Here is a 57,671-nt window from a genome sequence, read left to right as displayed (position 1 = left end):
GCTTCCAAATCGGGTAATGTAGCGTAAGCCATTCAAACAGTCCCGAATTCTGACTTGCGGGCAGGCATCTTGTCAGCGATTGAAAGAAGTGATGATGCGTGTTTATGAGTCCCGGTATCGCGACAAGCGATGAACCGTCCACTACATGTTCGTTTGTGTGTGGAATCAATCCGGGCGCAACCTCTTGAATGGCGGATCCGTTGATTCTGATACACACATTTTTCAGCTCATTAGAACCTGTGTATGCAGCAAGTAGATTTTGAATGAGCAACGCTTCACCCCTTTCTATTCGGTTTCAATACGTCCACCGCGCTCATGCCATTCAGCAAGGCCTTCGCCCAGTTCATTCGCCTTGTATCCCCGACTTCTCAGCATTGCAACGGCCTGACTCGCAAGCAGACAATACGGCCCGCGGCAATAGGCGACAATCTGCTGGTCAACAGGAAGTTGATCCAGATGATCTTCAAGCTGATCAAGGGGTATCGAGATTGCTTGCTGAATATGGGCAGTCTTGTACTCATCCGCTGGACGAACATCAAGGATAATGACTTTCCTGGCCGTCACGAGTTGCGCCAATTCCTGTCTGTCAACCTCCTGCAGAATATGCTGATTCTCTCTGAGTTGAGCAACAGCCCTGTCCACATCTGCAAGATGGGTTTCGGCAACCTGCCGCAGCTTACGGACTAATTCCCAAACAAGTACACCCGACAACCGGTAGTTAATGTGCGTCCCCTCTCTGCTGGATTCAACCAATCCAGCCCCTCGGAGGACTTGGAGGTGCTGCGAAGTATTTGCGGCGCTCATCCCGGTCAGATTCGCGAGTTGATCAACGTTTTTTGAACTTTGATTTAATAATTCAAGTATTTCTAATCTCTTATGACTTGAAAGAGCCTTGCCGACCCGGGAGAAATGACGATTCAAGTTCTCGCGGAATAGTTTTGCGGAGTCCATATTTCGTCCGATAAATTCAATTGAATGCTTTAATAAAACATAGGTTAAGTGACAAGTCAAGCGAATCAGTCAGGAAATCAAGCCCGAAAGCGAAAAAATTCACAATATGTGACTAAGCAACATAGCATGCAGGAAAACAGGAGAATTTTTGAACAGAAAAGCGAACAATCGTATATTAGTACTCCCAACTTAGATTAACCTCCCTGGAGACTGATATGTCATTGGCAAAGGACGCATTAGAATATCATTGTCGCGAGCCTAAAGGCAAAATTGAGGTCATACCGACCAAACCTGTAGATACGCAATTCGACCTATCTCTCGCGTATAGCCCCGGAGTGGCGGAACCATGTCTGGAGATTCACCGGGATCCGCTGCTTGTTTCTGAATATACGGCAAGGCAGAACCTGGTGGCTGTTGTTTCGAATGGAACCGCAGTGCTCGGACTTGGAAACATCGGCGCGCTCGCAGGCAAACCTGTGATGGAAGGCAAAGGAGTACTCTTCAAACGCTTTGCGGGTGTCGATGTGTTTGACATCGAAATCAAGAGCGAAGATCCTGAAGAAGTCATCCGCGTGTGCCAGTTACTTGAACCGACTTTCGGAGCGATAAATCTTGAGGACATTGCGGCACCGGCGTGTTTCTACATCGAAGAGACGTTGAAGAGCACAATGGGAATTCCGGTGTTTCACGATGATCAGCATGGCACCGCCATCATTTCCGGCGCCGGGCTGATCAATTCCCTTCGGTTGGTTGGGAAGGACATGGCAAAAGTGCGAGTGGTGGTAAACGGTGCGGGCGCGTCCGCAATCGCATGCGCAAAAATGTACATTTCATTAGGAGTGAATCCGGAAAACCTGTTCATGTGCGACACGAAAGGTACGCTGCGGGTTGGACGCGAGGATTTGGATCCATCACACCCTAAGTACAATCGCTACAAGGCCGCATTTGCACGCAAGACAGAATGTGCGACGCTTGCCGACGCACTCCGCGGAGCAGACGTCTTTTGCGGCTGTTCAGTTGGTGGCACGGTGTCCGAGGACATGGTTCGCACGATGGCCGACCATCCTATTGTGTTTGCGCTGGCAAACCCCGATCCCGAAATCGCTTATAACGACGCGAAACGGGCTCGGCCAGATGCAATTGTGTGTACAGGTCGAAGTGATTATCCGAATCAGATAAATAATGTGCTCGGATTTCCTGCGATATTCAGAGGCGCGCTCGACAGCCATGCCACTCAGATCAACGAAGAAATGAAGATGGCCTCGTCACAGGCACTCGCGGATCTCGCCACCGAAGATGTTCCAGACTACGTGAGTTCCGCCTACGGTCTGGAATATATGAAGTTCGGCAAGGAGTACGTAATACCCAAGCCGATGGACCATCGCGTGCTGCTGCGGGTTGCGGTTGCAGTGGCGAAAGCTGCGGCGGACAGCGGAGTCGCGACGAAACCGATTACAGATCTTGAGTCCTATCGGAATCGCCTTGAACGCTTGATGGGGCGTGGGCGCCATGTTACGAGGATGTTCGTGGATCAGGCTCGTACCATGAAGAAGCGTATCGTTTACCCTGAAGGCTCCAATCCGAAAATTCTGCGAGCGGCGGCGCTCGTTGTTGAGGACAAGATTGGTACTCCGATCTTGATTGGAAATACCGAGAAGATCACGTCACGAGCGGCGGATCTTGGCATATCCTTGGATGCAATGCGCATCCTCGACCCTCAAACCTTGACGATCAAGGAAATTGACTCATATGCCAATGAGCTTTGGAATATCCGCAAGCGGAAAGGTGTTACTCTTTCCGAAGCAAAGCATCTCATCAATGACCCGAACTACCTTGGGCCGCTGCTTCTTCGCAAGAAGCAGGCGGATGCGTTGGTGGCCGGTGTGTCACAGCATTACTCGGACACCGTGCGTCCTGCCCTGCAGCTCCTGCCGAAGAAGCCGGGAGTCAATCGTGTTGCCGCGATGTTTGCTCTGGTCTTCAAGAATCGAATTATCTACATTTCAGATGTTGGTGTGAACGTCGAGGTCGAGTCCGCGGAACAGCTCGCTGAACTGGCCATTCTTACTTCCGACACGGTGCGCGAAAACTTCATGATCGAACCTCGCGTTGCCATGCTGAGTTTCTCAAATTTTGGCAGCGTTCCAAACAAGCACTCCCGAAAAGTCGCGCAAGCCGTCGAACTGGTGAAGGATCGTCGTCCCGATATCGTCGTAGATGGCGAAATGCAGGCGGACACAGCACTCGTCGAGAAGATAATGCAGAAGAACTTCCCGTTTTCGAGCTTGTGCGGTGAAGCAGCAAATACACTTGTATTCCCGGACATGACGAGCTGCAATATCGCATACAAGTTGCTTGTAGAGCTTGCGGGTGCAACGGCAATAGGCCCGATACTCATGGGAATGGACCACGCTGTTCATATTTTGCAGCAAGGCGCAAGTGTAAGTGACATTGTTCAAATGTCGGCATTTGCCGCAGTCGATTCAAGAAGCTAAATCCCTAATAAACTCAACTAAGATATGTCCAACACGCCCAACGAAAGTTCATCACTGAAGCCGATATTCGAACCGCGGTCAATAGCGGTTGTCGGGGCAAGCCGGCAACAAGGCACTATTGGCCGCGATATGCTGCGGAAGATTCTGGATTTTGAATTCAACGGAATCGTTTATCCCGTGAATCCGGCAGCGAAATTCGTAAACTCCATGCGCGCGTATCGAAGCGTCTTGGAAATACCTGACCCAGTTGACCTTGCTGTGATCTGTGTGCCCAAGAAGCTCGCGATTCAAGCTGTCGAAGATTGCGGGCGCAAGGACATTAAAGCTATTGTCATGATAACAGCTGGTTTTGCGGAGACCGGTGAAGAAGGTGCAGCACTGGAACGTCAGTTGTTTGAGAAGGTGAAATCATACGGTATTCGAATGTTAGGTCCCAACTGTATGGGCGTGATAAACACAAATCCTGACGTTCGTATGGACGCCACTTTCGCTGGACCAAGCCCTGTGCCCGGAAACATTGGATTCCTGTCTCAGAGCGGCGCTCTTGGTGTGGCAATTCTCGAACGAACAGCCGGGATGCAGCTTGGGCTTTCATCATTTGTTAGTTTGGGGAATCGCACAGACGTCTCGGTCGATGATGTTCTCGCATACTGGCGAGATGACCCGCGCACAGATCTTACTCTTTTGTATATTGAGAGCTTCGGCAATGCTCAAAGGTTCATACAGGTTGCGAGAGAAATGGTCAGAACCAAGCCGGTCATTGCCGTAAAGTCCGGTAGAACTCGTGCCGGCGCCAAGGCTGCCAGTTCTCATACGGCCAGCCTTGCCGCTGCAGATGTCGCAGTAGATGCGATTTTCGAATCCGCGGGTATCATTCGGGTTGACACGGTTGAAATGCTATTTGACTATGCACAGGCGTTTGCGACACAGCCTCTTCCGCAAGGACCTCGGGTTGGTGTGATGTCAAATGGCGGCGGACCTGCGATTCTTGCGACTGATGCGGTGGAAGGTGCGGGTCTCAAGATGGCGGAGTATGCACCTGAGACCACCGCGAAACTTAAGAGTGTCTTGGCTGACCTCGCGAGTGCGCGAAATCCTGTGGATATGGTTGCCAGCGCAGGCGCATCACACTTTGAAGCCGTCGCAGACATTGTGATTAATGACCCAAACACAGATGCGGTTATCATCATCTTCGTTCTCCCGATCACATCGGACTCAAGTGAAGTGGCTACGGCGATCGCAAACGCTTACAAGAAGAACAAGCACCTCGGAAAACCTGTCTTAGTTTGCTTCATGACCCGCGACGGTGACACTCAGGGGACACCCATACTCCGCAACGCAGGGTTGCCTGTCTATGTATTCCCTGAATCTGCCGTTCAGTCACTTGCGGCAATGGATCATTTCAGAGAGATTCGTGAGCGTCGACAAGGCAAATGCAAGACCTACACCGACGTTGACAAGAACGCTGTACGATCGATTATTGACACTGCGAAATCTGAAGGACGTCTGCAGCTGTCTTCTCAAGAAGTATCCGGGATACTTGAAGCGTACGGTTTTCCGATGCTGCAGGCTGTCAATGTTACAAGTCGGGATAAACTCGGCAAAGTGGCCGAAAAACTTGGCTTGCCCGTTGTGATGAAGATTAATGCTGAGGGGATTGTGCATAAGAGTGATGTTGGAGGTGTGAGACTCAATTTGCGCTCTGCCTCTGAAGTCGAGCAGGCTTGGGATGAAATTGGAGTCGCGGTGTCAAAACTCAAAGAGCCTCCGAAGTCGTGGTCGGTAAATTTAGAGCCCATGGTAACAGGTGGCCGTGAATTGGTAATGGGTATCACTGCAGATCCGGTCTTCGGGCCGCTTGTCATGGTTGGAATGGGCGGCATATACGTAGAGGTACTGAAGGATGTAAGCTTTCGACTTGCACCGTTGGCGGATACCGATATTGAGAGCATGCTGCATCGTCTTCGCGGCTATCCCATCTTGAAAGGTGTGCGCGGCGAACAACCCGTCAACTTCGACAGAATAACTGAACTTCTCTTCCGCCTGTCACAATTGGCCACCGATTTTCCAGAAATACGTGAGCTTGACATCAACCCTGTCTTGGCATTCCCGGATGCCAAACGATGCGTCGTGGTAGACGCACGGATCAAGCTTTAGAGTTAAATGGAGGTATTATTCAAGGACGCGCCGTGAGGCGCGTCCTTGCGTTTAAGAGCCCAACTCCTCCGAAATGCCGCTCATGTGACTTTGTAACATAGCGAAAGGTCCTTCACGTGTTAATATGACAGTTACTGTAATATTCTAAGCTCTTGCTCTTCGCAAGTTGCGCGTATCTTTATGTTCAGGTGACAGGAGTCGTTGTTAAGTTATGCTTTTTGTCTAATTTGACTGAGTTTGCGGACTCATTTTTGCATTCGTATATTATCGTATGCTTAGCATCGTTTGAAATAGCGCATGGTCGGCAATGGTTGAATCTGTTTTCCTGCCGTACCGGAATTGGAGGCCGAATGTCTGAAGTCTTGTCCCCTAAAGTCGAAATAGTTCCCCACCTCTGCAAGTCCTGTCTTCGTTGTGTCGAGGTATGCAAGCCGGCCGTGCTCGAGGTAAACCTCCAGCGCGCCTTCAATGAACTTGGGTATCAATGGGTGGAGTACAAAGGTGAAGGTTGCACTGGCTGCGGGTCTTGCTTTTACGCATGCCCGGAGCCGGGTGCCGTTATAGTTTACAAGAAAGGTACGGCGGATTGATACCGCAAAGGTGACATATGGAACTAATTAAGGCCAATGAAGCTGTGGTGAAGGCCGCTGTCCTCGCAGGTTGTACTCAGTATTACGGATACCCCATTACGCCCGCGTCGGAAGTTGCGATGGCGGCAGCGAAGTATCTCCCGAAAGTCGGCGGGACATTCTTGCAAGCGGAATCAGAAGTCGCCGCAATAAACATGGTTTATGGCGCCGCAGGTGCCGGTGCGCGAGTCATGACAGCGTCGTCGGGGCCGGGTATCTCTCTCAAGCAGGAAGGTATCTCATACATCGCAGCGGCAGAATTACCTTGCGTCATTGTGGATGTTATGCGGGCTGGTCCAGGACTTGGTAACATTTGGCCGGAACAAGGCGACTGGAATCAGGTTGTTCATGGCGGTGGCCACGGTAACTATAAATGCCTGGTATTCACGCCGAATTGCGCGCAAGAAATGGCTGATTTGACGACATTGGCATTCGACCTTGCAGACAAGTACCGCATGCCCGCCTACATTCTTACTGACGCCTACATCGGTCAAATGATGGAGCCAGTGGAATTTGCCAAGGTCAGAAAACAAGTTGACCGCCGCGAGTACGCGTTGTATGCTGACCATGAGTCAAAAGATCATCTTGTCTCATCGATTTTCATGAGCACAGAAGGACTCGAGGAACACAATCGACACTTGCAGCGTAAGTATGCAGAAATAGAGGAAAAGGAAGTTCGCTATCAGGAAATTCTGGTAGAAGATGCCGAACTTGTGCTGATTGGATATGGATTTATCTCGCGGCTGCTTCAGTCAGTCGTGGATAATCTCCGTCGGGAAGGACACAAAGTCGGTCTGCTGCGTCCGATTACTGCCTTTCCATTCTGTTCAAAGCGATTGAAAGAGCTGGCCGATAAAGGAAAGGCATTTTTGGACGTTGAACTGTCGAACGGTCAAATGCTGCGCGATGTTCAATTGGCCATTGGCAACGATAAACCGTTGTACTTCTATAATCGAATGGGCGGAATGGTTCCTTCGGTGGAAGAATTGACGAACGTGACCCGTAGCTATTTGAAGTAGGAGAGTACAATGTCGCAACAAATTCTCGAAAAACCCGCAACGTTCTACGAACACTTCGATCGCAAGGGTGGTCCGAAAGACACGACACACTATTGTCCCGGCTGCGGACATGGAAACGTGCATAAACTCATTGCAGAGACGATTGACGACATGGGGCTGGGTGATCGTGCAGTTTTCGTTTCGCCGGTCGGCTGCTCAGTGTTTGCCTACTACTATTTTGATATTGGAAACATCCAGGCGGCTCACGGACGAGCTCCAGCGGTGGGAACCGGTGTAAAAAGAACGCGTCCGAACTCTATAGTGATCTCCTATCAAGGCGATGGTGATCTCGCGTCTATCGGAACCGCAGAAATTATTCATGCGGCGAATCGCGGCGAACATATGACCGTGTTTTTCGTCAATAACGCAATCTATGGCATGACGGGTGGTCAAATGGCCGCAACAAGCTTGATGGGGCAAAAGACGGTTACAACTCCATACGGCAGGTCGGCTGAAAACGAAGGCTTCCCGATTCACATGGCCGAACTGATTGCCACGCTGGAGGCGCCGGTATTTGTGGCGCGTTGTCATCTTGCAGATATCAAAGGCATTATGAACACTCGAAAGTGCGTTCGTAAAGCGGTTCAGGCACAAGTGGACGGCAAAGGGTTCAGTTTTGTCGAAATCCTGTCACCTTGCCCGACGGGTTGGAAGATGGATACGCACGCCGCGTGTGAGTTCATCGCCAAGGAAATGCTCCCCGTCTTTCCCGAAAAAGTAATCAAGGATGAGACTGCCACCCGGGTGGGGTGGACCCACGAAATAAAGAACTACACAGACGACCAAGTCGTTGAGTCGCTCGAACTTGGACAACTCGGTGAGCCGTTTCCAAAGAATCAGAAGTTCATTGAGAACTTCCAGACAATTGGATTCAAATTCGCCGGCTTTGGTGGTCAGGGCGTTTTGACTGCAGGCGCTGTTCTGGCCGCACATGCAATGCAGGAGCATCTGCAAGTCTCGTGGATTCCTTCTTACGGTCCGGAAATGCGCGGCGGTACAGCGAATTGCTCCGTTGTGATATCAAAAGATCCAGTTGGTTCACCACTTGTTGTGGAACCAGACGTGCTTGCCGTAATGAATGACCCGTCATTCGACACATTTGAGCCCACCGTGAAGACTGGCGGCTTGATGATTGTTAACAGCACGATAATCTCCCGTAAAGCCAGGCGGAATGACTTGGATGTACTGTACATTCCTCTGACTCAAATCGCGGATGATCTCGGATTAAAGGCCGCGGCGAATATGGTTTTGTTGGGTGCCTATATCGAGTACAGCAAATTAATGCCGCTTGAGCATCTGAAGCAAATCGTTCCCAAAGGTATTAAGCGTAAGGCACTTGGTGAACAGAACATCATGGCAGTTGAAGCCGGAGCCAAGTGGGTGCGCGAACACGCCAACTCCCGAAAACCTGTACCGAGCTTAACTGCTTAAACCCCCGATCAGGGACACAACAAAATCGGGCCACCCCAACAGGGTGGCCCATTTTTTGGCTGTTCTGCTATGATTTAGTTGCCCGGTCCGACACGCCCTCTGCCCCAAATTCTCATGGTGCCGTTCAACGGAGCAGAGTAAGGAACTTCGACTTGCACTGCGAATGGGTAGTCAGGTACTCCGCCGTCCACATACGGATGCTGCCCGCCATAGATACCGATGTCTGCGCGCGAACCATCCAGGTCAAATGGCGACATAGGGTTCCCGGCATCCTGAACCACTGATCCACCTGCAACATGATAGTCCGATGCCCGCGCGTCAGCCAATACAAGATTGACAAAGGCGGCGGGTGTTGCCGCAACATGCGTTGCTCCCGGAGGTGCTTGATTCGAGTATGCGCAATAGCTGTAGCTGATGCCGGAAGTATAGAGATTGGAGTATCCGCTCTCGGACATTATTGCGCAGTTTTCGGCCACTCCGGCAATAGCGCCGGAGACGGGATAGAGGTTAGAATTCTCTGTCGTGAAAACGCAGTGGCTTACCAGACAACTTGCACCGGTCGTTGCGCTGAAGGCGTGAATGCCACGTTCAATGTTAGCGAATACGCAGGATTGCAAGGTGAGATTGCTTCCCGATCTGTATAACACTCCATTCCCACCACTTGCATCCGCAACGTCTGAACCCCAAAAGGTGCACTGTACGAATTCCGCCTGCGAATTGACCCCCGCCCAGCACGTAGTGACACCGGAAGCACTGGAACTGTAATTCTCGACAAAACATCGCCACACGAACACTTTGGTTGCGCCGCTTCGGATTCGCAGGACAGCGCCTAACGAGTCACTACTTCCATTAGCAGGATTTGAACGAATCCACAAACTTCGAAGCTCTGTGCTGTCAGCGTTGTCCAGAACTTCAACTGTGCCGTTGATAAGCACACCTTCACCGATCCCGACACCTGTTCCCGCACCGATAAGAACGAGTTTCTTATCGACCACGAATCCGCTGTATCCCCCGCCCAAGACAAGGATCGTATCACTTGGTGAAGCTGCTCCTATTGCTGCGGAAATCTGGGAATACTGCTGGGTGCCGTTGCTCGCTACTTTAAGTATCTCTGCTTGAGCTGCATACATGCCCAACAGAAGAGCCAAAATGAACATAATGGTTTTCATAAGAAGTATCCTATCTGGAAATATAGATTTATCGTGTTAAGTAACCCGATTCTTCACACGGCTCAGGTTCGATCTGCAGGGCGACAACCTTGAAGAGCCTTTTGAAAGCCGCGGGTTCAATGAGAAGTGAAGTATCCGGAGGTGACACAGAAGTGTACCCTGTAAACGGTCCGGTTTCGAGGGAATCGTAATGTACTCGATACAGAATCGCTTCGGGATAAGCATTCCAGCTCAGCAACGCATACGGAGTAATGCCCTCGTACATTGTTGTTGTCGCAACAAGATGCGCTTCAATAACATGAACAGTGTCGAGCAAGGGAATATGCCATCGCTCTCCCGCGTCTTTTACTCGCACCCCCACGACGTGTTGCCCAAGAGAAAGGTTGGACTCTACGTAGCGTCGCATCCCTTCTTCTGTTTCGTCAAAGACTCCGTCCTCCGCAATCAATGCGCATCCGTTGCCTTCTCCGGGGTCCATATCAATGAAGAATTCACCGCCGGTAATTCGATTTACGCCATCTGTGACACTTAATCCGACTCTGATCACGCGATCTACCGGAAACGACCAAACACCGCCCCCACGAAAGCGTAAGTACAAGTTGTGAATACCCGACCCGGCGGCGCCCACGTTCACGGTAGAATCGAAGGCAATGACATCCGCACCGCTCACAACATCTACAGGCGTGCCAGAGCCTTCGCCAGGATCGGTATCGAAGTAAGCTTCTGCACCGTCAATCAGCGCGCTGCCAAGACGGATCGGCCGCGCTACATTTGCAGACCATGTACCTCCGCTGTAAGTTCTTAGATTCAGGGTATGAAAGCCGCGGGCCAGGTCAGGTACTTCAAATGCAGTTTCATCAATAAGGCCGTTTTGATCTACATCAACTTCGACAGCGTTTCCTGCACCGGGATCTGTATCAAAATAGACTTCTGCGGCTTGAGTAATGGTTGCGACACCAATACGCAGATGCCATTTGGTAGCCTCACCCCAAATCCCGTCTTCCCGTTGAACTCGCACATTGAGGACATGCACGCCCGGACTTAAGCCTGAGGTGGAGATATCGCCGTCCAACTGCACGACGTCATCCGGTACTAATGCAATCGGGATTCCGCTGCCCGGCCCAGGGTCGGAGTCAAAAAAGTACTCAGCCGCGATTATCTGGTGGAGTTGCGATAGGGAGACTTGTGGTAACAGAGCGAGAAAGAAAATGAATACTGTTCTTATCATGAGCACCTCGTTTCCGAATTAATTATCCAGAACTTTCATTGCACGGCACATTTCAAAATATAGAGTATCGCGAATGGTGATACAATCAGCACAGGAATCGACAAGTAACAATATCACGCTGCTCAATAGCGCTTATAGAACAGATTTGAAACAATCATCAATAATTCTTCATGCCTGCCCTGTTGAGATGTCCTCTCGCCTCGGCTCAATTTCCAATAGGGGTCGACACCATTACTCATTCTCCTGTATTTCACGATGCTTCACTTTGCCTCTCAATTTCTTCGGACAATTTCGTAAATATATAAAGAACAGATTATTATAAAATGACCGACTGGTCAGTTCACTATTGACTAACGAGTCAGTATGTCTTATATTGTTGCCAATTGACCGACCAGTCAGTTTAGAGGACAACATGACAACACATGAAAACAAAGACCTTCGCCAGATCCAGATATTGGACGCAGCCGCTGAGCTGTTTGCCCGCAATGGGTTTGACCGGACTTCGGTAGACGAAATCGCCAAGCAAGCGGGATTGTCAAAAGGTGCAATATATTGGTATTTCCCTTCCAAGGAGAAGATACTGATTGCTCTGGCTGAAAAATACGAGACTGCCATTCAAATGGCAGTCATGGCCATGGCGAGCGAGGAACAGTTCGGTGCCAAGGCATTATATCTCTCGCATCGCTATTTTTTTGAAATGAAAGCTAACGATCCGCTTCCGGACTTGCTGTTTCAGCAATTCATCAGTATGGCCCAAAAATACCCGGAAATTGGTGCGGCACTCGAACGCAATAACAGAAATTGGGTAAGAGTGATTTCTGGATTGCTTGAACAAGCGGTTGCCAGAGGAGATTTCAAGCCGTTCGATACCGAGTTGTTGGCCGAATCTATCAGTGCAATTTATCGCGGTGTTTGCACAGCCAAGTATGACACCCCGGAGCGCGCATACCAAACGATTGAGTACGCAACCAAACTCTTCTATGATGCGCTTCAACCGGACAATAAGAAGGCAGCAGGCGGCGAAGAGGTAGCATGAAATACATAATGTATTTGGCGGGCGTATTACTCTGTGCGTCCATCTTGAATGGCATGACTCTCGATGAGGCGATTGAGTTGGCGAAGGCAAGGTCTTTGGCGCAGAAGGGCCCTCAACTTGAGAAACTGAGAACCAGAGGACAGCTTCATGAAGCCTGGTCAAACGCACTGCCTCAAATTGAAGGATCAGTAGGATATCAGCGCGCTCTGAAAAAGGGGAAAATCTTCTTCCCGAACCCTGAGAACGGTGAAGTCATGCCATTCGAACTTGACCAAAATAACGCGCTTTCCGCCGGTGTTACCTTAAACCAGCCGCTCTTTACGTTTGGCCGAGTTGCCGCAGGACTGCGTGGGGCGCGGGCCGCCAATCGTGCGACAGAACACGCGATTCAGCAGCAGAATCGGCAGACTGAACTGGATGTCATGCAGCGCTTTTGGGGAGTTCTGATGCTTCGCGACGTCGTAAAAGCCCGCGAACTGAGTCTTGCCGTGAGTGACAGCTCGCTGCGACGCGCGGAGCGCATGCGCGAGTTGGGCCTCCTCAGCGACTACGATGTTCTCAGGGTTAGAGTGCAAGCCCAGAATCAACGCCCTGCTTTGGATCGAGCACGAAATGAACTTGCTCTGGCAGAACTTTCATTGAAAGAGTATCTTGGTATCCCCATTGATACAAGTTTGGCATTCGACGGAACACTTGATCAGTTTGAAGTTACCATAGATACGATTGCCGGAACTAAGCGATTGAGTGATCGTGACGACCTAAATGCGCTTCGTGATATGGCAACGGCTCAGCAGAACCTCTATGTAATCTATAAGAACGCCCGCTTCCCGGTGCTTGCAGGGCAAATGAGATACCAATGGCAGTGGCAGAACAATGACTGGGACATTGCGCCGCGCAATAATTACTCCGCGTTGTATGCCGGCGTTGCGCTTTCGATTCCAATCTGGTCGAGCGGTGCGGTGCACGGAAAGGCATTGCAGTCCAAAGCGGACTGGAGGAAAGCTGAGTGGATGCTGGCGCAGGCGGAACGCGGGGCAAGGCTTCAATATGAATCAGCACTGCGCGACCTGGAAACATCGCTCGAAAACGAACGTGCTGCTTTGCTCGCCGTGGAGCTTGCTGAACAAGCTCGAAAAATCGCGCAAACAAAATTCTCACAAGGTCAAATAACCACCCTCGAAATGGATGCCGCGCAACTCGATGAACTGACTGCGCGAGTTGGGCTGGCAGATGCGACATTCCGCCGACTCACCGCGAGTGCGGAACTTCGCATGGCGCTAGGCCAGTCACCGCATGGCAACTGATTCCCGGAGATACCAATGAAAACCACAAGAAAAATCACAATTCTCGCGGCCGTAGTCATCATCGCAGGATTGACTACTAACAAGCTGCTTAAGGACGCGCATGGAGACAACACTGAAAGTGCCTATTCAAGTGTGATTCCGGTCGGGGGATACATCCTGAGCAATAGACCGTTCATTGAGACCATTGAAGAGTCTGGGACATTGAGCGGCAGACACGAAGCGATACTTTCAGCAGAAGCCGGAGGTCAAGTGGAGCAAATCCTGGTCGAGGTTGGTGACTCGGTTCGTCGAGGTGAGCCGCTTCTGCGACTGGATGACGCCATTCTTGAACTCGAAAGTGAGCGGGCTCTCATTGCATTTGAGAAGGCTGGGCTGGACTTCAAACGAATTGAAAAACTCTTTGAAGAGAACAGCATTTCTCAGTCGGATTTCGAAGCTGCGCGGCTTGCCTTGAAATCAGCCGAAGTCCAGTACAAATTCGCAAGGAAGAGCTTTGACGACGCAACAATTAGAGCACCGTTCTCCGGTGTCATAACTTCAAAACTGACAGAAGTTGGCCAGATGATTGATCGCGGGCAACCGGCCTTTCAGATTGTTGACATGGAACAGTTAAAGCTGCAAGTCTCTGTAAGTGAGTGGACCGTGTCAAAATTAAGTTTGGGCTCACCGGCGACCGTCTTTGTGGAGGCGCTTGGCGACACTTTCCCGGCTTTTGTGTCGTCGATCGGATCAAAAGCGGTCCAAGGAGCGAGGACCTTTCCCGTCGAATTGCGTCTCGAGCCGGCACATGGCCTCAAGTCAGGTATGTTCGCGCGTGCGAGCATATTCGCAGGCGTTGACTCCAGCAGCATTATCGTACCCCGTGCCGCCACATTACCGGATGTAGGCAGAACGGTGGTATTCCGCGCCCGCAACGGAAAGGCCGACAAAGTGGTCGTGAAAGTTCGGGGAATGTCCGGTGACGATGTCTCGATAGAAGGATTATCTGAGGGAGATTCCATAATCGTAACCGGAAACCAATTACTCTCGCAAGGTTCTGACATTTCGTTCACGCTGCAATAAGGACGCAAGATGACACTTACTGAACTTTCAATAAAGCGTCCAAGCGCAGTGGCGATGTTCTTTCTCTCCATTGCGGTGTTGGGAGTGATGCTCTATAATCGTTTGCCGGTCGATCTGTTGCCGACAATGAACTGGCCGATGGTGACGATTGTTACAACCTGGCCCGGTGCAGGTCCAAAGGAAGTTGAGACAATGGTCTCCCGTCCGATTGAAGATGCGGTCATTTCGCTGAACAAGCTGAAGCACATCAGATCGGTGAACAGGGAAAACGCTTCCATTGTCCTTCTTGAATTCGACATGGATGCCAATTCCGATGTTGTTCTGCAGGAAACTCAGCGTACCGTGACTGCCGTGCGCTCACAACTGCCTGATGACGCCGAAGAGCCGCAGATTCTGAAGGCGGATCTGGGCTCACTGCCAATACTTCGGATCGCGGTCTCAAGCGCAATGTCACAACCAGATCTCTTTACTTTTGTTGATGAGTACATTCGTCCACGTCTGGAACAGGTGGATGGTGTTGGTCAGGTCGTGATTACCGGTGCCTCAAAACGGGAAATTCAAATTGCCATTGATCTGGGAAAACTTGCCTCTCATGGACTCTCCCTGGCGCAAGTGAATCAAATCTTAGGCGCGGACAATCTTGATCTGCCTGCCGGCAAGGTCTATTCCCCGACGCAGGAATACACCTTGCGTCTGGCCGGAAAGTATGAAACACTATCTGAAATCGAACTTACACGAATTCCGCTTGCGAACGGGTCTGCAATTTACCTGCGCGATATTGCGGCGGTAACGGATACGATCAAAGCGGAGCGGTCGATGACACGTCTCGATCTCGAATCCGCCTTGGGCATTCAAATTGTCAAACAATCGCAAGCCAACAGCGTTCGTACTTCGGACAGAGTGCGGAACGTGCTTGCGAAACTCGAGTCGGAGTATGGATCGCGGGTCGAAATCGAAGTGGCGCAGGACATCACGGTCTTCAACAGGAACTCGATTGCGGAAGTCCAACGCAATATTGCGGAAGCCCTTTTTACTGTCGCACTTGTCCTTCTGGTCTTTCTCCACTCGATGCGCAACTCGCTTATCGTCCTGATTGCCATTCCGCTGTCAATTGTCTCCACCTTCATCACCATGAAACTGATGAACTTCTCCATTAACTTGATGACCATGATGTCACTTGGAATGGTGATCGGAGTGCTGGTGGACGACTCTATCGTGGTTCTGGAGAACATTCACCATTGGCTGAAGAAGGGAGCGGCACCGGTTGAAGCCGCCATCAAAGGTCGGAATGAAATAGGTCTCGCCGCCGTTTCAATTACCCTCGTTGACGTTGTCACTTTCCTGCCTGTCGCGTTTGTGGAAGGATTGGTGGGGAATATATTCAGGGAATTCTCACTTGTCTTTGTAACGGCGCTTGTTATGTCACTGCTTGTTTCATTTACGATAACGCCTTTACTTGCAAGCCGCATGAATACACTTGAAAACGTTAATGGCGAGAAGTGGATGCGCGGATTTGCGCGCCGATTCGAGGCTTGGTTCAGTCGCCTTGAGGAGCGCTATCGCGGCATGCTGGTCTGGGCTATCGGCCATCGCTTCGCTGTGATTGGCATTGCAACTATCATGGTGGTAGCATCCATTGCCTTGATTCCCATGGGCTTTATAGGAAGCGATTTTGTTCCTCCCACCGACAGAGGTGAGTTCGCAATCGCGACGAAGATGCCCCTTGGTACGACATTGGAGGAGAACAGCGCAGTGATGGCGCGAATCGAAAACTACTTGGCTTCGCATCCGGAAGTCCGGGATGTGCTCAGCACAATTGGTTTGCAGGAGACGGAGTGGGGAATCAATGAAAACTCACGTGTGGGGAGCATTCAGGTTAGGTTAATCGGACGGGATGACCGCAAACAGCCAACTGCGGCGACGCAAGCCGAGATAGCTAACTACTGCAAGGACATTCCCGGGTTGGAAATCCGTATCAGCGATATCGGGTTGTTCGGAATGGCCAATGCAGCTCCGATTCAGTACGAAGTGCGCGGACAGAATCTCGACAGCGTGCAAGTCGCTGCGGAATATGCGATGCGTATTCTGCGCAACATTCCCGGTGCGCGTGACGTGGAAACGAGCTACGAACTCGGTGCTCCTGAATTGCAGATTCATGTCGACAGGGATCGCGCTGCCGCGAGCCTGTTGACCCCTGGCCAGATAGCGCAGGCCATTCGTAGTGCAGTGAACGGCGAAATTATCTCCCAGTTCAGCACAGGTGAAATCGATGTGGACATTCGTACGATTCTGACACCTGAATACCGCTCGGATCCAACGAGAATTGCCAGTGTCGAGGTAATGAACACGGCCGGACAAATGGTAAGGCTGGGCGATGTCGCCCATATCGAGCGCACGTCGGGACCCTCTTCCATTACAAGAAAGGACCGTGAACGTCTCGTCACGGTCTCTGCAAACGTAGTCGGTCGTTCGCTGGGAGAGGTGCAGGGCGATTTTGACAAGGAGATGGAAAAGTACACGCCTCCTCAAGGTGTCGGTTTCTTCGCCTTTGGTGACGTTGAAAACATGCGGACCATGATGACAGACATGCTGCAGGCGATCCTCCTCTCAATACTGTTTGTTTATATGGTCCTCGTTGTCCTTTACGAGAGCTACATCTATCCCTTTGTAGTTATGTTCTCTGTGCCTGTGGCGATTGTTGGGGCGCTGGTTGGTTTGGCCGTTACGGGGTACACACTGTCCATGTTTTCGATGATTGGTCTTCTAATCTTGATGGGACTGGTCACGAAGAACGGAATCCTTATTGTGGATTATGCGAATCATTTACGGGAGAAAGGCAAGTCCATGCGGGATGCCCTGCTTGAAGCCGGTCCGCGGCGTTTGCGTCCGATTCTGATGACAACGATGACGATGGTTCTTGGTATGCTTCCTCTTGCGCTTGCGCTTGGCGAAGGTTCCGAAATGAGAGCCGGCATGGGCATTGTCATTATTGGCGGACTACTCTCCTCTCTGTTGCTGTCGCTCGTGCTTGTGCCTGTAATGTATACTCTATTGGACAGGCTCAGCAGGAAAAACTGGGAAACGAAATCTGTCATTGAAAACAAGATCAATCCCTCTCCAGCCTTGAGCTGACGCGCCCTGATCGCGCTCGGTTTGAAATAGAAGCGGGTCTGCACATGCAGACCCGCTCGCGTTCTCGTAATGTATAAATCCTAATCCTCGGACTTCGTCAGACCCACCGCGTTGAGGATTCGATAGACAGTTTTCCTGTCCACGCCGGCGCGCTGCGCGACTCTGCTGATGTTGCCGTCTTCCTCGCTCATTAGCTGTGAAAAATACTCGATTTGAAACTGATCGAGCAATTTCGACTTGGCATTATCATACGTGTCAACGGAGTCGATATTGACCTTTCTTCGTGTGCTTTTGTGAAGTTGAGTTGGTAGATCTTCCTCCCGTATGATTGATTTTGTCGCCAAGGAAACGGCACGCTCGATCACATTCCTCAACTCTCGTACATTCCCCGGCCAAGTGTAGCCTTGCAGTCTTTCCATTACCTGCGGAGTGAATCCGTCAATTTGCCGCCCGTAGATTGTACAAACCTCCTTGAGAAAATGCTGGGATAACGCCGGAATGTCGTCCGGGCGCTTTCGCAGCGGCGGAATATGCAAAGTCACGACGGCGACACGGAAAAACAAATCCTCGCGAAACAACTTTGACTTCACAGCCTCCTCTGGATCCCGGTTGGTCGCTGATACAATCCGCACATCAATTGGCAGCTCACGGTTTCCGCCCACCCGCCTGATAGTACGCTCCTGAATGACTCGCAGTAGTTTCGACTGCATGCTTAAGTCCATTTCAGTGATTTCATCAAAGAAAAAGGTTCCCCCCTGTGCCTCTTCGAGCAGCCCTTTGCGTAGAGTGGACGCACCGGTAAACGCGCCTTTCTCATGCCCGAACAACTCGCTCTCTATCAGGTTTGCAGGAAGAGCGCTGCAGTTCACCGCCAGGAATTGTTTGCCGCTCCTTCGGCTTGCATTGTGAAGCGCTCGCGCAAGAACCTCCTTGCCTGTTCCGGACTCGCCCTGGATAAAGACGCTGGCGTCCGTGTCCGCAACCCGAGCCGCCATGTCCATGAGCTCCTTCATCACCGGATCAACCGCGACTAAGGAGCTTTTCACTTTCTGCTGCGCGAGCTCCAGTTTCAACTTGTGGTTTTCTAGCACGAGCTTTCGCTCTTTAAGTGCACGTGAAACAACGTGCACAAACTGATCCTTCGCAAAAGGTTTGACGATGTAATCCGTCGCGCCGTTCTTCATCGCCTCTACGGCGGTTTCTATAGTCGCATAGGCCGTCATCATGATAACCGGCAAGTCACTATGAGACCATTTCACCTCCCGGAGGACCTCCATGCCATCCTTCTGCGGTATCATGAGATCGGTTATCAGCGCGTCCGGATCGTATTCGGAAAGCACTGTATCAAGCCCCTCCGCATTGGTCATCGTCCGAACATCGTAACCTTCGCGCATGAGGATCATTCTGCAGTTTTCGAGAAGGTCAGGTTCGTCGTCAATGACAAGAATTCGTGGTGTGTTGGACATCGTGGTTAGGCGGCTGGAATTGACGGAAAGTTCAACGTAAAGGTGGTGCCGTATTCGGGCGAACTTGCGACAATAATAGTGCCGCCGTGATCTTCTACAATACGATAAGAGATGGCAAGCCCGAGTCCTGTTCCCACGCCAACGTCCTTGGTCGTGAAAAACGGATCATAGATTTTGGACAGATTCTCAGCCTTGATACCGGAACCTGTGTCATGCACGCGCACCTGCACCCGGTTCTCCACTTGGGACGCGTTTATTGTAATACTTCCGCCGCGCGGAGTCGCGTCCATGGCATTGATAATCAGATTGATGAAAACCTGCTCCAGTTCCGTTGACTCTCCATGCACCTGCGGTAGATTCGGCATCGACTCAAGCTTCAGATTTATTCCCCGCTTTTCGGCCTCTTTTCGCACAAGCAGGACAACACCATTAAGTAGAGTATCAAGGTGAATCGGTGCTTTTGTGCCGGACGACTTGCGGGCAAATGAGAGAAGTTTACTGACTATCTTGGAGATGCGGTCCGTCTGCTTGTGCATCATGGTGAGATGCTCTTGCATGTCGTCAACCGTCCGGCCAGCCCGGTAATCGTCAATGAGCAATTCCAGACGATTCTTGATAATGCCGACAGGATTGTTTATTTCGTGGGCGACACCTGCTGCCAGTTGTCCGGTCGCCGACATCTTCTCCATTTGCACAAGCCCCGCCTGTGCGTCCCGGAGTTCGCTTGTTCGCTGTTCGACGATCTGCTCCAAGTTCTCATTCTGCCGTTGTATCTGGTCTGCCAAAGCGATTCGCTCATGATACTCCGATATGATGGCCTTGTCAGCGCGTACCGCAATGATCCAAACCACGAAGAACAACGCCAGGCCCGTCAGAAGTGTGCTGATGAGAATGACAAAGCGGAGTTGTTCGACTTTTCGGTACGTCTCTTCGACGTTCATTAGTATTTCAAATGCAAACCGCGATTGCCCCCCGTCTGCTGTGCGAAAACCGACGGGTACAAAGGCAATCATGTGATCAGTCTCGCCGCTAGCCGAATCAAGATGCGCCGGTGTCTGTTCGCGGACGAGATAAGAGCTGGTCTTTCCTGCAAGTGCGGACAACAAGAGGGAATTTGTCGGATCCTTGGTTCCTTCGCGCACCGAGTCTGTTGAAAAGACGATCTCGTGATTCTTGTCATAAATGCTGATGCGTTCAATAGCAAATCCACTCACGAATGTCTGAACGATTCCCGTGAGTTCCCGATGCGCCAGTGGATGATCAAAAGGATAAGTTTCAAATGTCATCTGCCATGGTTCAAGGTAGAACTTGTCTATTGAACGGGCCAGATGATTAACCGCTGCTTCTCCGTAGGTCTCGGCCACGGAAATCAAGTTTGCTTTCCCAAGTTGATAGGCGACAACACCCCCTGCTCCTACTATAAGTAAGTCGAGCAAAAGAAAGTTGATGGCAAAATACCTGGTAAGTCGTGGACGTAGACGATTCAGCAATTTTCTTTAAGGCTAACTTGATAAAAAACAGTTCGGAACTGATAACTCCGAGTGTGGACTCGATGCCACATAATTAATATCATTAAAAACAAATGTCAACGATAAACTGTCCATTTCACGCCTCAATTTTGAATTTTGAGTTTATTACAACAACTATAACAATTTTCTTTGGACTCTAAACTCTAACATAAATTATAACAAACTCTTACATAAAATTTTGCACCCGGTGAACGTACTTGGCACACACGTTGCCATAAGCAAAGTGGGGACCGCGAAGGCATCTGTGCTGCAAGGTCATTTTCGCCGACGTGGTCCCCCTCTCCCAAATTCTTCAGCGGTGGCAGCTACAACAGGTTTTCCCGGCGCGCCCCGCGTCCAAATCAAGTAAACTTTCAATATAACAAAAGCAGACAGGTTGATCCGGCCATGAGACTTAAGCACCTTTGCACTGCCCTCTTTGCCGCCGCTTGGCTCGGTTCCACGGCACATGCAGCGACCCACAACGTTTCGATTACGAACTTCTCCTTTGCACCGCAATCCTTGACCATTCAGCCTGGGGACACAGTCCGCTGGTCGAACGACGATTCTGCACCTCATACTGCAACCGCCGTTAACGGAGCATTTGACAGTGGTTTTCTCGCGGTCGGATCAACCTTCAGCTTTGCTTTTCCGGAAGTGGGCAGTTTTGCTTACGTCTGTCTTTTCCATTCGGAAATGACAGCGGTAATCAACGTGGGCACCTCCGGTGGCGGTGATGATACGACTTGGGTGGAGTTGAACAGCCCAACCTCTTTGCCGCTTAAGGACGTTCGCTTCATCGACTCGATGACCGGCTGGATTGCAGGTGATCAAGGAGTTCTGCGGACTTCTGATGGTGGCGATTCCTGGCAGCTTGTTGCCACGCCTGAAGATGTCGAAGCCGTCTTCTTCATCTCGCAAACTGAAGGTTGGATCTGCGGCAACGACGGCTATATAGCCCATTCCACAAATGGCGGACAGACTTGGAGCCCGCAGAACAGCGGAGCAGGGGACAAGCTGCGAGACATTTGGTTTACTGACTCGCAAAACGGCTGGGCAGTCGGGAAGGACGGAATCCTCGTCCACACGTCAGATGGCGGACAGAACTGGAATCCACAGTCCAGCCCGGCTCAGGATGACCTTCGTGGCATCCACATGCTTGATAGCCAAACCGGTTGGGTTGTCGGATCGGACGGACTGATACTGTTTACCGACAACGGTGGAAGCAACTGGGCAATTCAACTTAGCGTTCCCGGTGGAGAAGAAGACGAATTTGAAGCCGTAATGGCTTTGAATGATAATTTGGCTTGGGCTGTCGGTGGGCAAGGGCGCATTTACCACACTTCCAATGGCGGAGCAACCTGGACTCCTCAAAGCAGTGGAACAACTGTAGCCTTGATGGACGTCTTCTTCACCAGCGAAGATCAGGGTTGGGTGTGCGGTGCGGGCGGCTTTCTTGCCCACGGTATGGACAATGGTGACATGTGGCACACACAAACGGCGCCTGTAGCAGCCACCTTCAATTCGGTTTATTTCGTGTCAGACTCCCTTGGCTTTATGGTCACGGAAGACGGTCGGATCCTCCGTCGTCAGATTGGAGAGATCCATAGCGAGGTTCCGCATCATCAACACGGGACTTTGCACTCTTTCGAGTTGCAGGATGCCTACCCCAATCCGTTCAATCCCAGCACAACGATTGAGTTTTCTCTGCGAAATTCAGGCATGACCACGTTGACCGTTTTCGACATTCTTGGTCAGAAGGTGGCCCAACCTGTCAACGGAAATCTGAGCAGCGGCGCGCACCTGGTCGAATTCAACGCGGCGGGTCTGCCGTCCGGCGCATACTTCTACCAGCTTGCAAGCAACGGGCAAATGGAAACGCGCAAGATGCTCCTGCTCAAGTAGCATTCCAACATACATTTGACTACAGGACCTCTCGCCAATGAGAAATGCTATTCTGACGATTCTATGTTCCTTCGCAGCCTCTTTTGCCGGCGAGATGTATACGATTGTCCAGGGCGGTCAAGACAATCACGTCACGTTTACAAGTGAGGCGCCGCTTGAGGAGATAGTGGGGAAGACCAACATCGTCACTGGATTTGTGATGCTGCCCGACGCTTCCCACCCCGGCAGCGCCGAAATTCACGTGGATATGGCCTCCTTTGACACAGGTATGAGTTTGCGCAACAAACACATGCGCGAAAATCACCTTGAGACCGACAAGTTCCCCGAAGCGGTTTTCAAGCTGACAAGGCTGGAAATACCGGGAGAACATTTGCAAGAGGGCAGCAGAACAGCCGTTAACCTATCCGGGACCATGCTTCTTCATGGCGTTTCCCGGGAGATTAGCCCGATAGCCTGGCTGACGGTGAATGGAAGCGACCTGCTCATAGAAGCAAAGTTCACACTTCGTCTTCAGGACTATAATATCACCCGACCGGAATTCTTGATCATGAAACTTGCCGATGAGCAACGAATTGACGTCAAGCTGGTCGCAAGTAAGTAGTTTTTGTTCATGAGAACTCTCCTTGTCATGAACTACGGGCAGCGATTCTACTTTGATTAGCAACTTTGAGGTCTGCCCGGAACTTTACGCCCCCAGGACCCACCTGGGGGCTTTTTTTTCGCCCCAAAATACAGCAAAATCGATATTTGCAAAATGTGACTTTGGCACACTATGTACCGCTTTTGGGAGCAGTACTCGCGTTTTGGAAAGCTTTTTGCTAAATTGCTTAAATTCAGAAAATCTGTGCAGCAGCCTTGAGCATCCACAAACTAAGCCTCATTCTTCTCTATAGTTTAACCGTCGCCGCCACGTTATATTTGGCTGGCTACGGTTTCGAGTATTATGCGTTGGACTTGCAAGACCGTCCACACCACGAATTGCACGAGAAATGGAAGCCCTCCGGTCTAATTGGGCAAGGCGCTGGGATTGTCGGAAGCGCGCTGATGTTGATTCTCCTGCTGTACTCTGCTCGGAAACGGTTGCGCTTCATGCAGCAAGGGTGGGGAGACATCCGTTACTGGCTGAACTACCATATCTGGATGGGGATTACCGGACCAGTTCTGGTGATTTTCCATACGACCTTTAAGTTCGGCGGCATTGTTGCCGTGTCCTTTTGGTCCATGATGGCAGTTGCTTTAAGTGGAGTCCTTGGTCGGTATATATATGTCCAGATTCCGCGCAGCCTGTCAGGAGACGAACTGTCTTCTGCGGAACTACAGGAGCTCGAGGAGCATTATCGGCGACAACTATCCTCGGAGGCGAGCGGCAATGCGGTGGCGCTGAGCATTCTGGATTCGTTCCTCAAATGGAATTCGCAGGTTAGCGGTGGATTGCTGACATGGTTGAAGCGGGACTTGTCGGCGACAATTCGATATCGACGGCTGAAAAGACAGTTGCAAACGGATGCTGGACTTTCATCCGGTGACGCCAAGCGGCTTGTGAGACTCGCCAGGCGCCGCGCATTGCTTGAACGTCGTGTTGCGTTTCTCGGCCATGCGCGAAAGCTCCTCCATCACTGGCATGTGTTCCACAAGCCCTTTGCTATAATCATGCTGGTCATTATGGTCGTTCATGTGGCAGTGGCGATCTTTCTCGGCTACACTTGGATATTCTGACATGAGCCTGGAAACCCTGATTTATGTTGTCACAGGTCTGCTTGTAGTCGGGTTGCCCGTCCTCTACGTCTTGCGGGAACGAAGCAAGAGTGCTGAAGCCGCCAAGACTTTGGAAGTCTCAACTCTGGCGGGACTTGACCAGCCGGTATCGTTGCATCCGGTGATTGACCCCAATTCCTGCATTGGCTCAGGTTCCTGCACCAAGGCCTGCCCTGAAAAGGGGATCCTTCAGCTTATCAATGGGAAAGCCGCTCTGGTGAATCCTGCGCGGTGTATTGGACACGGTCAATGTCAGGCCGCTTGTCCGGTCGATGCGATAACACTCGTTTTTGGGACTGAGAAACGCGGAGTGGACATCCCGCACGTCAAAGGAAACTTTGAAACGAACGTGCCTGGTATCTTCATTGCAGGGGAATTGGGCGGCATGGGACTTATTCGTAACGCGGTCTCACAGGGACGGCAGGCCGTCGAATCCGTGGCACAGCAGGTCAAGGACGATAAATCAGGCGAAGCTCTCGACTTGGTTATTGTAGGTGCCGGACCTGCAGGCATATCGGCCTCGCTCCAGGCGAAGAAGGAGGGACTGAGATTTGTTACTGTGGACCAGGAAGATTTGGGCGGAACAATATACACATACCCGCGCCAGAAACTTGTCATGGTTCAACCGATGGAGTTGCCGTTGCATGGGCCGGTGAAGCTGAAAGAAGTCGAAAAGGAACCATTGCTTGAGCTGCTTACCACGGTAGTTCAGAATCACAATCTCGAAATCAAGGTTGGCGAGAAGGTAAGCGATATCAAGCGTGAAGGTCACATTTATCGCGTCGTGACCTCAAAGGCGGAATATAAGACTCGCAAAGTACTGCTTGCGATTGGTCGGCGGGGAACCCCGCGCAAAATTGGCTGCCCGGGCGAGAAAAGCGAGAAAGTTACATATCGACTCCTTGACCCGCAAAAATATCATCACAAGAAAATCCTCGTCGTCGGAGGTGGAGACAGCGCAGTTGAGGCGGCGCTCTCACTGTCTCAACAGCCCGGCAATACGGTCCATCTTTCCTACCGGGGTGACAAAATCTTCCGAATAAAGGAAGGCAATCGCACGCGGCTCGAATCTGCAGTTGAAGAAGGCAAAGTCACTATGCTCTTGAACTCAAATGTAACGAGAATAGAACCGGACAAAGTTACCATTGACCAGCAGGGAACCGCGATAACACTTGCAAACGATCAGGTTTTCGTTATGATTGGCGGTGAGTTACCGACCGAATTCCTGAAGGGCGTCGGCATCGAATTCGAACGCAAGTTTGGTCAAGTCTGACAAATGGCGAATTTCAAGAACAGCGGTCAAACAAGCAAATCCAGTCGCATCGCCTTTGCAATCGCGCTGATACTGGTTCCGGCAATTTTTCTGTGGATCTACTTCGCCCCCCAGCCCGGTGGTGAACCGTCCTTTGAAACAATGCAAAGGGAGAGTGAACAGTCACCTGCAATGTCTCCGATTGAGCGAATGGAGGAAATGTGGAAAACCGCCCCTGGTCACGGCCCGGTCGCACTCGAACTTGCAAATCTCTACTTCGAGGACGGGCAGTATGAAAAAGCAATTGAATTTTACCGGATCTTCCTGAAAGATGATACGACCGCCGACGGATGGCTGGTGCGCTTGGATATCAGCCGGGCATTCGCCGCCCTCGGCCGCTCGGACGAGGCCATCAGCGAACTGAATGCTTTACTTAAGGATCATCCTGGTCATGCGGGAGCACTTTATAATCTCGGAGCTATTGAGGCAAATCGAGGTGACCATGATTCCGCGCGTCGGCATTGGAACGAACTGATATCCCTGCATCCGCAAGACACTCTCGCACTTTATGCCAAGGCGGCAATCCCCAAACTAAAACCCGGCGGCCATCCTTAAATCATATGATCTGGCCTCTCTTATTCGTAATCTTAGTCATAACAAATTCGTTTGCGCAACTCTCGCCCGGCGACCTCTCAAAATACCATGCCGCGCTTGAAGGTCTGAACAACTGCACTCAATGTCACGAACTTCGCAATGAAGTGACGGCTGCCAAGTGCCTCGCATGTCATAAGGCCGTCGCCCGCCGCATCGAGGAAAACCGGGGCTATCACTCGAGTGCGGAAGTAAAGCGTGAACGCTGCGCCAAGTGCCACGCTGAGCACTTCGGGCGTGACTTCAATCTTGTCTATTGGAAAGAGGGCAAGGAGAAGTTCGATCATTCCAGGACCGGTTATCAGCTATTGGGCGCACACGCCAAACTGGAGTGTGCCAAGTGCCATACAACTGCATTTCAAACCGATGCGGCGGCCTTTGATTCGACAAGTGACAGAGCGCGCAGTTTTCTCGGACTGTCGCAGCCGTGCATCTCCTGTCATGCCGATGAGCATGGAGAACAACTGACCAATGATTGTGCCTCCTGCCATGGCTACGACAAGTGGACTCCCGCACCGCAATTCTCGCACGACAAATCCAGATATCCCCTCACCGGAAAACACAGGGACGTGGCCTGCGCGAAGTGTCACAAGTCGGAATCATCTCCGGAGAGTACCGCTCCGTTGATTGCGGATCCCGTGCGTCCTCTGGAGCGTTCGGTCTATCAAGGAGTCGATTTCGCAAACTGCAAATCCTGTCACAACGACGTCCACGAAGGTAAGTTTGGTGTCAATTGCAGCGGATGTCACACGACGGAGAGCTTTGCAGTGGCGCAAATGGCAAAGGACTTTGACCACAACAAAACCGGCTTTCCGCTCACTGGCAGGCACATTGGCCTGGAGTGCGTCAAGTGTCATACTTCTGGTCGAATGACTGAACCGGTCGCGCATGCTGCCTGCAAAGACTGTCACCTGGACACGCACCGAGGACAATTCTCCTCACGCACTGACGGCGGCGCCTGCGAGTCGTGCCACACCGTAGACGGTTTCCTGCCCGCCCGCTATGGGATTGAGCAGCACGCGCAAAGCAAATTCCCGCTTCAAGGCAGTCACTTGGCGATTCCGTGTATCACTTGTCACACCCCTTCGCTGACCGACCGCAATGGTGCATACGCCAAGTTTGTATTTGAAGATCAGACCTGCAAAGGATGCCATCGGGATGTTCATCGAGGTCAGCTCGACAAGTACATGACCGGTAACGGCTGCGAGTTCTGCCACAATGTGGAAAGCTGGCACAATATAACATTTGACCACTCAACGACCGGTTTCCCGCTTATCGGAAAGCATGATCAAACGGAATGCATGTCCTGTCATGCCCGCGAGAATCTGGGCACGCCTGAAGAGATGATTCGTATGGCCCCGCTGGCGCGGGAATGCGAACTTTGCCACAAGGATCCGCACCGTGATCAGTTTGTTCTTGACTATACTGCGGAAGCGAAAGTCAAGTGCAGCCGTTGTCACACCCCGGATGCATGGAAATCTCTTGTCTTTGATCACAACCGCGACTCCAAGTGGCCGCTGGACGGCGCCCATCAGCAGGTCGCATGCAATTTGTGCCACAAACCGCAAACTGATGCTGACGGCACCTTTGTCCTCTATCGCCCTCTCCCATCCGCCTGCAAGGATTGCCACGGCGGAGCTTCATTCGAACGACCATGAACTGCCAACTCGCGCGATTCTCACTCCTTCTCCTTCCCGCCCTGTTGTCTTTGACTTCAGTTGCTTTTGCGGCCATTGAATCCCCGCATGGAAAATTCAACCTGGATTGTCAGCTTTGCCACACCACTGACAATTGGCTGCAATTAAAGCAGGACGGCGGTTTCTCGCATGAAACGATGACGTCGTTTCCTCTTGTCGGCAAACACAAGGGTGTGAAGTGTATTGATTGCCACACATCGCTGGTTTTTGTCGAAGCGCCAACCCAGTGTGTCGACTGCCACACCGACATACATCGCGGCCAGTTCACGAGCAACTGCGGCCAGTGCCACACTCCCGGACAGTGGGTTGATGAAGTAAACTTCCGCAGGATGCACGATGCCACCCGTTTTCCGTTGGTTGGTGTGCATGCTTCGCTGGATTGCCAGAGCTGTCACTCTGCAGGACAGTACGTGAACTTGGTTACGCGGTGCATTGGCTGCCATGCGGAGGACTTTGCTTCTACAACAACGCCGGATCATACTGACGCCGGATTCTCACAAAACTGCACTGAGTGTCACAGTGTGAGTGCCTCTTCCTGGAAAGGCCCGCAGTTTGTTCACTCGGAGACGTTTCCATTAACCGGCGGTCATGCGTTGAACGATTGTCAGGCGTGTCACTCCGCGGGATACGTGAACACCTCGACCGCTTGCGCGGAATGTCACTCGGCCGATTACACGAATGCTCAGAATCCGACACACGAGGCCGGGGCCTTTCCACAGGAATGCCAAACATGCCACACCATCAACTCGTGGCGGCCCGCGGCTTTCGACAATCACAATCTGACTGCATTTCCGCTGACTGGGGCGCACATCCTGACCGATTGCGCACAGTGCCATGTCGGAGGTCAGTATACAGGTACCGCTACGGCTTGTGCCGACTGTCATCAAGCGGACTATGACGGTGCGACAAATCCTGTTCACGACGCCGCTGCTTTTGGTTCATCGTGTGAGCAATGTCACTCGACGGAATCCTGGCGTCCTGCTGATTTTGACAACCACCATCTCACAGCATTTCCGCTCACGGGCCGGCACATTGAAGTGAATTGTTTGGAGTGTCACGTTGGTGGTCAATTCTCAGGAACTCCGGCGGATTGCTGGTCTTGCCATCAGGAGGACTATAATGCAACGACCGACCCGAACCATGTTGCTTCCAATTTTCCGCAGAATTGTGAAGTTTGTCACTCGACGGACAACTGGAATGACGCTCTGTTTGATCACAACCTGACAAGTTTCCCGCTAACCGGTGCGCACGTGCAGACGAATTGCCTCGACTGCCACATCGGCGGTGTCTATGACGGCACGCCGGCGGATTGCTGGTCCTGTCATCAGGAGGAATATAATGCAACGACCGACCCGAACCATGTTGCCTCCAATTTCCCGCACGACTGTGCGGTGTGCCACAACACGGTCGATTGGGAACAGGCGACGTTCGATCACAATAACACGGACTTCCCGCTAACCGGTGCGCACGTGCAGACGAATTGCCTCGATTGCCACATCGGCGGTGTCTACGACGGTACTCCGGCGGATTGCTGGTCCTGCCATCAGGAGGAGTATAATGCTCAATCGGATCACGTCCAGAACAATTTCCCGCACGACTGTGCGGTGTGCCACAACACAGTCGATTGGGAACAAGCGACGTTCAATCACAATAACACGGACTTCCCGTTAACCGGTGCGCACGTGCAGACGAATTGCCTCGACTGCCATGTCGGCGGTGTCTATGACGGCACGCCCACGGATTGCTGGTCTTGCCACGAACAGGACTACAATGACGCCGACGATCATCTCGAAAACAATTTCCCCCATGATTGCCTGCAGTGTCATAATACGAATGACTGGGACAGCGGCTTCAATCACAGCAACACCGACTTCCCGTTAACCGGAGCGCACGTGTCTGTGAATTGTTTGAGCTGTCATACCAATGGCCAGTTTGAGAACACACCAACGGATTGCTGGTTCTGTCATCAAACCGACTTTAACAACGCGAACAATCCGGATCATAACGAAGGCTATCCGCAAGAGTGTCTGGATTGCCACACGACGTCCAATTGGAACTCCAATTTCAATCACGACCAACAGCATTTCCCAATCTACTCCGGCCGTCACAGCGATGAGTGGAATCTTTGCAGCGAATGCCACACGACACAAGGCAACTTTGCGGCCTTCAGCTGCATCGACTGCCATGAGCATAGCAACCAGGGCGACGTGGACGACGAGCACGAAGACGTTTCTGGCTACACCTACACGCCAACGTCATGCTATAGCTGTCATCCCGACGGGAACGAAGGCCCCAATGTTCGCAAACGGAATCACAAGGAAGTGAAGCCTGAACGCACGGGAGTGAAAAACTGATGAAAAGCGCCGCACTTTCACTCTTGCTGCTCGCCGCTTCACTCTGTTCCGCTCAGTTGCGGACTGCCGTTCAATACGTTTCGAACACTGCAGTCTATCTCGCTGCCGGTCGCGATGCGGGCGTCACCGTCGGGGATTCCGTTCAAATCATTCGCACAGGCAAAGAGTGGATTCTTCTAACCGTCGATTTTGTCTCTGACAAATCTTCTTCTTGCGCCTTGACCGATGCAGCTTCCGTGGTTGCAGTGGGTGATTCTGCCATGATTCTTACGAAAAAAGTCGTGCTCGAACCCGGCGTTCTGGAATTGCCTGCGGAGACTCCGTTGTCCTCTGACCCTGCGGAACCAAGTGTGCAGCCGTCGCGAACCGGTCGCGCCAATCAGCTTTCCGGCCGTGTGAACGTCGGTTATGCTCTGCAGGACGACCGCGAGCTGACTGCATATGATTACACCGAGCCGACGTTTGGCATGCGGGCATCGTTGAATCGGATATCCGGCTCTGAAGTCAACGCCCGGGTCAATTTACGCCTGCGCCGAACGAATAGATCCGACGATAACAGATCATTTTCCTCAAACCGGATTTACGAAGCGCTGCTTGCCTACGAACCTAAGGAAAAGCCGTTTCACGCCGGACTGGGTCGGCTGCTCTTGCGGGAAACCCGCGGCTTCGGCTACCTCGACGGGGTGTACATGAAATATGCTCTCAATCGCACCTGGACATTCGGACTTCTCGGCGGCATCGAACCTGATCTGCAAAACACTCGTATTCAATCCGATGTCACGAAACTAGGTGCTTTTGCTTCGTTCGAGCGGCACAGTCGCGGTGTACATGCCGTTCAGGCCACCGCGTCCCTGGCAGGCCGTTATCTCGACGGAGAGATCAGCCGCGAATTCCTCTACCAGCAATTAAACTACAGCTACGGTTCAAAGCTGCGCTTGTTCGAAAGCACTGAGTTGAATTTGAATCGAGGTTGGTTGAACGATGCCGAAGGTTCAAGTCTGACGTTAGCCTCACTCTTGCTCGATGCGCATTATCGCATTTCCCGCTTGCTGGGAGTCTCTGTCGGCTATGACAATCGCACAAACTACTACACTGCCGAAACTCGCAGCATTCCCGACAGCATTTTCGCAAGTTCTCTGCAGCAAGGTTTACGCGCTGGGGTAGATACTCGATTCGGCGATTCCTACAGCGCCGATATCGGAATTGCGCAGCGCGGCGGAGATGGCGACTTTTCTTCATCTTCCAGCGGTTGGTTCAGAATTGGCAGCAGCAACCTCCTGAAGTCAAGTTTCGCAGTTTTTGCCCGCGTCCGCTGGTTTGACAGCGATTTCAGCAAAGGTACGCAGCCGGCGGTTTCATTGTCCCGGGAGCTTGCTCACTGGTTAACCACTCAACTTGAACTCGGCTCCAATGACTATGAAATCGGTGAACCCGCTGAACGCGTCTCCCAACAGTGGGTTTCGATTGGATTGGACGCTCGGCTCTCAAAACCGCTCTTGGCGGCAGCAGAGTTTGAGCAGGGATTCGGGGATGGCCGGGATATCTCATTTCTGTCTCTGCTTCTTGGGTACCGTTTTTAGGAACTGAACCACGAAAAAAAGGGCGACGAATAGTCGCCCTTTTTGCTGTAAATAACGCCCGGCCTATCTTTTGTAATTATTACCTATATTATGCCCCAAATGCGCATCCTCTGCGCACCTGCGCACCTCGTTTTCAACCTTTTGCGTCATTCCGGGTCTAACAGTAAGAGCCACCGAACTTCACATCGCGTCTATCGCTGAAAATCAAAATCATTTCAGAATTTGTGAGTCAAATTCATAAAATATTGATCTTTGGGCTGCTGTTATGGATAGTCATGTCCTGTTCAGCACCTCACGACAATCCGCTGGATCCGGAGTCTCCTTACTTTGTGACGCCGGATTCTGTGCCCGTTACCCCTCCAGAACCCACTTTTTCTGCAACTGTGCGTAGCGTGCACAAGGGGCGGACGACCATTGACCTCTATTCCGTGAAAACCGAACTTTGGCCGGACTCAAACGTAGTCTTGGACTCGGTCACGGTTCAGTACAAAACCACGACTCCTCGGCGCATGACCTTCTGGCCGAATGGCCGCTGGATTTTTACCTTCAATTCAACCAATGTCGGCGATGATGACCTTGAATCTGCCGTCGGCGAGCCGTTCTATTTCCGCGCCTATGTCCATGGTGATTCGGTGCAAACCGTCGGTCCGCAAATCTTCGTTCGTGTGATTCACGACACGCCGCAGACGGGTTCTCCGTCTTCCGGCCAAATTGTTGGTGCATTGCCGATTCTTACTTGGCCGGATTTCGCCGCGTCGTTTCCTTTCCGATACCAGGCATATGTCGAGCTTGAGGACAGGCATAATGCCCAAGTGGACACGGTCTGGATTTCCGACACCTTGTCATCAAGCGTACGGACGATTCAAGTCAGTGACTCTCTCGGGGATACTGTCCCCGACAGCTCACCGGACTCCCTGTTCTATCGTTGGTCGCTAATAGTTTACGACCCCTTCGGCAATTCCTCCATTTCTGTCGAATCGGTATTCAACGTGCAGCACGGAGTCCTGCCATGAGCACGGGACTCCTAACCTCGGAACAGGTGCTGCATGCCGGCCAGAAACTCCTCGAACTTCGCCCGCTTGAGGAAGTCTTTCATTCAGTGCTGGATATCGCTGCCCAAGCCATGCACGCCGAAACGGCCATGATTATCTTGAGCAGCTCGGGATCATTGTCCCTTGCGGCAGTGCATCAGACCCGCGGCGAATCACGCACACTTGACGAAGTCTCACAGTCTCTCATCAAGGAATCAATCGATTCCAACAAGCCAATCCTGACGGAAAGTGCCGTGGAAGACCCCCGCTTCTCCGGCAAGTCGTCAATTATCCTTCAGCACATTCAATCAGCCGCTATCGTCCCGTTGTCAGGCCGCAATGCCGTGGAAGGTGCTCTATATCTTGACAGCCGTTCCGATCGAGACCTCTTTCGCAAAGAAAACCTCGCGCCGCTCTCTACCCTTGCCGCCTTCGCAACTCTCGCAATAGAAAACGCACGCCGTTACGACCGGGCGCGAAGTGAAATTGCCGCACTGAAGTCCAATGACAATAAACGGCTCCTGATCGGAGACAGTCATCCGATGCGTGAGCTCTATAGCCTGATTGCCCGCGTCGCTCCCAATGATCTTCCCGTCATCATAACCGGAGAATCCGGAACGGGCAAGGAACTCATTGCACGTGAAATACATCGTACAAGTCCCCGCGCCAATAAACCGTTTCTCGCGCTCTATTGCGGTAATGTCTCTTCCGAGCTATTCGAAAGCGAGCTGTTCGGGCATAAGAAAGGCAGTTTCACGGGTGCGTCTGTGGATAAACAAGGCCTTGTGGAAGCGGCCGAAGGAGGCACACTCTTTCTCGACGAAGTTGCGGACATTCCAGTCAGCATTCAGGCCAAGCTCTTGCGCTATCTGCAGGAATCCGAATACCGCAGAGTCGGCGATGTGGAGATTCGTAAGGCCAATGTCCGCATCGTCACCGCGACAAACAAGAACCTGCAGACAGAGATTCAGGCCGGCAGGTTTCGCGAGGATTTGTACTACCGGTTGTTCATTCTCCCCATCGTTTCGCCGCCGCTTCGAGACCGCCGCTCGGATATTCCATTGCTGGTGCATCATTTCCTTCGCAAGGTCGGAAACAAGGTTTCAGGAATATCACCCGAAGCGCTTCGCCGTCTGCAATCCTACTCGTGGCCTGGCAATGTTCGCGAACTCGAAAACACCATTGTCCGTGCCGCTGTCATCACTCGCAGCGACCGTATTGAAGTGGACGACATTTCTCATCAGGGCATCACAAAAGAGACGAGTGGGAATGAAGACTTGAGCTGGAAAGCAGCAGAGAAAAATCACATTTTGCAGGTTCTCGATTTGTGCAATGGAAATCGTTCAAAGGCTGCCGTTATTCTTGGGATATCCCGCCGTTATCTGCACTATAAGCTCAAGGAGTGGGAGGAGCAAAGTCTCTCATGAGAGCCCTCTCCGAACGGTTGACAGATCGCAAGCTGATTTCGCGCGGTGACATCTCCTCGGCCTATCGCGCGCGGGATAAGAGCCTCGACCGTGATGTGTTTTTGAAGATTCTTCATCCGCATTTCGCTCAGGACGAGGAGTTGCGCGCGCGATTCGAACGAGAGGCACGAGCTGCTGCCAAACTTGATCACCAAAATCTCGTGCGCATCTATGAAGTCGGCGAGGACCCGCACGAAGGTGCTTTCATGCTCTTGGAATGGGTTGAGGGGGAGACTCTCGCTGCCCGGCTTGCCCGCGAAAAGACACTGCACGCTTCACAAGTCCGCACGCTGGCCGCTGCGCTCTTGCATGCACTTGCAGCCCTGCACGAAGCCGGTATCTTGCATCGTGATGTCAAACCCGAGAACATTCTGTGTCGCCGCGACGGCCTCTTCAAGCTCACTGATTTCAGTCTGGCATTGCTTTCCGATGCGCCCAAGCTAACTTACCATAATGCAGTTGTCGGCACTCCCGCTTACCTTGCTCCGGAACTGGCCCGAGGCAAGTCCCCGAGCGAACGGTCAGACCTGTTTGCCGTCGGAGTAGTTCTGTATGAGGCCGCAACTGGAATCAACCCGTTTGCGGCCGATTCTCTGCTTGAATCCTTGCGCCGTGTCAGAGAAGAAGAGCCCGATTGGCTCTTGTTGAGCTCGCTGGAATCGGACAAGGCTCTGGAACTGTTGATTCGCACCTGTCTAACCAAAGAAGCGGGCGACCGGCCTGCCACGGCTTCCAATGCCCTGAATCTCCTCGCAGGAGAGCCGTCAAGCGCGAACGTGCAGCCCGTTTCCCGACTCCGCACCTATATTTTTCCAATTACCGCCGCAATATTCTCAATTGTAGTTGCCGTCATCCTCTGGCCTGACGGTGGCCGGAAGAAAGACGTTGTCCCGGCGATTGTATCAAGAGACTCGTCTGCTGTTTCCGAAAGCACCCCGGACACTTCCAAAACCGTCAACTTGCAGTCATCAGAAACTGAATCAGCTCGAAAACAAGAACCTGTGAAAACAATTGAGTCCCGGAAACCTGACACGGCTGTATCCGTAAAAAGTGCAGCTTCAACGGACTCCCAGTCAATTATTCCCGATAGCGTTGACTTGTTTCTGGACACTTTTCCGTGGGCGCACGTCTCTCTTAATGGAGTTGATCTCGGCACAACGCCACTTGGCAAATCTCTGAGACTGCCACGCGGCCAGCATGTTTTTGTTCTTCGCAATCCCGCGTTTCCGCCCATTCAAGCTAATCTGGAGTTGACCGCAGATTCCCGCCGTCAAATCAAACTGGCGGAGCATGTGCAGCACGTGGAAGTTTCCGTCGAACCGTGGGGGGATATCTACCTTGACAACGAAAGAATCGGAACATCGCCGCTGAATCGGCTCTTGACCGTGCTGCCCGGCACACATACATTACGCATAACGCACACCGTGCTGCCTCAACTTGAAAAGAGTTGGCAGGCGGCCGCCGGTGACACAATTCGAATTCACGCCAATCTGCAAACGTCCGAGCTCGCCATTCGCACCCCGGGAGAGAAGAATTGATTCTTGTCCTGTCTCTATTTGTCTTAGTGTCAAGTCTGGCTGCCCAGACAAATGTTGTTGCCGAAGCGGAATCGCTGTTTCATGCCGGCGATTATGAGCGGGTCGAATTGTTGGCACTGCGCTCCGCAAATTCTCTCGACCTGTCTGAGTCAGATAGAGTCACACTTGAATTGCTTGGCGGATACTCATTGATAATGCTCGAGCGGGAAGAAGACGCTCGAACTCACTTTCAGCGTGCTCTTGATCTCGATTCAACGCTTACCCTTGACCCCGTTCAGGTCAGTCCCAAATTCCGTGTCGTGTTCGATGACGTGAAGTCCGAGTGGCAATTGCAGAGAAGTCTCCGCGTGCCTAAGATTAGGACCGTCGAAACGACTGAGTCTCGCCGTGCTCGCACGGAATCTCATATAATGAATCTCTTTGCTCCCGGCGCGGGATTCTTAAGCGAACGTGAGCATCTTCGCGGTGCGGTTCACCTTATTGCACAGACGGCATTGACCGCACTGTGGCTCTCGGAACTCAAACAGAACAATGACGCGCGAAAAAAATACCTTGACGCCGATTCCTCCTCTCAGGCTGTCGACCTCTATCGTGAATACGATGACCACCATCGCCGCATGTGGGCCTTTGGCCTCGCAGCCGCCGGGGTTTACCTCGCTTCACAGCTCGATTTGACCCTTTGGCGAGCTTCCAAAACACCGGTTACCGTTTCCGCTTCAGCAAACTCACTCAATCTTCATTACAAATTCTGATTGGAATCCTGCGCACCACGTTCACAGCAATTGTAACGGCAGCGCACACAATTGTATTGAAAATCCCTTGTAGAAATATGTAAATATTACAATTAAGAGACTGGTACATCTATTGCCCTATGTATTATCGAAAGTTGCTATAGAAACCCAGTTTCACACCTTAGTTTGTGGAGAAAAAAATGAAGAAATTAATCCTTTTAGCGCTCGTTAGCCTGTTCGGCCTGAGTACGGCCTGGGCTCAAACGGGCAGCCTGACCGTAACGGTCTTGGGCGGACTGGACCAGACGCCGGTCGCTGGTGCTTGGGTACGCGCCGACGGTGATGGCCACGGTCACAATCGCCCACACTTTGAAGGCCCCACGGATGTCAACGGTCAAATTACGTTCGCCGACATTCCGGCCGTAGAGTATCACGTTATGGCCGGCGTACCCCCGATGCCTCCGGTACACGGTGAAGTAGAAGTCCTCGAAGGCGAAACAGCGACACTGACGTTGACATTGCCGTTCTTTGAACCGGCACCGCGCATCGCAGTGATGCCCGACCACGACGTCCACTTCGGACCGGTCGGAGTCGGTACGACCTTTACGCGCATGGTTCGTGTAATGAACCTCGGCACGCTTGACTTGAACGTGTCCATCGCTGTAACTGGCGATGCGTTTGGTTTGGCCTCTGATGCTGAATTCACGCTCACTCCCGATCCGATGGGCAGCAATGCCGAAGTGCTGGTCACTTTCTCTCCGACTGCAATTGGCCCCTATGAAGGCTTGATGACCATTACTTCCAATGATCCTGAACATGGAACGATCGAGCTTGAACTCGACGGTCTTGGAGCGGAAATCATTACCGGCGGACTCTCCGTTGATGTTGTTGTCACAGACTCTAATGGCGTCACCACCCCGGTGGACAGCGCTCGCGTGCGTGTCTCCTTTATTCGCGACCACGGCGGCCCGCGTCCGCATCATATTCGTGGCCTCACGGACGAAAACGGCAACTTGACGATTGACGCGCTGCCCGTTGGTATCTACAACGTGAATGCTTCCAAGCGCGGCGTCGGCTTTGCCAGTGAAGTTATCGAAATCACCGAAGGACAGACTGCCTTTGTGACCTTGTCGCTGATTCCCGGCGATGGCCCCGGAGGCCCCGGCCACGGACATCATTTCGAAATTGTTGAACTCGCAGGAACGGTGTCTGTGTCGAATCCCGATACCGCGAACCCCGAGCGTGTCCTCTATCAGCTTGATGTGGATGCCGATGGTGTTATGGATTACCGCCTGAATTTCGGTCCGCCGGACTACGTTCCGCCGTCAGGCGCTGAGCGTCCGGCGAATGGCGATGCTATTACTGTGACCGGTGCGCTGATGTCACATGGCGAGCCCCCGATGGTTCATGTTCACACGCTGAACGGCGAACTCTGGTGGGATCCCCGTGGCGGCCGCGATGGCGAACACGGTGGCGATGCCGGCGGGCGTGCTGAAGGCTTCAACGTTGAGAACATTCTTATCTGGACCGAAGTCTCTGGAACTGTGACGGACATTGATGTCTATGGCTCCGCATTCTACGGTCTCGACACCGATAACAACGGCACGGCGGATTTTGTGATTGACCTTGGCGACAATTTCGACCTGGACAATCCGCTGCTTCCGGTTGAAGGCGAGCGCGTGACTGTTGTCGGCGGCGTTCTTGAAGGCGCTCCCGAAGCATTGAATGCGGAATGGATTATCGCCTACGAAATCAACCTGAATTTCTTCCGTATGCCCGGCGACACGGACGGCTTGAACCCGATTGACGGAAGCACAGATGTAACGCCGACTCCGTCTCCAATCGTTGTCTCGCACCTCGTCGCGACAAACTATCCGAATCCTTTCAACCCGACGACGAACATTCAATTCTCGACTCCGATTACCGGACTTGTGAATCTGACTGTCTTTGACGTCCTCGGCCGTCAGGTTGCCACGCTCGTCAATGAAAATCTGACTGCGGGCACCTATACCGCTCAATTTGATGCGGCCAGCCTCCCGTCCGGTATGTATATGTACCGTTTGACCCTTGACAACCAACAGATTGTCAATCGGATGCTGCTGCTCAAGTAGTCAACTGCTCCCTCAGGCAGAAGGCCCCCGTTCGGCGCAAGCCGGGCGGGGGCTTTCCATTCATAAATCCCGGTGCATGTTACATACTGCAAAGCATGCGGAGATTTCGTATAATATGAGAACAAGAACGCGAAACCTCCTTCGTTTTTCCTAACCGTATAAATTACAAAGGAATACATCCTTCACTGACATGACAGTCTGGACCCGCGCCTCCCGCATCGAAGCACTGCACAAACTCATTACGCAACGAATCCTCGTATTGGACGGCGCAATGGGCACCCTGATTCAGCGTCATGGCTTGACTGAGGCTGATTACCGGGGTGCGCGCTTTGCCGAATGGCCGCGCGACCTGAAGGGCAACAACGACTTGCTTGTCCTGACCAAACCTGAGCTAATCAAGAAACTGCATGCCCTCTACTTCGAAGCTGATGCCGACATTGTTTCGACCAATAGCTTCACGGCCAATGCGCCGTCTCTTGCAGACTATGGCATGGAGGAGTTCGCAGAAGAAATAAACCTTGCCGCCGCTCAGGTTGCGCGGGCAGCAGCCGATGAATTCGAGCTTCGGGAGCCGTCGCGGCCACGTTTCATTGCCGGAAGCATCGGCCCCACCAACAAGACCCTTTCGCTTTCACCAAATGTGAACGATCCCGGCTACCGCGACCTGAACTTCGATCAGATGGTTACGGTTTACGAAGCATGCGCGCGCGGATTGATGCAGGGCGGGGCGGACCTCCTCTTGATTGAAACGTCCTTTGACACGTTAAACGCCAAGGCCGCCATCTTCGCTGTTGAAAACGTCTTCGACTCCCTCGGCGAGCGCGTTCCTCTGATCGTCTCAGGCACGATCACGGATGCCAGCGGCCGCACTCTTTCCGGACAAACCACCGAGGCATTCTGGAATTCCATCAGTCATGCGAAACCTTTTGCCGTCGGATTGAATTGCGCGCTTGGGGCAGAGACCATGTTGCCCTACTTGCAGGAACTTTCGCGTGTTGCGGATTGTTACGTGAGTCTTCATCCCAACGCCGGTCTGCCCAACGAGTTTGGCGAGTACGACGACACGCCGGAGCATATGGCCAAAGTCATGGGCGGATTTGCGCAGGCAGGATTACTCAACATCGCCGGTGGCTGCTGCGGAACACAGCCCGGGCATATCTCCGCAATTGCGAATGCGGCAAAGCTGCACTCTCCGCGCAAAATCGTTCACTTGCCCGCGCGCTTGCGTGTCTCCGGTCTCGAACCGCTGACCATTGGGGAAGAAAGCGGCTTCGTCAACATCGGTGAACGCACTAATGTTACAGGCTCGGCGCGCTTTGCCAAACTGATTCTCGATGGCAACTACGAAACTGCCATTGAAGTTGCAAGGCAGCAGGTCGAAAGCGGCGCGCAGATGATTGACATAAACATGGACGAAGGTCTGCTCGATTCAGAGGCGGCCATGGTGCGCTTCCTGAACCTGATAGCGACTGAGCCCTCCATTGCCCGTGTGCCGTTCGTTATCGACTCATCCAAGTGGTCGGTCATCGAATCCGGTCTGAAGTGCATTCAGGGTAAACCCGTCGTCAATTCAATCAGCATGAAGGAAGGTGAAGCCGAGTTTCTTCGTCAGGCGAAGTTATGCAAGCGTTACGGCGCCGCCGTAATAGTCATGTGTTTTGACGAGCAGGGACAGGCAGATACCGTCGAACGCCGCGTCGCGATTGCCGAACGGGCATACAGACTTCTGATGGAGCAGGCGGGTTTTCTTCCTCAGGATATCATCATCGACCCGAACATCTTCGCCATTGCCACCGGTATCGAAGAGCATAATGATTACGCCGTACAATTTTTCGAAGCGACGCGGCAAATCAAGTCCAGGTGCCCTCATGTCCGCATCAGCGGCGGATTGAGCAACGTCTCCTTTTCCTTCCGGGGCAACAACCCGGTTCGTGAAGCCATTCACGCCGTCTTTCTCTACCATGCCATCCATGCCGGTATGGACATGGCCATTGTTAATGCGGGCGCACTTCCGATTTACGACGACATCGAACCGCAACTCCTTGAGCGTGTCGAGGACGTGGTGATGAATCGCCGTGCGGACGCTACCGAGCGTCTCCTCGAATTTGCGGCGACTGTAAAAGGAAAGGCGAAGGATAAAACAGTCGAACTCGAATGGCGCAAGCACGATGTTCACGAGCGGCTCAAGCACGCGCTGGTCGAAGGTATTGACGATTTCATTATCGAAGATACCGAAGCCGCGCGGCAGATCTTCGCCGAGCCCATTGAGGTAATCGAGGGACCGCTCATGGCAGGCATGAATCGAGTCGGCGACCTCTTCGGGGCGGGTAAGATGTTCCTTCCGCAGGTCGTCAAGAGTGCTCGCGTCATGAAGAAGGCTGTCGCCTATCTGATTCCCTATATTGAAGCGTCCAAAAAGGCCGGCGAGAGTTCGAGTAAAGGCCGGATTCTTCTTGCCACGGTGAAAGGAGATGTCCATGACATCGGCAAGAACATCGTCGGTGTGGTGCTGCAATGCAACGGCTTTGAAGTCATTGACCTCGGAGTTATGGTGCCCTGCTCGAAAATCCTCGAAACAGCCGGCAAGGAACGGGTTGACTTAATCGGACTGAGCGGTCTGATTACACCGTCACTTGAGGAAATGTCCTTCGTGGCTTCCGAAATGGAACGCCTGCATATGAATACACCGCTTCTAATCGGAGGCGCGACGACGTCTCGCGTTCACACCGCCGTAAAGATTAGTCCGAAATACTCCGGTCCGACGGTTCATGTCCTCGACGCCTCCCGCGCGGTTGGTGTTGCAACAAGTCTGATTAGCAAACAGCTTCGCGAGGAATTCGTCCGTGATATTGCAGCGGATTACGAAAAAGTCCGCGCAATTCGTGCGCAGCAATCCGGAGCGCAAAAACTTGCCGCTATTGAAGAAGCAAGAGCAAACCGCGCGAAACTGAATTTCGACGACGTCGTAAAACCCAATCAACTTGGCCTGACCGTCCTGCGCGACTATCCGCTCGAAAGACTCGTGGAGCGGATGGATTGGACTCCGTTCTTTCAGGCTTGGGAACTCTCCGGCAGGTATCCTGCAATTCTTGATGACAAAGTGGTCGGCGAAAGCGCTCGCTCCCTGTTCCGCGATGCGCAGGAAATGTTGACGGATATTCTCGCTCATCGCAGACTCAAAGCGCATGCAGTATTCGGAATTTTCCCGGCTAACAGCGTCGGCGATTCCGTCGAAATCTACACGGACGACACGCGCAAAAGAATTCTCACGACGTTCCATATGCTTCGTCAGCAAATGAAAAAGGATTCCGCGTCGCCGAATCTCTCCCTGGCGGATTTCATTGCGCCGAAGGACTCAGGTATAGCCGACTATATGGGCGGCTTTGCGGTCACCTCCGGCGGCGAACTGAATCAGCTCGTCGCAGATTTTGAGAAAAACCACGATGACTATCGCGCAATTCTCGTCAAAGCTCTCGCCGACAGACTCGCGGAAGCCTTTGCCGAGCACCTGCATGAGCGGGTGCGCAAGGAATTCTGGGGCTACGCTCCGGACGAGAGTTTGACCAATGACGAGCTCATCAAAGAATCCTATCGCGGGATTCGCCCCGCACCCGGCTATCCCGCCTGCCCGGAGCATTCCGAGAAACGCACTCTGTTTGATTTACTTCAGGCGGAGCAAAATGCCGGCATCACTCTGACCGAGCACTTTGCCATGCTCCCGGCATCATCCGTTTCCGGCTTTTATATTTCTCATCCGGAATCAAAATACTTCGGTATCGGTAAAATCGCCGATGACCAGGTGCAGGACTACGCGCACCGCAAGGGACTCTCGCTGCAGGAAGCCAAACGGCTGCTTGCCTCAAATCAAGACTGAAATGATAGACCTCCGCTCCGATACAATCACCAAACCGACAGCCGCCATGCGGCAGGCCATGGCCTCAGCTGAAGTCGGTGACGACCAGTTCGGCGAAGACCCGACCACAAACCTTCTGCAGGAACGTGTTGCTGAGCTATTCGGCAAGGAAGCCGCGCTGTTTTTTCCGACCAGCACGATGGCCAATCAATGTGCCATTCGAACTCTGACGCGTCCGGGCGATGAAGTCATTGTGACTAAGGATGCACACATCGTTCTGTATGAGGCGGGCGGAATCCCGGCTAACTCCTCGGTGCAGCTGCAGCAGGTCGGCGAAAACGGCAGATTTACTGTCGAAGAATTTATTGCGAACATCAAAGGCTTTGATTTCGACGTGAATCCGCCGACCACAGTCGTATCCGTTGAGAATACACACAACCGCTCAGGCGGAACTATTTTCCCGCAACCTGAACTCAGGCGAATCTGCAGTACTGCCAGGGAACGGCGGATTCACTCGTATTGCGACGGTGCGCGAATCTGGAATGCGTCAGTAGCTTCCGGCATGCCGCTGGCCGAGTTGGCGGATCCGTTTGATTTGATCTCTGCCTGTTTCTCCAAGGGACTGGGCTGTCCTGCCGGTTCGATTCTTGTGGGGAATTCTGAACTGATAAAGCGAGCATCGCGATATCGCCGGATGCTTGGAGGAGCCATGCGTCAATCGGGCATCCTTGCCGCTGCCTGTCTCCATGCGCTGGAGTATCACATGGAACAGTTGCACAACGACCATGCAAATGCGCGGAAACTCGCCGAATTGCTGTCCGAATCTGCGCTCATTGATCTCAATCCCTCCAATGTGCAGACGAATATCATCATTCTTGATATCAAGACTCCGGCACCCGACGCAAAGACCATAGTCTCAAAGGCGGAGCGGATCGGCGTGCGCTTCTTCGATTTCGCACCCCGTACCATCCGTCTCGTGACCCACCGCGATGTCACAACGTCTCAGTGCATCGAAGCCGCCAAACTGATTCGCAAGGCGATTGAATCATAGACAATGGTATATAGCTGCCTTGCTGGTCGCGCTTTCATTGCGGCTGTACGGGCTGGGTGACGAGAGCCTCTGGCTCGATGAACAGCACACATTGGGTTTGATGAAAAAAGGTTGGAGCGGCATTACTGCGGACGCGACGCAGGGGCCGCTCTTTCTATTGCTCGAAAAGCTGTTCACTTCGGTTACAGGTCTTTCCGAATCCGGCCTCCGTGCAATTTCGGTTGTCTTCGGAGTGGCCTCGGTAAGCGCGCTTTACCGGCTTGCATTGTTTCTGTTCACTCCCGCCGCTGCTTTGTGGGCTGCATGGCTGATGGCCGTCAACCCCGCGATGATACATATCAGTCAGGATGCGCGTCCATATGCGCTGATGCTCTTTCTCGCGTCAATGTGTGCGCTCTACGCTCTGCGTTCGGTAACTCGAGGCAATCTGTCTGACCGTGTTGCCTTTGTGCTTTGCGTCGCAGCCCTCGTTTACACTCACGCGTTCGGAGTGTTCATCTTCCCAATGATTCTTGCTCTCTGGTGGCTGCACTCGAGACAGGGACCGATGGAGTATCGCAAACTAATCTGGCCGCTGGTGGCAATTCTTCTGCTTTGCCTGCCGCAACTGTTGATATTCGGCGAACGGTTTCTCACCAAAGCCGGCGGAGGAGAGGTCGCGCTCTGGATTGAAGAACCGTCCGTTGCCACCCTGTTCGCCGTGCCATATCACTTCTTTCGCTTCCCGCTCCTTGCAGGGCTTCTCGCACTTTTCTTCGTAATTGGAGTCTATCGAAGTGTTGCTCGCCAAAGCGTTCCGGTTTGGAGCATCTCAGTCTCCACACTCTTCGCGATTGCCTTCGCCTTCCTGCCGTGGCTGACCTCTATTCTCTTGACGCCAATCTTCGTCTTTCGCTATGCGACTCCCGCCGCTCTGACATGCTTCTTGCTCCTTGGATTTGCCGTCTCGGAATCGAAGCCGCGGCACCGCATCGCGCTTGCTGTTGCGCTGTTTCTCGTCTCCCTGTTTCCTCTTCACAGCTATTACACTAAGCTCGACAAGGAGCCGTGGAATCGTGTCGCGGATGTGCTTGCCGAGCCCGGGCATTGTCCCGACATCATTCTTGCTGACCGCAATTACATCGCAAAGTGTGTGAAGAACTACCTCCCGGATGAATTGGACTCACGCATCGCCGCATCTGAATCCGGTGAACCCTTGCATATCAAACTGCAATCCGTGAATACAGTCGTTCGCGTTTCGGCCTACAATTCTGAGTCCAACTCGCCTGCCGTTGCCGCCGAACTGAATGCAAACTGGCGGAGGACGGATTCAATCGTCTATCCGCCCGAATCTGATGTCAATCCCTATGCGGTAAGCTGGGTTTCTCCGATTACTCTCTCATGGTGGACTCGCTCGGAGGAAAGTCAACCATGACCTCGAACTCTCTCTGGCTCTTGTGCCTGCCGCTCGCGACCTACGTGACAAGCTACCTCTATCTGGCCTGGTATCACGGCTCACCGTGGTTGTGGAACACGATTGTGCACGAAAGCGGTGCATTGACACTTCTGCAGACGGTCTTCTATGCCTCGCACTTTGCAGGCCACATCCCGTCCTTGACCGTCATTGCGATTCTATTTTGTGCATGGTTCAGTGTGCTAACACCCAACGCGGCACAGCGAACACTCAGCCTGCGCTGGCTGCTGTCCTCCGTTGGTTTCGCTCTCGTTTGTCTGCTCTTCAGCTTCTCATACTTCGGTTTCGATGAAACTCTGGCCTATCTCACCTTGCAGAAGCAAAGTGAAGTGCGTTCCGAACCGGGCGGTTCCTATCTCCTGCATCTGCCCAGCACACTATCTCTGGTGATTCTCATTCCGCTCTATATCTCGGCTGTTCTGCTTCTTTTTCGCCGCCCGCTGATTTGGAACAGCCGCCGCTTGCGGCCCATTCTTATCACAACAGCCGCGGCAGTCTTGTTTGCTTGGCTTCTGACTTCATCACTGGATCAGCTGCTTCATTCGCTTGAGGACCCACGTTATCTCGCCCACAGCGTCCGCGAACTTGCCACATTTCCTCTCGTGTTTTTTCCGCTGCCGCTCGCCTTGTGGCTGGCCGGTACACAGCCTGAAACCAGCCGTCGTTCGCAGAACTTACCGAAAGGAATTGCGGTGCTCTTGCTCGCCGCACTTCCTCTCTTGTCCATTCAAGTTTTGATACCTCTGCAGGCGGGGATTGACAATCTCGCACAGCAGCCCGACTTCGCCCATGACGGCCTGTCTATCAACTACCTGCTTGCGTCGCACTACTTTGAGCATGTTCTCGACACCATCTTCTTCACATTGCTCTGCTTCGCAATAATACCCCCGAGAGGAGGATTCTGGACCTATTCCTCCTCTTATAATTAGACAATTTCTGCCTCATTTTTAGTTTATTTTGGACATAAACGGAGGAGACCAAGTCACACAGCGGCCTCAAACTGACAGATACCTATTATTTATGCTTGACTGCTCCCGATTGCTTTCCGATATTGTAACTGGAATCGGGACTGCCGCATAACCTATTAGTCCTTTCAGTCTTGCGCGTCTGTTCGCCGCTGTTGCGACCACACTCCCAAACTCACCGACGTGCGCGATTACAGCGTCCCCGATCCCAGATCTGCTTCAACGATGGACTTGGGTCGATCGTGGGGTGGCAATACCCTTCCACCGAAAGAAGTATCCGATGATGAACAAATTCAGATGGCTCGCTAACGAGTTTTTCGCAGCCTGTTGGGAGACTATTAAACTCCCGTTCTGGCTGTTTGGGGTGGGTTGGAGGCGCTTGATGGCATTTGGCCCCCGTCGTATCGGGCTGGTGCTCTTTGCCTCTTCCATCGTCGTGGCATTTTCGCTGCTGTTCTTTGTCAAAGTGACGTCGCAGCCCTCCTTTTGCAAGTCCTGTCATGTCATGGAACCCTATTTCGAAGCGTGGGAAACCTCCACTCATGCCAATGTGACCTGCATCGAGTGTCACATTCCTCCCGGCTTCGAAGGAACGGTGCATTCGAAATTTCTGGCCGTCTCCATGGTCGCCAATTACTTCACGGGCGTGTATAAGCGTTCTAAGCCGTGGGCTGAAATTGAAGACAGATCCTGTCTTCGTTCAGGCTGTCATGATACCCGCTTGCTCGAAAGCACTGAAGACTTCCGCGGCGTGAAATTCGATCACAAGCCGCACATCGAGGAACTCCGGCGCGGCAAACAGCTGCGCTGCACCTCATGCCACTCCAACATTGTTCAGGGTGAGCATATTTCCGTCAACGAGTCTGCCTGCTTCCTCTGTCACTTCAAACCGGACACCTTGGGATTCCCGACTGACTTGGCGACGTGCACCAACTGCCACAATCCGCCGACAGGAGTCATGGCAGCCGACACCAGCTTTGACCATACGGAAATGCTCGCGCGTAAAGCCGACTGCTCGAGTTGCCACGCGAGTGAGGTTGCAGGCGATGGATTCGTCCCGCGTGAACGCTGCAATTCCTGCCATGCCGAACTGCAGCACATCGAGCGCTACAACGACGTCGAGTTCGTGCATCAAAAGCACGTGACCGACCGCAAAGTCGAGTGTACCGCCTGCCATATTCAGATTCGGCATGGCAAGGAAGCTGTCGCATTCGCCAGCGCCGAGCGCACGTGCAGTCAGTGTCATGGCAAGCCGGATGATGCAATCGAGAGAGTGTGGCGTGGGGACCTGCCCGGAATTCCGCTCAGTCCGTCCTCAATGGCCAAGGCCGGCATGGAGTGTGAATCCTGTCACGTCGGCGATATTCATTCGTCGGATGGCAATCACCCCGACCCTGTCTGCACTCCGTGTCACGATGCCGGCTATGACAAATTGTGGACTCGCTGGGACGAACCGATTTACCGCCGCATCAAGGAACTGGAATCACGTGCCGCCTCGCTTGATACGGCTTTGCGCGATACGATGCGGCTGGCTCTCGATATGTACAGGCGCGGCAATCCATTGCACAATCCGGAGATGATTGAACTGCTCTCCGCGCGCATTGTTGGAACCGAAGTTGCTGGCGCGCAGTCTTGCAATTCCTGCCACCCGGCCGCCGGCGATGCCGTGGTGATGCACGGGGGCAACACCTTTGATCACCGTAAGCATGCCACCGTCGGGAAATGCGAAACCTGTCACTCCGTCGCAGCCGAGTCGCATGGAAAACTGCTGATGTCGAAAAATGACTGTAACAGTTGTCACCATCAGCCCCTCGTAGATAGTAAGGCTAAGTGTGAGTCCTGTCACACGACTCAACTCAACGTGTTCAATGGAAACGTGCCGCAATTCGCCGGTGCCGCGCCGTCCTTCAAGGCGGATTTGGAGTTCGCCTGCACCGATTGCCATGAAGCGACCGGTAACAAAGTCTCTCGCGATGTTGCTCCGCTATGCATCGGCTGTCACGACAATGCATTTGGCGATACCTTGACTCAGTGGCAGACGGACGCCCGTAATATGACAAAAGCTATCCATAACGCGCTCGCCAATTTCAAACCTGGCAGCGAGAAACATAGGCAATACCAACAATTGGCAGACCTGCTGCAAAAGGATGGCAGCGCTTCTGCCCATAACCCTCAACTGTTTAAGCGGTGGTTCGAAGCCATCGGAGCTGCCCAATGAACTCCAAAAAAGACAAAAAAACTGCCGCGAAAGGAGACCCCATGACCACCGTAGGAACACGCGTTGTGAAGACAACCCGTGCGGACGGGGTAATGGCCCCAAGAGTGAACAGTGATTCACCACAAGGGCTCCTAACCCTCTCCGAAGCTGCAGAAATGCTCGGACGTGTTCATCGTACTACTATTATGCGATGGGTCCGGGAAGACCGTCTCAAATGCGTGCGTTTGTCACGCAAAGTGATTCTTTTCGAACGCGACGAAATCAATCGCTTCGTTCGTGAACATCGCGCTGCCGGTCAGTAGGCAATTTGTGGCCATCTAAGCCGTCAGACAGCCCAAAATAACCACTATTAAAACGAAATAAGCACCCATTATACTTAATTGCACCAACAAAGACGGCGAAACGGACTAATATATCTAAATTTACGCCTCCTTATCCACATATCCATAATCTGACAAGACTGGTCTGTATCATTAAAAACTAATGACTTGAGATTTTGACGGATTTTGTGGATGGGTCACCAAGACCCGTTTGAGCCTTGCCGTTGGAATGAAAATTGTTTACAATACCTGCAGTAACTTGCTAATGACCCAAGTTATCGCAGTCGAGTTGACAAATGAAATTCCGGAACATTCTTATTCATTTTAACCGATCTTCGACCATTACGCCGAAGGCGCATCACTGCCCGCTTAATCTGACCAATATTATCCATTATATGTAACCCCTGACAGCTACGCTGGCAGGGGCTTTTTTTTCGGACTATCCGAAGCAACCATTAACGGGAAGAGGACCCGATAAAGGATGCAAACTATGAATCGTAAGAGACTACACCCAGCAACGTTCATTCTCCTAAGCCTGGTGGTTATCGTGCTCGCATTTGTCGGCTGCGAAGGAGACCAGGGACCCGCAGGTCCCTCCGGACTTAATCCGGATTCACCGCCCATCATCACCGCAATTGTCGCCGCGCCCGATAGCGTCGGTACAGGCGAGAGCACGGTGCTCTTTGTCAGCGCCTACGACCCCAATGGCGACCCCATGACCTATCAGTGGACTGCGGCCTCCGGCACGCTCTCCAGCCCAACGGCGGCCGTAACGAACTACACTCCGCCCAGCGGCATCGGCCTCTATGAAATTTCCGTGACTGTCACTGACAACGATGGCAGCGTCAGCGGCATCGTTCGCGTCGGTGTCAACACCTACGTGCCCAGCGTGACCCCGAGCTTCCTCGGTGACAACGCCAATCGCTGCAGTCACTGCCATCAGGCTAAGGTCGAAGGGTGGGAATCCACGCACCATGCCGAGGCCTACGCTTCGCTCGTGGCTTCAGGTGCGGAAAACAATCCCTATTGCTTGCAATGCCACACCACCGGCTGGGACGACATCGTCGCGTTTGACGGCACCGTCATCACCCCCGGCGTGGACAACGCGGGCTACGATGACTTCCCGAATGTCAATCTCCGCAATGTCACATGTGAAGCCTGCCACGGCCCCATGGGTCCGGACTTCTCTTCGCACGAACCGGACATTGAGCTTGTCGTAACCGGTGAGACCTGCAACCGCTGCCACTCTCAATATGAAGAGTACGAAACTTCCGGCCACGGACAAGCCATCGAAGTTGCCGGCGGTATCGAAGAGTTCAACACGGAATTCAATCGCTCGTCTTGCAACTTCTGCCACATCTCCGAAGGTTTCATCAAGAAGTGGGATCCGGATTGGGCGGACCGTGCGGTTCCTGCTGAGGGCTATCAAGTCTCTTGCGCGACCTGCCACGATGTGCACTCACTCGACGAAGAGAACAACCCCGCATATCTGCGCGGCCTGGATGCCTTCCCCATCGTCTATGCCGGTCCCGATCATCCTGACACACTCTGGATTCCCGATGAAGAGCAGGGCTACCTGAGCTTTGGCAAAGGCCAGCAGTGTGCACAGTGCCACCACGCTCGCCGCAACGAAGCCAACATTATCGGTCAAATCAACAACGGCAGCGCACACCCCGGACCGCACGGCAGCTGCCAAGCCGACATGGCTATCGGTCGCGGCTCCTATGAAATTGCGGGCTACACCTATAATCGTGAATCCGTGCACCAGCCCGACGTGGAAATCGGCGAAGCCTCGCTCGAGAACATGTGCGTGACCTGTCACGTTCACACAATTCCGGGTGATACTCCGGGACACGATTATCATGGACACAGCTTCGCACCGCAGGTGCAGGCCTGCAACCAGTGCCACGCCACGCCCAACGATTTCGACTATCGTGGTCGCCGCACCGAAATTCAGAACCTGATGAATCAGCTTCTGAGCATGCTCCCGAACGACGGCACCGAGCCGCTCTTCACCGCGACGGAAACAACCCGCGAGCAGCGCGAAGCCGCGTACGCCTGGTTCTTCGTGAATAACGAAGGCTCGATGGGCGTGCACAACTACACTTATGCGCTTTCACTGCTGAACAATGCAATTGACTACCTGACTCCCGGTCAGCCCCTCTTGCAGGAACAGCGGAGAATGGCTTCCCGTAAGTAAGCCTTGAACAAGAGCGGGGCGGATGTCTCTCGTCCGCCCCGCAAATTCCTTCTGTCTCGCCGTTGTGAAGTTCTCTTTGCAATGGCGAAACTCCATCTAAAAATCGCACTCTCATGCGAAAATTCAAGTCACGGCAGGCGCTATTCCTGCTGACCATTCTCCTCTTTCTGGTCGTATCCGGAGTTCAATCGGCGTTTGCTTTGAACTACTCCGGCCGCTTCGGAGTATGGTCATATGTTCGCGATGACTCCGTGGACCGGGTTCAAGTCGTTCCCTTGCTGAGTCTGAATGTTCACAAATTCGGCGGCGGAGACTGGAACTTCGAAAGCACTTTGCGCGGTTTCGCAGAATATCAGAACGGTTATGCCAACAGCTCTGGGACAGCACGGGTACACCGCGCCGTTCTCATCTGGAAACCCGAAGCGTCCAAGTGGGATATTCGCTTGGGACAGCAATGGGTGACCGAAGGAATCGGCCGCGGCAACGTGCTCGGATTGTGGAGCAACTACAAGTTTAACCGCAAAACCGACCTCCGTGTTTTCGGCGGTTCTCGACTCAATTCATCACTGAGTCTTGATCAAGAAAACCCCGACGGCGGATGGACAGGCGGACTCAATGTTCGCACACGCTTCGGGAAACGGCAAATCGGTTTGTCTTACTTCTATGTTAGCAAAGACGGCGATGTGATGTTCAACGGTCTCGGGCTTGACTATCACTGCACGTCCCTGAAGGACTTGACCATGCGCGCACGTCTGCACATGAATCTCGAACAGTCAGCCATCGAAACCGGTCAGATTACCGCCTACTGGCAGACCACCGGAAAACTCATGCTGTCCGCCGACCTGCGCACTCAAACTCCGCGTATTTTCGAAGACTCCTTCTTTGCCACGTTTTTGGAAGAGTCCAAGACCAATTCCGCACGCCTCGGCGCATTCTGGGAGTTCGACGAGGATGTATATCTTACCGGCATGGGCTACACGATTTTCACCGAAGAAGACATGCTCTATAAGGTGCGGGCTGGCATCGGCGACGAAAAAGGGGAGATCGGTTATACTCATTGGCTCTCCGCCGGCGAAGGTGACATGGACGGCTTCTACGGTCAGACTCGATATGACATCAAGCAATTTGAGGTCAGCCTCGGATTTGATTATTCTCGCGGCTCCAACAGTGAAATTCGTCCCAACACCGAAGCACAAGTCATCTATGGCGGATTGGATTGGTCAATCACTCGCATGATAAATCTCGGCGGCCGTATTGAGCACTTGAAAAATCAGTACCACAACGAAGACTGGCGCGCACTCTTCTCGCTCGTCACTCACTTCCGCTCAGCCGTAAGGGGTGAACAATGATGCGTCTTCTGCTCATACTGACCGTCGCGTTCACCGCCTCGGCCTTCGCGGATGGCGAGTTCGCTCTGGTCGGCTCTGATGGCAGACTTCCGTCCGCCTTCAAACATTCCCTGCACGCCGATATGGAGTGCATCGCCTGTCATACCGGAGTCGAAAAGAGTAATGCTGGCACGGACAATCTGCTTCCGCTCTGGTCTGCTTGCGCCGATTGCCACTCTCCTGAAGACGTCGCCAACAAGGGCGTTGCCTTGGGTGAGCAAAGGGAGGGCTTCATCTTCAAGTACATCGGAGACTACAGCCCCGTCTTCCGCCATCAGCGGCACATCGAAAAAGCCGGACTGGAATGCAATACCTGTCATGCTAATCTCGATGAGCCCGTGAGTCATTTCCCGAAGATGGCCGACTGCATGGAGTGTCACACCAACCGCTCCGTCAACCGCGAGTGCAAAACCTGTCACCTTCCGGGCGAAAAACTCACTCCCGCTGACCACGATATCATGTGGGCGCAGCGTCACGGCATTGCGGCCTCTGCCGACGATGCTCAGTGTATGATGTGTCACATCAGCGGCACGAAACTCGACTGTCAATCTTGCCATCAAGGCGATGCGGTCATCAATCCGCATCCGCGCAACTATCTGAACAGTCACGGTCAGGATGCGCATTTAAGCGACTTCCGTTGCGGAACCTGTCACGAGCAGCGCAGCTTCTGTATTGACTGCCACCGTGACATGAATGTGCTGCCCGCCGACCACTTCCGCCCCGGCTTTGTCACACCGAACGGCGGCACACACGGCGAAGCGGCAGAGTTCGATCTTGAATCTTGCATGTCCTGTCACGATACACCAAATGTCGAACCGACGTGTGCGAGGTGCCATGCGCAATAAATTAGCATTCCGATTCCCCCCCAGTCCTCTGGGGGGGCATGGGGGGGTAAAATGTCTAAGCATCCTCCCAATTTTAATAACATGTGTGAGTATGCTCTTCATCTCCTGTAGTGAAGATCGCGTCACCTCAAGCTACAATACCCATCCCGTAAATTGGATGGATCCCTATAGTGAGGACTGGCACGGAACTGCAGCAATCGGCAGCAAAGGTGAAAGCTGCTTAGGTTGTCACGCTGTTAATGGCGCGGCACAAAGCTTCGATAACGGCCCCGTGGTGGAAACGCCTACTGCCGCCGCAGCATGCTACGATTGTCACGGCTACCCGCATCAGGCAGACGTAGCAGCGAGCCATGTAACGCGGTTCGAGACCCTGGAAAACTGGAACACAATCTCCAGTTGCCAATCCTGTCACGGTGTGGATTTCGCCGGTGGTCGAAGTGGTGCAAGTTGCAAAGAGTGTCATGTTCAATCCGCAGGCCCCGCCGCCTGCAACACTTGTCACGGACTTCCGCCGACGGCTGAGCATCCGCTTGCCAATCGCAATCCCGGCGCGCACGAGGCGCATTCCCGTTATAGTTGCCGCGAATGTCACAATCGCGTCCGTGATTTGACTCACATTGACATACTTCCAGCCGATGTTGCCTTCGTGGATGCGCGCATCTCAACGGCCAACGGCTTCCCTGCATCCTATACAAATCCGAGCAATTGCGCCACCTGGTGTCACTCCAATTTGCATCAGGGCGACCCCATTGTTGCCGTGTCTTGGAACACCGGACAGACGTTGACTCAGTGCCGCTCCTGTCACGCGGTTCCGCCCACGGCGGAATTTCACCCGACCGATATGCGCTGCCATCTCTGTCATCCCAATGTTGACCCCAACTCGAATTACAACGACGCGAATCAGATTCGCTTCCTGCCGGGTGACACGTTGCACGTCAACGGAGTCATCAACGCGCTGTTTGAATAGCTTTCGCCATCTGCCTTGACAAAATAAAGCGGCCCGACACACTCCAGTGTCGGGCTGTTCGTTGATTTCCCCCAGTCCTCTGGGGGGATAATGGGGGGTAAAATGTTAGGCAGGATCGAGACGTAATAACGCATTGTCATCCTGAACGAAGTGAAGGATCTCGTCAAGCACCACGCAAATCCCAAGCGCATTCACGATGCAGCACACCTTGTCATCCTGGAAGGAACTCTCTAAACAAAGTCGAGATACAAAGCGCAACACAAACCATTACTAGAAAAACGCAATAGTAACTCACGATGTAACGCGCATTGTCATCCTGAGCGAAGTGAAGGATCTCGTCAAGCACCACGCAAATCGAAAAATCACACTACCGGCGGCCTCCGGCCGTCTTCGCTCTGCGCTCCCCCCAAAATCTGCCGCAGTTTTGGGGGGGACTAAGGGGGGCGACAAGGGGGGGCCCGCCTTTCTAATTTCCTAACCAAAACCCACGAAGGAAACGCAACTTACGAACCAAATCCCTCCATTAACTTAACTCTAAAAGTGTCCCATTTCTTCTGACGACCAACAGTGTACCTGAATCCAACAGAAATGCGCCAATTCCCGCACCAGGTGGGTGTGAAAGCAATGCCCATGCTTCAGGTGCATTGATGTCTCCCATCGCGTTCTCTGTGTCGTGGAGGTTCCACTTGTCTCCTGTGGCCAGTTCAGGGGCAATGTATTGATTTGGTGAAGCAACGTAGTCGTAGTTTACCGCTGACAGCTCTGTCAATCGCCTTAGCAAAGTGTATTGCTCCTCGATATCACACTTGCTCCAACTGACAACGCGCCATAGGTTACCAACATCTATCTGCTCTACAACACCGCCACTCTCGCCGACCTTAGAAAGAACTGACGTTTCTAACGACGGTGAGACGAGTTTGACTATTAAGTGGTTAATGCACGCATCGTTTCCTGATTTTAACCTGCCGATGCGGGGTGGGTTTATCCAAGCAGCTTCTACGCTTGACAACAAGAGTAGGAATAGTAACACTAATTGCATCGTTAATCCCTCCTGAATGAGTCTTGATTCATTGGTGAATCGATCATAACAAATCTTAGGCTTAGTGCTCCAAGCTACTTCTGAATGACCAGTTTCTTAGTCACTGGTCTCGATCCCAATAGGCTAAGCCTTAAAAAATACACTCCTGACGCAAGATCATAGAGTGACATTGAGTATAGATTGCTGTTTGCCAAGGTTTTCTCGTCTATTGCGAATACCCGTCTTCCAAGAAGATCAAAGCAATCAAGCGTACCTGATGCTGTACGTCCGGGAATAATCAGCCTAATGCGTGCATTTGAATTCGCCGGATTGGGAAATACGAGAAAGTCGCTTGATACCAATGTTGGTTCGGGGAGCTGTTCTATCACGTTTGTTGCGGCCCTCTGCCTATAATACCATGCTCTAACAGCAACATTGTCATATCTCAATACCTGCCCAAAGTGACCAGTCCATGAAATGAGGCCGATCACGTTTTCCTGTGGGAAGAGCCCCGCAAACGTGATATCGTGTCCATGATCCTCTACAACAAACATGCTGTCCAAGACTCGGCTACTTTTGACCGCCAAAGTCGAGTCGCCCCAAGAACTGAAAACATAGCCGGAATCATCTCGGCTCGTTTGGATTGAATCAAATGACTCACCGCCATCCGACGAGAAGTGGTACCATGATTGCGGCGGACCATCGATAGAAAGCCTAAGACTTAAGTCTGCTGTAATCTCCCCTGATGTCCACATTTCGCGAATCCACTCTCCTACGCCCGGAATATTAGGCGAGTAAACGTGCGTCCAGTTCTCTCCATAATCTACTGTTTTCCAGATATTGGGGGTTCGATTTTCAAAGTTAAATTCGCTGTAGAGGAATGCTATATTCGAATGATCGCGCGAACATATGAAACGAAGTGTCTGTCCCGGCGGAGCTGGGTTTGGGATGGAAACCCAACTCAGCCCTCCATCAACAGAGCGGAATAGTGTTTCGACATCGGAAGCTATGTATAGAAGGTTGCTGTCGGCTGATGACGGTGTCAAAGAATATAGGTATGATGGATTCAGGCTTCCGAGACTATCCACTTGTCCAGAGGGCCATTCCCAGCAAAAAACTGCTCCGTTATAGCACGCTACATATACGGCCGTTCGAGAGGGATGCTCTGCGAGAGATGAAACACCGGACAAGAAAGGTGTTGATATCCAGAATGTACCTGAATCTGGGCTTACATAGAGTGCTTCCTCGGAACGGGCATATATCAAGCCGGGCTCATGCTTTGAGAACCAGTACCTACCGATTTCACTACCCTCCAAGGTCACTTGAAAGGTTTCGCCGTTGTTATTTGTCACTAAAGCGGCCTCTGTCAAAAGAAGAGCAAATCTGGCCGAGCTTTGCCCCAGTTTCTGTATTCGCCATGCGCTGACTGTTGCTGCTCCGCACAGGTCCGGTTGCCAACTCTCCCCGCCATCTGAGGAACGGTATATGTTATTCAATATGGGAAAACCATGTATTGCAACCAAGTCTGAAGAGTCTTGATTCACGTAGGTTACGCCTCCCCATGCGCCGACTTCTATTGGGAATTCAATTCGGTCCCATTGTCCCAAGTAATTTGTCTTCACGAAACCTCGATTGGAGGTCAAGATAGCAGATAATTCGTTCTGGGGGTTGACTTCGACACCTTCAATTGACTCGACCCCTGCTGGGAAAGTCTGAACCCAATTCTGACCCAAATCCGTGGTTCGATATGCTCCCGAATCCGTAGCCGCAATCCAAAGGGTCTCCCCATTTATTACGGCAACGTCACGTACAGTACTTGCTTCAATAGGTGCATCCAATGAGTCAAAAGATAGTGTACCTGCTTCGGCAAAGTAAATGCGCTCTCGAACATACACCCAGAGCCGACCAAAACTATCCTTTTCGATACGCCCATTTCGAGCTTCCGGTAATCCATCTGGTAAAGCTTGCCACTCCTGACCAAGATTGGTGGAAAATCTCATGTACGGCGATTGCGAACCACAAACAAAAAGCAGCACCTGGCCGTTTACTCGCGAAATCTCTATCGAAGAAATCGTCGTGAATTGAGGTCGCGCAATTGGAATCCAGCTCCGCCCGAAGTCACCTGACAAATACAAGTCACCTGTATCGACAAGCAGAAACAGGGTATCTGTTTCCTCCAATTGCTTAAGCTCATGAAAGCGGTCCGGTAAGCCACGAATAAGAGACCACTGCTGGGTAAAAGCAACTTGGATCGCCCCCAACAACAAAACCGCGAACCCCACCCGCTTCAAAAGATTGAATACAGATAGAATTCGCGTCATCTTCGTGGTCTCCAAGTTTAGTTTGCCCGCCAGTTTCCCAAGACCTGCTGTCAAGGTAGCGTTTGCCACGGGGATTGTCAAGAGAACAACTCTTCTTTCCCCGTCAGCAGCCCCGCACGTCGTCCCCCTTTCTAATTTCTCATTTCTTATTCCTAATTTCCCGCCTCCCCCACGCCTCTCGAACTTTCCCTCTCCGGCTCGTAAGTCCAATGCCAATTTCCCCTAATCCAAGATTGCACAAATGTTTATAGAAAATTGTATTTTTTACCACAAACGCTTGACAAACGTTCAATCCATATGTATATTATGCACAGCTAACCGACCAAAGCCCGACTGACCCCCCGCTTACTAGTGGTGGGTGGCCACGACGGCCCC

The 57,671-nt window shown here is 52.5% G+C and carries 40 protein-coding genes (1 of these 40 running past the window's edge); 32 read left to right on the top strand and 8 right to left on the bottom strand.

Going from position 1 to position 57,671, the window contains the following annotated elements:
• Positions 1 to 217, bottom strand: the 5' portion of a protein-coding gene (locus HUU59_09735; GenBank protein ID NUO19716.1) for an 8-oxoguanine deaminase. Its footprint begins 1,079 nt before the window's first position; 217 of the gene's 1,296 nt are visible here — the first part of the coding sequence; the start codon lies at positions 215 to 217; the stop codon falls past the left edge of the window.
• A gap of 68 nt (positions 218 to 285) precedes the next feature.
• Positions 286 to 951 carry a metalloregulator ArsR/SmtB family transcription factor gene (locus HUU59_09730; protein NUO19715.1) on the bottom strand — a complete coding sequence of 222 codons (666 nt, stop codon included), beginning with the start codon at positions 949 to 951 and terminating at the stop codon, positions 286 to 288.
• Positions 952 to 1,166: 215 nt separating this feature from the next.
• Here HUU59_09730 and HUU59_09725 point away from each other — a divergent pair, with 215 nt between their 5' ends.
• The 5 genes from HUU59_09725 (at position 1,167) to HUU59_09705 (ending at position 8,721) form a co-directional block, all read left to right on the top strand.
• Complete coding sequence (locus HUU59_09725) at positions 1,167 to 3,446, top strand: NADP-dependent malic enzyme (protein NUO19714.1); 2,280 nt, start codon at positions 1,167 to 1,169, stop codon at positions 3,444 to 3,446.
• A gap of 24 nt (positions 3,447 to 3,470) precedes the next feature.
• Positions 3,471 to 5,603 carry an acetate--CoA ligase family protein gene (locus HUU59_09720; GenBank protein NUO19713.1) on the top strand — a complete coding sequence of 711 codons (2,133 nt, stop codon included), beginning with the start codon at positions 3,471 to 3,473 and terminating at the stop codon, positions 5,601 to 5,603.
• Positions 5,604 to 5,953: 350 nt separating this feature from the next.
• Positions 5,954 to 6,193 carry a ferredoxin family protein gene (locus HUU59_09715; protein NUO19712.1) on the top strand — a complete coding sequence of 80 codons (240 nt, stop codon included), beginning with the start codon at positions 5,954 to 5,956 and terminating at the stop codon, positions 6,191 to 6,193.
• 17 nt (positions 6,194 to 6,210) lie between these two features.
• The gene (vorB, locus tag HUU59_09710; GenBank protein ID NUO19711.1) at positions 6,211 to 7,251 is read left to right on the top strand and encodes a 3-methyl-2-oxobutanoate dehydrogenase subunit VorB; all 1,041 of its coding nucleotides are present in this window, start codon (positions 6,211 to 6,213) and stop codon (positions 7,249 to 7,251) included.
• A gap of 9 nt (positions 7,252 to 7,260) precedes the next feature.
• Positions 7,261 to 8,721 (top strand): 2-oxoacid:acceptor oxidoreductase family protein, encoded by a 1,461-nt coding sequence (locus HUU59_09705; protein ID NUO19710.1) that lies wholly within the window; start codon positions 7,261 to 7,263, stop codon positions 8,719 to 8,721.
• Between the two features lie 74 nt (positions 8,722 to 8,795).
• Here the strand turns inward: HUU59_09705 and HUU59_09700 are convergent, their stop codons facing one another.
• Positions 8,796 to 9,890, bottom strand: a complete 1,095-nt coding sequence (locus tag HUU59_09700) for a right-handed parallel beta-helix repeat-containing protein (GenBank protein ID NUO19709.1) — start codon at positions 9,888 to 9,890, stop codon at positions 8,796 to 8,798.
• Positions 9,891 to 9,918: 28 nt separating this feature from the next.
• Entirely contained in the window at positions 9,919 to 11,118 is a 1,200-nt protein-coding gene (locus HUU59_09695; protein NUO19708.1) for a hypothetical protein, read from the bottom strand.
• A 412-nt stretch (positions 11,119 to 11,530) separates the two neighbouring features.
• Here HUU59_09695 and HUU59_09690 point away from each other — a divergent pair, with 412 nt between their 5' ends.
• The 4 genes from HUU59_09690 to HUU59_09675 are packed head-to-tail and all read left to right on the top strand — an operon-like array spanning position 11,531 to position 17,652.
• Positions 11,531 to 12,154 (top strand): TetR/AcrR family transcriptional regulator, encoded by a 624-nt coding sequence (locus tag HUU59_09690; GenBank protein ID NUO19707.1) that lies wholly within the window; start codon positions 11,531 to 11,533, stop codon positions 12,152 to 12,154.
• Positions 12,151 to 13,458: a TolC family protein gene (locus HUU59_09685; protein ID NUO19706.1), complete on the top strand. Its 1,308-nt coding sequence runs from the start codon at positions 12,151 to 12,153 to the stop codon at positions 13,456 to 13,458. Before HUU59_09690 ends, HUU59_09685 begins: the two co-directional genes overlap by 4 nt.
• A gap of 15 nt (positions 13,459 to 13,473) precedes the next feature.
• On the top strand, positions 13,474 to 14,520 hold the full coding sequence (locus HUU59_09680) for an efflux RND transporter periplasmic adaptor subunit (protein NUO19705.1): 1,047 nt from the start codon (positions 13,474 to 13,476) through the stop codon (positions 14,518 to 14,520).
• 9 nt (positions 14,521 to 14,529) lie between these two features.
• The gene (locus HUU59_09675; GenBank protein ID NUO19704.1) at positions 14,530 to 17,652 is read left to right on the top strand and encodes an efflux RND transporter permease subunit; all 3,123 of its coding nucleotides are present in this window, start codon (positions 14,530 to 14,532) and stop codon (positions 17,650 to 17,652) included.
• Between the two features lie 80 nt (positions 17,653 to 17,732).
• On the opposite strand, the gene HUU59_09670 is transcribed toward HUU59_09675, so the two are convergent.
• Entirely contained in the window at positions 17,733 to 19,118 is a 1,386-nt protein-coding gene (locus HUU59_09670) for a sigma-54-dependent Fis family transcriptional regulator (protein NUO19703.1), read from the bottom strand.
• A gap of 5 nt (positions 19,119 to 19,123) precedes the next feature.
• Positions 19,124 to 20,608: a hypothetical protein gene (locus HUU59_09665; protein NUO19702.1), complete on the bottom strand. Its 1,485-nt coding sequence runs from the start codon at positions 20,606 to 20,608 to the stop codon at positions 19,124 to 19,126.
• 426 nt (positions 20,609 to 21,034) lie between these two features.
• Here HUU59_09665 and HUU59_09660 point away from each other — a divergent pair, with 426 nt between their 5' ends.
• From HUU59_09660 to HUU59_09550, 23 genes are all read left to right on the top strand, one after another.
• Positions 21,035 to 22,531 carry a T9SS type A sorting domain-containing protein gene (locus HUU59_09660; GenBank protein ID NUO19701.1) on the top strand — a complete coding sequence of 499 codons (1,497 nt, stop codon included), beginning with the start codon at positions 21,035 to 21,037 and terminating at the stop codon, positions 22,529 to 22,531.
• Positions 22,532 to 22,568: 37 nt separating this feature from the next.
• Positions 22,569 to 23,132, top strand: coding sequence for a YceI family protein (locus HUU59_09655; GenBank protein NUO19700.1), 564 nt, complete (start codon positions 22,569 to 22,571; stop codon positions 23,130 to 23,132).
• A gap of 254 nt (positions 23,133 to 23,386) precedes the next feature.
• Positions 23,387 to 24,247 (top strand): hypothetical protein, encoded by an 861-nt coding sequence (locus tag HUU59_09650; protein ID NUO19699.1) that lies wholly within the window; start codon positions 23,387 to 23,389, stop codon positions 24,245 to 24,247.
• 1 nt (position 24,248) lies between these two features.
• Positions 24,249 to 25,559, top strand: coding sequence for an NAD(P)-binding domain-containing protein (locus tag HUU59_09645; protein ID NUO19698.1), 1,311 nt, complete (start codon positions 24,249 to 24,251; stop codon positions 25,557 to 25,559).
• A 3-nt stretch (positions 25,560 to 25,562) separates the two neighbouring features.
• On the top strand, positions 25,563 to 26,153 hold the full coding sequence (locus HUU59_09640) for a tetratricopeptide repeat protein (protein ID NUO19697.1): 591 nt from the start codon (positions 25,563 to 25,565) through the stop codon (positions 26,151 to 26,153).
• 5 nt (positions 26,154 to 26,158) lie between these two features.
• On the top strand, positions 26,159 to 27,847 hold the full coding sequence (locus HUU59_09635) for a cytochrome C (protein ID NUO19696.1): 1,689 nt from the start codon (positions 26,159 to 26,161) through the stop codon (positions 27,845 to 27,847).
• Positions 27,844 to 30,240: a hypothetical protein gene (locus HUU59_09630; GenBank protein ID NUO19695.1), complete on the top strand. Its 2,397-nt coding sequence runs from the start codon at positions 27,844 to 27,846 to the stop codon at positions 30,238 to 30,240. Before HUU59_09635 ends, HUU59_09630 begins: the two co-directional genes overlap by 4 nt.
• A complete protein-coding gene (locus HUU59_09625) occupies positions 30,240 to 31,820 on the top strand; it encodes a hypothetical protein (GenBank protein NUO19694.1) in 1,581 nt (526 codons plus the stop codon). Before HUU59_09630 ends, HUU59_09625 begins: the two co-directional genes overlap by 1 nt.
• A 275-nt stretch (positions 31,821 to 32,095) precedes the next feature.
• On the top strand, positions 32,096 to 32,833 hold the full coding sequence (locus HUU59_09620; GenBank protein ID NUO19693.1) for a hypothetical protein: 738 nt from the start codon (positions 32,096 to 32,098) through the stop codon (positions 32,831 to 32,833).
• Positions 32,830 to 34,278 (top strand): sigma-54-dependent Fis family transcriptional regulator, encoded by a 1,449-nt coding sequence (locus HUU59_09615; protein NUO19692.1) that lies wholly within the window; start codon positions 32,830 to 32,832, stop codon positions 34,276 to 34,278. Before HUU59_09620 ends, HUU59_09615 begins: the two co-directional genes overlap by 4 nt.
• Complete coding sequence (locus HUU59_09610) at positions 34,275 to 35,855, top strand: serine/threonine protein kinase (GenBank protein ID NUO19691.1); 1,581 nt, start codon at positions 34,275 to 34,277, stop codon at positions 35,853 to 35,855. The genes HUU59_09615 and HUU59_09610 overlap by 4 nt, the downstream gene beginning before the upstream one ends.
• Positions 35,852 to 36,607 carry a hypothetical protein gene (locus tag HUU59_09605; GenBank protein ID NUO19690.1) on the top strand — a complete coding sequence of 252 codons (756 nt, stop codon included), beginning with the start codon at positions 35,852 to 35,854 and terminating at the stop codon, positions 36,605 to 36,607. Before HUU59_09610 ends, HUU59_09605 begins: the two co-directional genes overlap by 4 nt.
• A gap of 179 nt (positions 36,608 to 36,786) precedes the next feature.
• The gene (locus tag HUU59_09600) at positions 36,787 to 38,697 is read left to right on the top strand and encodes a T9SS type A sorting domain-containing protein (GenBank protein ID NUO19689.1); all 1,911 of its coding nucleotides are present in this window, start codon (positions 36,787 to 36,789) and stop codon (positions 38,695 to 38,697) included.
• A 190-nt stretch (positions 38,698 to 38,887) separates the two neighbouring features.
• Entirely contained in the window at positions 38,888 to 42,571 is a 3,684-nt protein-coding gene (gene metH / locus HUU59_09595; protein ID NUO19688.1) for a methionine synthase, read from the top strand.
• Position 42,572: 1 nt separating this feature from the next.
• Positions 42,573 to 43,601, top strand: a complete 1,029-nt coding sequence (locus HUU59_09590) for a threonine aldolase family protein (protein NUO19687.1) — start codon at positions 42,573 to 42,575, stop codon at positions 43,599 to 43,601.
• Entirely contained in the window at positions 43,591 to 45,015 is a 1,425-nt protein-coding gene (locus tag HUU59_09585; GenBank protein ID NUO19686.1) for a glycosyltransferase family 39 protein, read from the top strand. The genes HUU59_09590 and HUU59_09585 overlap by 11 nt, the downstream gene beginning before the upstream one ends.
• Positions 45,012 to 45,983 (top strand): hypothetical protein, encoded by a 972-nt coding sequence (locus HUU59_09580; GenBank protein ID NUO19685.1) that lies wholly within the window; start codon positions 45,012 to 45,014, stop codon positions 45,981 to 45,983. The genes HUU59_09585 and HUU59_09580 overlap by 4 nt, the downstream gene beginning before the upstream one ends.
• Positions 45,984 to 46,302: 319 nt before the next feature.
• Positions 46,303 to 48,237 (top strand): NapC/NirT family cytochrome c, encoded by a 1,935-nt coding sequence (locus HUU59_09575; GenBank protein ID NUO19684.1) that lies wholly within the window; start codon positions 46,303 to 46,305, stop codon positions 48,235 to 48,237.
• Complete coding sequence (locus tag HUU59_09570) at positions 48,234 to 48,539, top strand: helix-turn-helix domain-containing protein (GenBank protein ID NUO19683.1); 306 nt, start codon at positions 48,234 to 48,236, stop codon at positions 48,537 to 48,539. The genes HUU59_09575 and HUU59_09570 overlap by 4 nt, the downstream gene beginning before the upstream one ends.
• A 508-nt stretch (positions 48,540 to 49,047) precedes the next feature.
• Positions 49,048 to 50,757 (top strand): PKD domain-containing protein, encoded by a 1,710-nt coding sequence (locus HUU59_09565; protein NUO19682.1) that lies wholly within the window; start codon positions 49,048 to 49,050, stop codon positions 50,755 to 50,757.
• Between the two features lie 113 nt (positions 50,758 to 50,870).
• Entirely contained in the window at positions 50,871 to 52,106 is a 1,236-nt protein-coding gene (locus HUU59_09560; protein NUO19681.1) for a hypothetical protein, read from the top strand.
• Entirely contained in the window at positions 52,106 to 52,990 is an 885-nt protein-coding gene (locus HUU59_09555) for a hypothetical protein (protein NUO19680.1), read from the top strand. The genes HUU59_09560 and HUU59_09555 overlap by 1 nt, the downstream gene beginning before the upstream one ends.
• 157 nt (positions 52,991 to 53,147) lie before the next feature.
• Positions 53,148 to 53,957 carry a hypothetical protein gene (locus tag HUU59_09550; GenBank protein ID NUO19679.1) on the top strand — a complete coding sequence of 270 codons (810 nt, stop codon included), beginning with the start codon at positions 53,148 to 53,150 and terminating at the stop codon, positions 53,955 to 53,957.
• 523 nt (positions 53,958 to 54,480) lie between these two features.
• On the opposite strand, the gene HUU59_09545 is transcribed toward HUU59_09550, so the two are convergent.
• Together HUU59_09545 and HUU59_09540 are read right to left on the bottom strand one after the other, a co-directional pair.
• On the bottom strand, positions 54,481 to 54,996 hold the full coding sequence (locus HUU59_09545; GenBank protein ID NUO19678.1) for a hypothetical protein: 516 nt from the start codon (positions 54,994 to 54,996) through the stop codon (positions 54,481 to 54,483).
• Between the two features lie 74 nt (positions 54,997 to 55,070).
• Positions 55,071 to 57,365, bottom strand: coding sequence for a T9SS type A sorting domain-containing protein (locus HUU59_09540; protein ID NUO19677.1), 2,295 nt, complete (start codon positions 57,363 to 57,365; stop codon positions 55,071 to 55,073).
• Positions 57,366 to 57,671 lie beyond the last annotated feature (306 nt).

The sequence above is a fragment of the bacterium genome (assembly GCA_013360195.1).
GTDB lineage: Bacteria > Electryoneota > RPQS01 > RPQS01 > RPQS01 > JABWCQ01.
The sequence above is the reverse complement of the archived record's forward strand: the minus strand, read 5'-3'. Positions and strand labels throughout refer to the sequence as shown.

Coding starts and splice junctions, on each gene's coding strand:
- HUU59_09730 (NUO19715.1), bottom strand. CDS start 951: ATGGACTCCGCAAAACTATTCCGCGAGAACTTGAATCGTCATTTCTCC.
- HUU59_09725 (NUO19714.1), top strand. CDS start 1,167: ATGTCATTGGCAAAGGACGCATTAGAATATCATTGTCGCGAGCCTAAA.
- HUU59_09720 (NUO19713.1), top strand. CDS start 3,471: ATGTCCAACACGCCCAACGAAAGTTCATCACTGAAGCCGATATTCGAA.
- HUU59_09715 (NUO19712.1), top strand. CDS start 5,954: ATGTCTGAAGTCTTGTCCCCTAAAGTCGAAATAGTTCCCCACCTCTGC.
- vorB (NUO19711.1), top strand. CDS start 6,211: ATGGAACTAATTAAGGCCAATGAAGCTGTGGTGAAGGCCGCTGTCCTC.
- HUU59_09705 (NUO19710.1), top strand. CDS start 7,261: ATGTCGCAACAAATTCTCGAAAAACCCGCAACGTTCTACGAACACTTC.
- HUU59_09700 (NUO19709.1), bottom strand. CDS start 9,890: ATGAAAACCATTATGTTCATTTTGGCTCTTCTGTTGGGCATGTATGCA.
- HUU59_09695 (NUO19708.1), bottom strand. CDS start 11,118: ATGATAAGAACAGTATTCATTTTCTTTCTCGCTCTGTTACCACAAGTC.
- HUU59_09690 (NUO19707.1), top strand. CDS start 11,531: ATGACAACACATGAAAACAAAGACCTTCGCCAGATCCAGATATTGGAC.
- HUU59_09685 (NUO19706.1), top strand. CDS start 12,151: ATGAAATACATAATGTATTTGGCGGGCGTATTACTCTGTGCGTCCATC.
- HUU59_09680 (NUO19705.1), top strand. CDS start 13,474: ATGAAAACCACAAGAAAAATCACAATTCTCGCGGCCGTAGTCATCATC.
- HUU59_09675 (NUO19704.1), top strand. CDS start 14,530: ATGACACTTACTGAACTTTCAATAAAGCGTCCAAGCGCAGTGGCGATG.
- HUU59_09670 (NUO19703.1), bottom strand. CDS start 19,118: ATGTCCAACACACCACGAATTCTTGTCATTGACGACGAACCTGACCTT.
- HUU59_09660 (NUO19701.1), top strand. CDS start 21,035: ATGAGACTTAAGCACCTTTGCACTGCCCTCTTTGCCGCCGCTTGGCTC.
- HUU59_09655 (NUO19700.1), top strand. CDS start 22,569: ATGAGAAATGCTATTCTGACGATTCTATGTTCCTTCGCAGCCTCTTTT.
- HUU59_09645 (NUO19698.1), top strand. CDS start 24,249: ATGAGCCTGGAAACCCTGATTTATGTTGTCACAGGTCTGCTTGTAGTC.
- HUU59_09640 (NUO19697.1), top strand. CDS start 25,563: ATGGCGAATTTCAAGAACAGCGGTCAAACAAGCAAATCCAGTCGCATC.
- HUU59_09635 (NUO19696.1), top strand. CDS start 26,159: ATGATCTGGCCTCTCTTATTCGTAATCTTAGTCATAACAAATTCGTTT.
- HUU59_09630 (NUO19695.1), top strand. CDS start 27,844: ATGAACTGCCAACTCGCGCGATTCTCACTCCTTCTCCTTCCCGCCCTG.
- HUU59_09625 (NUO19694.1), top strand. CDS start 30,240: ATGAAAAGCGCCGCACTTTCACTCTTGCTGCTCGCCGCTTCACTCTGT.
- HUU59_09620 (NUO19693.1), top strand. CDS start 32,096: ATGTCCTGTTCAGCACCTCACGACAATCCGCTGGATCCGGAGTCTCCT.
- HUU59_09615 (NUO19692.1), top strand. CDS start 32,830: ATGAGCACGGGACTCCTAACCTCGGAACAGGTGCTGCATGCCGGCCAG.
- HUU59_09610 (NUO19691.1), top strand. CDS start 34,275: ATGAGAGCCCTCTCCGAACGGTTGACAGATCGCAAGCTGATTTCGCGC.
- HUU59_09600 (NUO19689.1), top strand. CDS start 36,787: ATGAAGAAATTAATCCTTTTAGCGCTCGTTAGCCTGTTCGGCCTGAGT.
- metH (NUO19688.1), top strand. CDS start 38,888: ATGACAGTCTGGACCCGCGCCTCCCGCATCGAAGCACTGCACAAACTC.
- HUU59_09590 (NUO19687.1), top strand. CDS start 42,573: ATGATAGACCTCCGCTCCGATACAATCACCAAACCGACAGCCGCCATG.
- HUU59_09580 (NUO19685.1), top strand. CDS start 45,012: ATGACCTCGAACTCTCTCTGGCTCTTGTGCCTGCCGCTCGCGACCTAC.
- HUU59_09575 (NUO19684.1), top strand. CDS start 46,303: ATGAACAAATTCAGATGGCTCGCTAACGAGTTTTTCGCAGCCTGTTGG.
- HUU59_09570 (NUO19683.1), top strand. CDS start 48,234: ATGAACTCCAAAAAAGACAAAAAAACTGCCGCGAAAGGAGACCCCATG.
- HUU59_09565 (NUO19682.1), top strand. CDS start 49,048: ATGAATCGTAAGAGACTACACCCAGCAACGTTCATTCTCCTAAGCCTG.
- HUU59_09560 (NUO19681.1), top strand. CDS start 50,871: ATGCGAAAATTCAAGTCACGGCAGGCGCTATTCCTGCTGACCATTCTC.
- HUU59_09555 (NUO19680.1), top strand. CDS start 52,106: ATGCGTCTTCTGCTCATACTGACCGTCGCGTTCACCGCCTCGGCCTTC.
- HUU59_09550 (NUO19679.1), top strand. CDS start 53,148: ATGGATCCCTATAGTGAGGACTGGCACGGAACTGCAGCAATCGGCAGC.
- HUU59_09545 (NUO19678.1), bottom strand. CDS start 54,996: ATGCAATTAGTGTTACTATTCCTACTCTTGTTGTCAAGCGTAGAAGCT.